Source organism: Streptomyces sp. NPDC055103, assembly GCF_053607625.1.
This window is the reverse complement of record NZ_JBSGTX010000006.1, coordinates 1-57,671: the sequence shown is the minus strand read 5'-3', so window position 1 is coordinate 57,671 and position 57,671 is coordinate 1. Positions and strand designations below refer to the sequence as shown.

41 protein-coding genes and 1 pseudogene (1 of these 42 running past the window's edge) are annotated in these 57,671 nt (G+C 74.3%); 31 read left to right on the top strand and 11 right to left on the bottom strand.

Features of this window, described 5'->3' with window-relative positions:
- The 6 genes from ACWFR1_RS06070 to ACWFR1_RS06045 form a co-directional block, all read left to right on the top strand.
- A protein-coding gene (locus ACWFR1_RS06070; protein WP_453546990.1) for an acyltransferase domain-containing protein crosses the window boundary here: on the top strand, nt 1-419 show its final stretch. The gene continues 868 nt to the left of window position 1, outside the view; 419 of the gene's 1,287 nt are visible here — the last part of the coding sequence; its start codon lies beyond the left edge, outside the window; the stop codon is at nt 417-419.
- Nucleotides 392-1,186 (top strand): SDR family NAD(P)-dependent oxidoreductase, encoded by a 795-nt coding sequence (locus ACWFR1_RS06065; protein ID WP_453546988.1) that lies wholly within the window; start codon nt 392-394, stop codon nt 1,184-1,186. Before ACWFR1_RS06070 ends, ACWFR1_RS06065 begins: the two co-directional genes overlap by 28 nt.
- Nucleotides 1,187-1,287: 101 nt before the next feature.
- Nucleotides 1,288-2,271 (top strand): aromatase/cyclase, encoded by a 984-nt coding sequence (locus ACWFR1_RS06060; RefSeq protein WP_453546986.1) that lies wholly within the window; start codon nt 1,288-1,290, stop codon nt 2,269-2,271.
- Nucleotides 2,272-2,392: 121 nt separating this feature from the next.
- Entirely contained in the window at nt 2,393-4,123 is a 1,731-nt protein-coding gene (locus ACWFR1_RS06055; RefSeq protein ID WP_453546984.1) for an acyl-CoA dehydrogenase family protein, read from the top strand.
- Nucleotides 4,120-4,980 carry a 4'-phosphopantetheinyl transferase family protein gene (locus ACWFR1_RS06050; RefSeq protein WP_453546982.1) on the top strand — a complete coding sequence of 287 codons (861 nt, stop codon included), beginning with the start codon at nt 4,120-4,122 and terminating at the stop codon, nt 4,978-4,980. The genes ACWFR1_RS06055 and ACWFR1_RS06050 overlap by 4 nt, the downstream gene beginning before the upstream one ends.
- Nucleotides 4,968-5,231, top strand: coding sequence for an acyl carrier protein (locus ACWFR1_RS06045; RefSeq protein WP_453546979.1), 264 nt, complete (start codon nt 4,968-4,970; stop codon nt 5,229-5,231). Before ACWFR1_RS06050 ends, ACWFR1_RS06045 begins: the two co-directional genes overlap by 13 nt.
- Before the next feature lie 199 nt (nt 5,232-5,430).
- On the opposite strand, the gene ACWFR1_RS06040 is transcribed toward ACWFR1_RS06045, so the two are convergent.
- Entirely contained in the window at nt 5,431-5,895 is a 465-nt protein-coding gene (locus ACWFR1_RS06040) for a nuclear transport factor 2 family protein (RefSeq protein ID WP_453546976.1), read from the bottom strand.
- Between the two features lie 425 nt (nt 5,896-6,320).
- Between ACWFR1_RS06040 and ACWFR1_RS06035 the strand changes: the two genes are divergently transcribed.
- The gene (locus tag ACWFR1_RS06035; RefSeq protein ID WP_453546974.1) at nt 6,321-7,094 is read left to right on the top strand and encodes a cyclase family protein; all 774 of its coding nucleotides are present in this window, start codon (nt 6,321-6,323) and stop codon (nt 7,092-7,094) included.
- Nucleotides 7,095-7,215: 121 nt separating this feature from the next.
- Here ACWFR1_RS06035 and ACWFR1_RS06030 read toward each other — a convergent pair whose 3' ends face one another.
- Nucleotides 7,216-7,644, bottom strand: coding sequence for a nuclear transport factor 2 family protein (locus tag ACWFR1_RS06030; protein WP_453546972.1), 429 nt, complete (start codon nt 7,642-7,644; stop codon nt 7,216-7,218).
- A 224-nt stretch (nt 7,645-7,868) separates the two neighbouring features.
- Here ACWFR1_RS06030 and ACWFR1_RS06025 point away from each other — a divergent pair, with 224 nt between their 5' ends.
- Both ACWFR1_RS06025 and ACWFR1_RS06020 read left to right on the top strand, forming a co-directional pair.
- Nucleotides 7,869-9,443, top strand: a complete 1,575-nt coding sequence (locus ACWFR1_RS06025) for an AMP-binding protein (protein WP_453546970.1) — start codon at nt 7,869-7,871, stop codon at nt 9,441-9,443.
- Nucleotides 9,440-10,429, top strand: coding sequence for an MBL fold metallo-hydrolase (locus ACWFR1_RS06020; RefSeq protein ID WP_453546968.1), 990 nt, complete (start codon nt 9,440-9,442; stop codon nt 10,427-10,429). Before ACWFR1_RS06025 ends, ACWFR1_RS06020 begins: the two co-directional genes overlap by 4 nt.
- An 85-nt stretch (nt 10,430-10,514) precedes the next feature.
- Here ACWFR1_RS06020 and ACWFR1_RS06015 read toward each other — a convergent pair whose 3' ends face one another.
- The 6 genes from ACWFR1_RS06015 to ACWFR1_RS05990 all read right to left on the bottom strand — a co-directional run bounded on the left by ACWFR1_RS06015 (nt 10,515) and on the right by ACWFR1_RS05990 (nt 16,541).
- Nucleotides 10,515-10,769, bottom strand: coding sequence for an acyl-CoA carboxylase epsilon subunit (locus ACWFR1_RS06015; protein WP_453546966.1), 255 nt, complete (start codon nt 10,767-10,769; stop codon nt 10,515-10,517).
- Between the two features lie 227 nt (nt 10,770-10,996).
- Nucleotides 10,997-11,938 (bottom strand): glycosyltransferase, encoded by a 942-nt coding sequence (locus ACWFR1_RS06010; protein WP_453546963.1) that lies wholly within the window; start codon nt 11,936-11,938, stop codon nt 10,997-10,999.
- A 104-nt stretch (nt 11,939-12,042) separates the two neighbouring features.
- The gene (locus ACWFR1_RS06005) at nt 12,043-12,819 is read right to left on the bottom strand and encodes an AfsR/SARP family transcriptional regulator (RefSeq protein ID WP_453546961.1); all 777 of its coding nucleotides are present in this window, start codon (nt 12,817-12,819) and stop codon (nt 12,043-12,045) included.
- A gap of 208 nt (nt 12,820-13,027) precedes the next feature.
- On the bottom strand, nt 13,028-13,633 hold the full coding sequence (locus ACWFR1_RS06000) for a response regulator transcription factor (protein ID WP_453546959.1): 606 nt from the start codon (nt 13,631-13,633) through the stop codon (nt 13,028-13,030).
- Between the two features lie 227 nt (nt 13,634-13,860).
- On the bottom strand, nt 13,861-16,191 hold the full coding sequence (locus ACWFR1_RS05995; protein WP_453546956.1) for a TOMM precursor leader peptide-binding protein: 2,331 nt from the start codon (nt 16,189-16,191) through the stop codon (nt 13,861-13,863).
- Between the two features lie 32 nt (nt 16,192-16,223).
- Nucleotides 16,224-16,541, bottom strand: coding sequence for a hypothetical protein (locus ACWFR1_RS05990; RefSeq protein WP_453546954.1), 318 nt, complete (start codon nt 16,539-16,541; stop codon nt 16,224-16,226).
- A gap of 268 nt (nt 16,542-16,809) precedes the next feature.
- Between ACWFR1_RS05990 and ACWFR1_RS05985 the strand changes: the two genes are divergently transcribed.
- Entirely contained in the window at nt 16,810-18,135 is a 1,326-nt protein-coding gene (locus ACWFR1_RS05985; RefSeq protein ID WP_453546952.1) for a sensor histidine kinase, read from the top strand.
- Between the two features lie 125 nt (nt 18,136-18,260).
- Here the strand turns inward: ACWFR1_RS05985 and ACWFR1_RS05980 are convergent, their stop codons facing one another.
- Nucleotides 18,261-18,659 carry a DUF6059 family protein gene (locus ACWFR1_RS05980; protein WP_453546950.1) on the bottom strand — a complete coding sequence of 133 codons (399 nt, stop codon included), beginning with the start codon at nt 18,657-18,659 and terminating at the stop codon, nt 18,261-18,263.
- 260 nt (nt 18,660-18,919) lie between these two features.
- On the opposite strand from ACWFR1_RS05980, the gene ACWFR1_RS05975 reads away from it, so the two are divergent.
- The 14 genes from ACWFR1_RS05975 to ACWFR1_RS05910 all read left to right on the top strand — a co-directional run bounded on the left by ACWFR1_RS05975 (nt 18,920) and on the right by ACWFR1_RS05910 (nt 48,226).
- Nucleotides 18,920-19,642, top strand: coding sequence for a hypothetical protein (locus tag ACWFR1_RS05975; RefSeq protein WP_453546947.1), 723 nt, complete (start codon nt 18,920-18,922; stop codon nt 19,640-19,642).
- Between the two features lie 132 nt (nt 19,643-19,774).
- On the top strand, nt 19,775-21,556 hold the full coding sequence (locus ACWFR1_RS05970) for an acyl-CoA dehydrogenase (RefSeq protein WP_453546945.1): 1,782 nt from the start codon (nt 19,775-19,777) through the stop codon (nt 21,554-21,556).
- Nucleotides 21,553-22,509: a 4'-phosphopantetheinyl transferase family protein gene (locus ACWFR1_RS05965; RefSeq protein ID WP_453546943.1), complete on the top strand. Its 957-nt coding sequence runs from the start codon at nt 21,553-21,555 to the stop codon at nt 22,507-22,509. The genes ACWFR1_RS05970 and ACWFR1_RS05965 overlap by 4 nt, the downstream gene beginning before the upstream one ends.
- Before the next feature lie 193 nt (nt 22,510-22,702).
- Nucleotides 22,703-22,963: an acyl carrier protein gene (locus tag ACWFR1_RS05960; protein WP_024758534.1), complete on the top strand. Its 261-nt coding sequence runs from the start codon at nt 22,703-22,705 to the stop codon at nt 22,961-22,963.
- Nucleotides 22,960-24,012 (top strand): 3-oxoacyl-ACP synthase III family protein, encoded by a 1,053-nt coding sequence (locus ACWFR1_RS05955; protein WP_453546941.1) that lies wholly within the window; start codon nt 22,960-22,962, stop codon nt 24,010-24,012. Before ACWFR1_RS05960 ends, ACWFR1_RS05955 begins: the two co-directional genes overlap by 4 nt.
- Nucleotides 24,012-25,883 (top strand): HAD-IIIC family phosphatase, encoded by a 1,872-nt coding sequence (locus ACWFR1_RS05950; RefSeq protein ID WP_453546939.1) that lies wholly within the window; start codon nt 24,012-24,014, stop codon nt 25,881-25,883. Before ACWFR1_RS05955 ends, ACWFR1_RS05950 begins: the two co-directional genes overlap by 1 nt.
- Nucleotides 25,873-26,169: an acyl carrier protein gene (locus ACWFR1_RS05945; RefSeq protein ID WP_453546937.1), complete on the top strand. Its 297-nt coding sequence runs from the start codon at nt 25,873-25,875 to the stop codon at nt 26,167-26,169. The genes ACWFR1_RS05950 and ACWFR1_RS05945 overlap by 11 nt, the downstream gene beginning before the upstream one ends.
- Nucleotides 26,166-26,921: a 2-oxo acid dehydrogenase subunit E2 gene (locus ACWFR1_RS05940; RefSeq protein WP_453546935.1), complete on the top strand. Its 756-nt coding sequence runs from the start codon at nt 26,166-26,168 to the stop codon at nt 26,919-26,921. Before ACWFR1_RS05945 ends, ACWFR1_RS05940 begins: the two co-directional genes overlap by 4 nt.
- A complete protein-coding gene (locus ACWFR1_RS05935) occupies nt 26,918-28,240 on the top strand; it encodes an FAD-dependent monooxygenase (RefSeq protein ID WP_453546934.1) in 1,323 nt (440 codons plus the stop codon). Before ACWFR1_RS05940 ends, ACWFR1_RS05935 begins: the two co-directional genes overlap by 4 nt.
- Entirely contained in the window at nt 28,233-34,556 is a 6,324-nt protein-coding gene (locus tag ACWFR1_RS05930) for an SDR family NAD(P)-dependent oxidoreductase (protein WP_453546931.1), read from the top strand. Before ACWFR1_RS05935 ends, ACWFR1_RS05930 begins: the two co-directional genes overlap by 8 nt.
- Before the next feature lie 82 nt (nt 34,557-34,638).
- Nucleotides 34,639-43,821: an SDR family NAD(P)-dependent oxidoreductase gene (locus ACWFR1_RS05925; RefSeq protein WP_453546929.1), complete on the top strand. Its 9,183-nt coding sequence runs from the start codon at nt 34,639-34,641 to the stop codon at nt 43,819-43,821.
- A 78-nt stretch (nt 43,822-43,899) separates the two neighbouring features.
- Nucleotides 43,900-46,299, top strand: a complete 2,400-nt coding sequence (locus tag ACWFR1_RS05920) for a beta-ketoacyl synthase N-terminal-like domain-containing protein (protein ID WP_453546927.1) — start codon at nt 43,900-43,902, stop codon at nt 46,297-46,299.
- Entirely contained in the window at nt 46,296-47,084 is a 789-nt protein-coding gene (locus tag ACWFR1_RS05915; protein ID WP_453546925.1) for a thioesterase II family protein, read from the top strand. The genes ACWFR1_RS05920 and ACWFR1_RS05915 overlap by 4 nt, the downstream gene beginning before the upstream one ends.
- Before the next feature lie 104 nt (nt 47,085-47,188).
- Nucleotides 47,189-48,226 carry a ketoacyl-ACP synthase III family protein gene (locus ACWFR1_RS05910; RefSeq protein WP_453546923.1) on the top strand — a complete coding sequence of 346 codons (1,038 nt, stop codon included), beginning with the start codon at nt 47,189-47,191 and terminating at the stop codon, nt 48,224-48,226.
- 27 nt (nt 48,227-48,253) lie between these two features.
- On the opposite strand, the gene ACWFR1_RS05905 is transcribed toward ACWFR1_RS05910, so the two are convergent.
- A complete protein-coding gene (locus ACWFR1_RS05905) occupies nt 48,254-48,595 on the bottom strand; it encodes a YrdB family protein (protein WP_453546921.1) in 342 nt (113 codons plus the stop codon).
- Nucleotides 48,596-48,628: 33 nt separating this feature from the next.
- Complete coding sequence (locus ACWFR1_RS05900; protein WP_024761883.1) at nt 48,629-49,432, bottom strand: AfsR/SARP family transcriptional regulator; 804 nt, start codon at nt 49,430-49,432, stop codon at nt 48,629-48,631.
- Between the two features lie 269 nt (nt 49,433-49,701).
- Here ACWFR1_RS05900 and ACWFR1_RS05895 point away from each other — a divergent pair, with 269 nt between their 5' ends.
- From ACWFR1_RS05895 to ACWFR1_RS05865, 7 genes and pseudogenes are all read left to right on the top strand, one after another.
- On the top strand, nt 49,702-51,645 hold the full coding sequence (locus tag ACWFR1_RS05895) for an HAD-IIIC family phosphatase (RefSeq protein ID WP_453546919.1): 1,944 nt from the start codon (nt 49,702-49,704) through the stop codon (nt 51,643-51,645).
- The gene (locus tag ACWFR1_RS05890; RefSeq protein WP_453546917.1) at nt 51,642-51,866 is read left to right on the top strand and encodes a phosphopantetheine-binding protein; all 225 of its coding nucleotides are present in this window, start codon (nt 51,642-51,644) and stop codon (nt 51,864-51,866) included. Before ACWFR1_RS05895 ends, ACWFR1_RS05890 begins: the two co-directional genes overlap by 4 nt.
- A 37-nt stretch (nt 51,867-51,903) precedes the next feature.
- Nucleotides 51,904-53,418 (top strand): MFS transporter, encoded by a 1,515-nt coding sequence (locus tag ACWFR1_RS05885; RefSeq protein ID WP_453546914.1) that lies wholly within the window; start codon nt 51,904-51,906, stop codon nt 53,416-53,418.
- Between the two features lie 109 nt (nt 53,419-53,527).
- Nucleotides 53,528-54,535: a hypothetical protein gene (locus tag ACWFR1_RS05880; protein ID WP_453546911.1), complete on the top strand. Its 1,008-nt coding sequence runs from the start codon at nt 53,528-53,530 to the stop codon at nt 54,533-54,535.
- A 48-nt stretch (nt 54,536-54,583) separates the two neighbouring features.
- Nucleotides 54,584-55,651, top strand: a pseudogene (gene pdhA, locus ACWFR1_RS05875) (pyruvate dehydrogenase (acetyl-transferring) E1 component subunit alpha); the annotation flags it as partial.
- 2 nt (nt 55,652-55,653) lie between these two features.
- Nucleotides 55,654-56,658: an alpha-ketoacid dehydrogenase subunit beta gene (locus ACWFR1_RS05870; protein WP_453546909.1), complete on the top strand. Its 1,005-nt coding sequence runs from the start codon at nt 55,654-55,656 to the stop codon at nt 56,656-56,658.
- Between the two features lie 12 nt (nt 56,659-56,670).
- The coding region (locus ACWFR1_RS05865) for a dihydrolipoamide acetyltransferase family protein (RefSeq protein ID WP_453546906.1) at nt 56,671-57,671 on the top strand (1,001 nt) is incomplete at its 3' end.

The window sequence follows — 57,671 nt, the reverse complement described above, 5'->3', positions numbered from 1 at the left end:
CGCGCCCCCTGACCGCACCGCGGCTGAGCGACCCGTCGTTCTGGGCGATGCAGCCGGCCAGGACCGTCCTCTTCGGCCCGGCGCTCCACCACCTCCTCGACGGCGCGGGGCCCGTCGGCGGCGGCCCGTTCCTCCTCGTCGAGGCCGGCCCCGGGCAGGGGCTCTCCATGCTCGCCCGCCGCCACACCGCCGTCACCCGGAACGGATCGGCCGTCGTACCCCTCTCCCCGGTACGGGCGGGCGCACACCTCGACCGCAGGCAACTGGTCACCGCGGCCGGGAAGTTGCGGGCCCACGGGCATCGGCTCGGGTGGCGCGCCCCCGCCTCGGAGGACCCCACCACCCCTTCCCCCTTCCCCACCCCTTCGACGCGAGAGCGAGAGGAACAGAGATGGACAGCAACAGCGGGCGTCGCGTAGCACTCATCACCGGCGGCACCAGCGGGATCGGTCTCGCCTGTGCCGAACTCCTCGCCGAGCAGGGGCACGCGGTCTTCGTCTGCTCCCGCAACGAGGACGACGTCCGCGCCGTCGTCGACAAGCTCCGCGGCGCCGGTCACGAGGCCGACGGCGTCCGCGCCGACGTCACCTCCAAGCAGGACGCCAAGGACGTGGTCCGGGCCGCCGTCGACCGCTTCGGCCCCCTGCACGTCCTCGTCAACAACGCGGGCCGCGGCGGCGGCGGCATCACCGCCGAACTCTCCGACGAGCTGTGGGAGGACGTCATCGAGACCAATCTCAACGCCGTCTTCCGCCTGACCCGCGAGGCGCTCACCACCGGCGGCATGCTGGAGCGCAAGGCCGGCCGGATCATCAGCATCGCCTCCACCGGCGGCAAGCAGGGTGTCGTCCTCGCCGCCCCGTACTCCGCCTCCAAGCACGGCGTCGTCGGCTTCTCCAAGGCCCTCGGCCTGGAGCTCGCCCAGGCCCGCGCCGGCATCACCGTCAACGCGGTCTGCCCCGGCTACGTCGAGACGCCCATGGCCGGCCGGGTGCGCCAGGGGTACGCCGACCACTGGGGCACCACCGAGGAGCAGGTCCTGGAGCGCTTCCAGGCGAAGATCCCGCTCGGCCGCTACTCCACCCCGGAGGAGGTCGCGGGACTCGTCGGCTACCTCGCCTCCGACACCGCCGCCTCGATCACCGCGCAGGCCCTCAACGTCTGCGGCGGCCTGGGCAACTACTGACCGCACGCGGCGCGCGGCCGCCCCACAGCCGCCCGCACCCTCCTCCCGGCGCCGCCCCCCTGCGGTGGCGCCGGCCCCCCGCCACCGGAAGGAAGACCGCCTTGTCCACGACCGCCCCGACCATCCATGTCACCCGGCACGAGACCGTCGTCGCAGCCCCGCCCGAGGAGGTCTTCGCCCTGGTCGCGGACGTGACCCGGTGGCCCCAGGTCTTCGGGCCCACCGTGTACGCCGAGGTGACCCGCGACGACGGTACCGAACAGGCCCTCCACATCTGGGCCTTCGCCAACGGAGAGGTCCGCTCCTGGGCCTCGCGGCGCACCCTGGACCGGACCGCGCGCACGATCGCCTTCCGCCAGGTCGTCTCCTCGGCCCCGGTGGCCGCGATGGGCGGCGAATGGCGGGTGGAGGCCGATCCGGCCGGCGGCTGCCGGGTGGTCCTGCTGCACGACTACGCCGTCGTGGACGACGACCCCCAGGCCGCCGAGTGGGTGGCCAGGGCCGTCGAGACGAACAGTGTGAAGGAGCTGGCCGCCCTGCGGGACACCGCCGAGCAGGCCGCCGCGGCGGCCGCCGGCGGCGCGGGGGGCGAGGGGGAGGAACTGACCTTCACCTTCTGCGACAGCGAGCGGATCAAGGGCTCCGCCGAGGACGTGTACGCGTTCCTCGACCGGGCCGACCAGTGGCCCGCCCGCCTCCCGCACGTCGCCGCCACCCGCTTCACCGAGGAGGAAGGCGGCATCCAGGTCCTCGACATGGACACCCGCAGCCCCGACGGCTCCCTGCACAACACCCGGTCCGTCCGCGTGAGCTTCCCCGAGCGGGGACTGCTCGTCTACAAGCAGCAGAAGGTGCCGCCGGTGATGGCGGGCCACACCGGACGCTGGACCGTCGTCCAGCACGGGGACGAGGTCACCGCCACCTCCTGGCACACCGTGACCCTGTCCCCGGCCGGCGTCCGGCAGGCCCTCGGCGAGAACGCCACGCTCACGGAGGCCCGCTCCCTCGTGCGCCACGCCCTCGGCACGAACAGCTCCACCACGCTTCGGCACGCCAAGGCGTACGCCGAGGCCGCCCGGGCGTGACGTGATGGGCCCGGGGGGTGGGCCCGGGGCGACGGTTCCGGGGGCTCTGGAAGTCCCGGCGGCTTCGACGGCTTCGGGGGCTCTGGGTGCTCCAGCGGCTTCGGAGGTCCCGGCGGCTCCCGTGGTTCCGGTCGGGGCGCGGATCGATGTCGTCGAGGCCTCGCTCGGGGATCCGCGCGACCCCGCCAACCCCGTCGGCTGGGCCGCGGTGCTCGCCGCCGACGAGGCGCGCGTCCTGCCACCGGCGGGCCTCGCGCTCTACGACCGCCTCGGACTGAACGCCGAGTTCGTGCCGGCCTCCCTCGGAGGCCGGCTGCGCGGCACCGACGAGCTCGGGCCCGTCCTGCGCGCCCTGTTCCGCCGCGACGCCGCACTGGGCGTGGGCAGCGCGCTCACCTCCTTCATGGCCGCCACCGCGGTCTGGGCCTTCGGCGACGACACCCAGCGGGCCAGGACCGCCGAGATCCTGCTCGCCGGGGGCCGTGCCACCATCGCGTACCACCGCTTCGCCCACGGCAACGACTTCGTCAGCGACGAACTGCGCGCCCGGCGCACCCCGGACGGCTATCTCCTCGACGGCCGCAAGCGCGCCGTCCACAACGCGCAGGACGCCCGGCTGGTCGTCGCCTTCGCCCGGACCGGCGAGGGAGAAGGGACCGGCGGTGGCGAGGGTGTCGGCGGTGACGGCGGGCATTCGCTCTTCCTGCTCGACCCGGCCGCCCTCACAGGCCCGCGGGTGCGCCGCGGCGAGACCCGCCGGGCCCCCGGGATGCGCGGACTGCGCGTCGGCAGCCTGGAGTTCACCGAGCGCCCGCTGCCCCGTACCGCGCTGCTCGGCAGCTGGGGCGGCGGTGTGCGCCACAGCCTCTCCGTCTTCCCGCTCATCCACGCGGCCGTGCCGTCCATGGTCATCGGGGTCTCCGACACCGCCCTGCGCACTGCCGCCCACTACGCCGTGGAACAGCGGCCCTTCAGCCGTCCGCTGCCGCAGGTCTCGTACGCGCGGACCGCCGTCGCGGGCGCCTTCGCCGACCTCCTGCTCGCCGACGCCCTCGCCCGCACCGCGGCCCGGGCCCTGCACCTGCTGCCGGGCGGCTCACCCGTCCTGGCCGCCGCCGCCAAGTACCTGGTCCCGGCCGGGGTCGAGGAGAACCTCAACGCCCTCTCCGTGATCCTGGGCGGCGCCTTCCACGCACGGGACGGCGCCTACGCGATCCTCCAGAAGCACGTACGGGACTTCCCCACGGTCACTTTCGGCCATGTGGGCAACGTCGTCTGCCAGACCGTCATGGCCCAGCACCTGGGCTGGATCGGCAGCGGCCGCTGGACCGGCGAAGCGCCCCCGCCCGCCGCGCTCTTCCGTGCGGGACCCGTGCTGCCGCCGCTCGACCCCGCCGTGTTCACCGCCGCCGACGGCCGGGACGGGCTCTGCGCCCTGCTCGCCGAGGCGCCGGGCGAACCGCGCCTCGCCGGCGCCGATCCCGTCCTGCGGACCCTGCGGGCCCAGCTCGGGCTGCTCGCCGCCGAGACCGTCCTCCTCCAGGAGGCCTGCGCCGGCCTCGGCAGGTTCGGGGCGGGCCGCTACCCGTCCCGGGTGTTCCCGCTCACCGACCGGTACGCCCTGCTGCTCGCCGCCGCCGCCGGCTTCGGCGTCTGGCGGGAGAGCCCCCGCGACGACCGGGCCGCCGACCCCGGCTGGCTCGCCGTGGCCCTCCACCGGATCCTGCGCCGCCTCGGCAGGGCCGCCCCGCCGCTGCCGCCCGAGGCCGAGACGGCCCTCTGCGAGGAGGTCCTGCGCCGGGCCGCGGAGTCCCGCAGCTACGACCTCGACGACCGGGTGCTCGCGGGATGAGTGTTCCTCGGCATGTGCCAGGGCCCGGCGGGCCCTGGGCGCCGGTCGTCCGGGATCTGGCGCGGTGCGGCACCGCCGTCGTGTGGTCCCGGGTGGCGCCGTGGCACCCCGCCCTGACCCCGCCCGCCCGGCTGCGGGTGCTGCTCGGCGACGACCGGGCGCGGTACGAGGCCCGGCACGGGGCCGACGCCGAGCGGTTCGCCGCCGGCCGGCTGCTGCTCAAGTACGCGGCGGCGCGGGCCCTGCGGGTGGAGCCGGAGGGCCTCGAACTGGCCTACGGCCTCACCGGCCGGCCCCTCATCCGCGGCAGGCCCGGGGTCGCGCTGAGCCTCAGCCACACCGGGGACCTGCTGTGCGTCGCGGTCACCGTCGTCGGAGGCGTCGGCGTCGACGTGGAGAGCGCGGACCGGCGGCTGTACGGCACGGGCCTGGAACCCCGCATGTGCGCGCCGTCCGAACGGGACGCGCTCGCCCGGCTCCCGGAGACGGACCGTGACGCCCGGCTGCTGCGGCTCTGGGTGCTCAAGGAGGCGTACACCAAAGCCCTGGCCCAGGGGCGGCTGCTCCCCTTCACGTCCTTCGGCTTCCGGCCGGACGGAGGAGAGGCGGCTCTGCTCCGGTACGACGGGACACCCGTCGCCGACCCGGCCTGGCGGTTCACGGTGCTGCCGCTGGCCGGCACCCACCTCGTGGGACTCGCGGTGCGCGACACCCGGCAGCAGAGCGATGTGGAGTGTTCAGATCCGCTCGATCGGCCGTCGAGGAAGACGGCCGAGAATCTCCTTGTAAGTGAAGCAAGTGCATCAACTGACTCAACAGAGCTTGTAGGGAAAGGACTTCCACCATGGCCCGGCTGACGCTTGACACCCTGTTGCAGATCCTCCGTGAGTCCGCGGGCGAGGAGGAGGGCGTGGACCTGGGGGGCGACATCCTCGACACCCCCTTCGTGGAGCTCGGTTACGACTCGCTGGCCCTGCTCCAGGCGACCGGCCGGATCGAGCGCGACCTCGGGGTCGCCCTGCCCGACGACGTGGTGGCGGAGGCGGAGACGCCGGCGCTCCTCCTCGCCCTGGTCAACGGCGCGGAGGCCCTGCCGGTGGCCGCTTGAGCGGTACGGCTGTGACAGAGGGGCGGGGCCCGACCACCGGAAGGTGGCCGGGCCCCGCCCCTTTCGCCGTGGGCCCCGGGCCGGGGCCTGCGGAGACGGCGGAGACAGCGGAGACGGCGGAAGGCGGGCATGACCGTGCCCCGGTCACGGGGGATGAGACCGGGGCACGGAGTCGGTGTGGGCGGTGCGGGCGGTGCGGTCAGAGCGCGGACGTCGGCGGCAGGTCGTCGCGGTCGACGTGCCGGCCGAGGATGCGCAGCGCGCCGTCCTCGCGGTTCAGGACGTCGGTGACGAGCGTGCTCGCCAGCAGGGCGGGACCGCCCTCGCGGGGCGTCGAGACCACGAGGACGTACGAGCGGGCGAGCACGGTGCCGTCCTCGCGCGGCTCGACGGTCAGCTGCGTCAGCATGTGCCGGTGCTGCACGCCCTCCGCCGTACGGGCCGCGAACATCGCGGTCACGGCGGGCAGGATGACGGCGCGCGAGACCACCGGCTCGGGGCGGGCGTTGGAGCTGAAGGAGCCGTTCACGGCGAAGCCCTCGGCCCAGGCGACCGCGTCGCCTCCGTCCCCGGCCTGGAAGTGCCGGGCGTAGAACTCCTCGACCTCGTGGCGGAGTGCGATCCGCGCTCCGGTGGCGGGGGCGTCGGACTGGACGGTCGGCATGGTGTTCCCTCCGATGGTGGGGCGGTCGGCGGCCGGCGGACGCGATCGGCCCGTACCGCTGCCACCACGGTCGCCGGGACGGCTCGAAGGGGGCTCGGCCGCTGCTGAAGAGTGGCCGGTTCACAGTCCCTCCAGGGACGTACGAGGACGGCGGCCGACGATGGCGAGCGACCGCCGTAGGGCCTGTCTGACAATTCCCTTCGGGTCCGGCCCGCCCGGCACGCACGCTCGCCGCGCGGCCGTGACGCCCCCGTAGTCCCCCGTAGCCCTTCGGGCACGGGAGGGACCCCCACCGCTACGAGGACGCCCCGGCCGCACGCCGATCGCACGCACCGAACGACCCGGCCTATCCGACGCCAATTGTCAGACAGGCCCTAGCCCTGATCGCGGCCTCCGCCCCGCCCCGACTGCCAAGGAGCCTGCCCATGCCTCTGATCGATCTCTCCTCCCCGGTGGACGGCGAGTTCTGGGAGCCGGACACCGTGACGCACACGATCATGTCCGCCGAGGAGGGCGCCCGGCACATGGCCGAGGGCATGAAGCGGGCCTTCGGCATCGACTTCGACACCTCGGTGCTGCCCGACGGCGAGTTCCTCACCAACGACTTCCTGACCCTCACGGCGCACACCGGCACCCATGTGGACGCCCCCGCCCACTACGGGTCGCGCGGCACCTACGGCGTGCCCCGCACCATCGACCAGATGCCGCTCGACTGGTTCCACCGCCCGGCCTTCGTCCTCGACCTGCGGGACGCGGGCACCGGCACGGTCGACGCCGACCGGCTGCGGAAGGCCGTGGCCGACATCGGGTACGAGCCGCAGCCGCTGGACATCGTGCTGCTCGACACCGGAGCCGCCGCCCGCGTCGGCACCCAGAGCTACTTCACCGACTTCACCGGGCTCGACGGCTCGGCCGTGCGGTACCTGCTCGACCTGGGCATCCGGGTGATCGGCACCGACGCCTTCAGCCTGGACGCCCCCTTCGGGCACATCATCAAGACGTTCCAGGAGACCGGCGACCGCGACGTGCTGTGGCCCGCGCACTTCGCCGGCCGGGAGGTCGAGTACTGCCAGATCGAGCGGCTCGCCGGCCTGGAGAGCCTGCGGCGCCCGTTCGGCTTCACCGTCACCTGCTTCCCCGTCAAGATCGCCCGTGCCGGGGCCGGCTGGACCCGGGCGGTGGCGCACGTCCCGGAGTGAGCGGCGTGCCGCGCCCGGAGTGAGCGGTGCCATGTCCCGGAGTGAGCGGCGTGCGGGACGCGCGGCGGGGCGGAACCCTTTCCCAGGGTTCCGCCCCGCTCCGCGTCCGCCGTCCGCCGGTTCAGCCCTGCGGCGGCAGGTCGTCGCGCAGCACGTCGCGCCGGCGCACCCGCCACCCGCCGTCCACCGCGACGACCTCGTCCTCCATGACCGTGCTCAGGTGCGTCTCCGGGGCGCCCTCCCGGGCCGTCTCCACCAGGAGCACGTACCCGCGGGTGGCCAGGGCCCCGTCGGCCAGCTCGGTCACGGCGAGCGAGGTCAGCAGGTGCCGTCGTACGACCCCGTCGGCCCGGCGCGCCGCGCCCAGCCTGCGGGTCGCCTCGCGGATCCGCTCCCGGCCCTGGACCGGAGCGGGCAGCGCGTTGCTCCGGAAGACGGTGTCCTCGGTGAACGTCTCCGCGTACGCGTCGACGTCGTCGCCGTCGGCCGCGTGCATCTGGCGGGCGTAGAAGTCCAGGAGTGACTGGCGGCGGGCGGCGGTAACGGACACGGAGACTCCTCGGTCGGGGTGTGCGGGGTGTGCGGGGTGTGCGGGGCATGGGACGTGGGCGTGGGGCTGGGCATGGGACGTGGGCGTGGGGCGTGGTGACGCAGGCTGGCCCCGGCGCCTCGGCGGGCGCTCGGGCGGTCCTTGTTCACCAGCGCTCGACGTCCGCTCAAGGACGCCTGGAGAGGCTTCCGGGACCTGTCGGGTGAACAGAACGGGGAGTCGTCGTGGTCGTACAGCGTCGTGAGTTCTCGGAGGGCGCGCCGGTCCTGCTGGGCGAGCTGCCGCGCGAGGCCGCACGCCGGGCCGGGCGGCACCTCGCCGTGGAAGCCGCCGGCACCGCCCTGACGTACGCGGAGCTGGACGCGCGGGTCGACGCGATCGCCGCCCGGCTCGTCGAGCTGCTCGGCACCGAGCGGCGCGAGGTCGTCGCGGTCTCCTCGGTCCTCGGGGCCGACTTCCCCGCCGTCTACTACGCGGTGGCCCGCGCCGGTCACGTCGTCGCGCCCGTCAACCCCTTCCTCCCGCCGCCCGTCCGGCAGGGCCTCCTCGGCTCCGTCGGGGCCGCGGCCGTCGTGCTCCCGGCGGAACTGCGGGCCGCGGTGGGCCCCGCCCTGGCCGGGGTGCCGTCGCTGCGGGCCGTCCTGAGCTTCGAGGAGCTGCCCCGCACCGCGGGGGCGGAGGCGGGGGCGTACGAGAGCGTCCCGGCCGGACCCGACGACATCGCCGCGATCATGTTCACCAGCGGCAGCACCGGCCGCCCCAAGGGCGTCGCCCTGACCCACCGCAACCTGCTCACCGGCGCCCGGCAGATCGGCGCGGCGCACGGCGTCGGCGCGGACGCCGTCGTCCTGAACGCGCTGCCGCTCTACCACCCGATGCACCTCAACGCCGCCGTCACGGCCGGTGCCACCCAGCTCCTCGCGGCGGGCCGCGACCCGGCCGGCGCGGTCCTGCTGGCCCGGGAGCGGCGGGCCACCCACTTCTACGCCCTGCCCGTCCAGCTGGCCGGCCTCGCCGAGCACCCCGAGCCGGGGGCCCTGGCCCTGCCGGACGTCCGGCTCGTCGGCACGGGCGGGCTCCCGCTGCCGCCCGCCACGGCCCACCGCCTGGCCACGTCCTTCGGCGCGCCCCTCGTCCAGGGGTACGGGCTGACGGAGACGGCGGGTCTCGCCCACTCCGCCGGTGCCGCCGGCGCCCCCGAGGGTTCGGTCGGCCCCGCCCTGCCGGAGGCCGCGACCCGGATCGTCGACCTGAGCACCCGGGAGCCGGTGACGGACGGCGGGCTCGGCGAGATCGAGATCAGCGGCGCGCACGTCGCCCTCGGCTACGTCTCGCTGGACGCCCAGGGGCGGCTCGCGGTGGCCCCGGCCGCCGGGCCTGACGGCTGGTTCGCCACGGGTGACGCGGGCCGGCTCTCGCCCGAGGGCGACCTGTACGTCCTCGACCGGGTCGTCGACCTCTACCACCACGAGGGCGCGCTCGTCTCGCCCGGCCGGGTGGAGCGCCGCCTCGCGGCACACCCCGCCGTCCGCGAGTGCGCGGTGCTCGGCCTCCCCGCGCCGGGTGCCCCGTCCGCGACCGGTCCGCTGCTGACCACGGCGTTCGTGGCGGTACGGGACGGGGCCGAGGACACCTGGGAGGAGCTGCTCGCCGCCGGGGACACGGACGGCCCCGAGGCCGAGCGGGTGCACCGCGTGGTCCGCGTCGGCGCCCTGCCGCGCCTGCCCAACGGCAAACTGGACAAGGCGGCCCTGCGTGAACTCGGCACCCGCCCCGCCGTGGCGGCGGTCTCCGGATGACGGACGTCAGGCCCGAGGTCGTACGGCGGCCTGTCGGGGCGACGCGCGACCGCCCCGACGGCTACCGGCACCGGCTCGCCGATCCGCTGCCGAGCCCCCGCGACATGCTGGCCGCCGTCGTCGCCGGAAAGCTCCGGCCGGACCGGTCGCAGGCCGCGCTCATCCCCGTACACCCGGAGCGGCACGGCGGGTTCGGCGCCGGGCCGGAGCCGGACGTGACCTCGGCCCGCTGGGTCGGGCACGCCACCTACGTCGTACGGATCGGCGGGCTCACCGTGCTCACCGACCCCGTGTGGTCGTCCTCCCTCCTCGGCGCGGGCAGCCGGCTCACCCCGCCGGGAGTGGACTGGGACGCGGTCGGGACGGTCGACGCCGTCGTGATCAGCCACAGCCACTACGACCACCTGGACGCCCCCACGATCGACCGACTGCCCCGGACGACACCGGTGTTCGTGCCCGCCGGGCTCGGACGCTGGTTCAGGAAGCGGGGGTTCGGCACGGTCACCGAGCTGGACTGGTGGGAGGAGGCCGAGCTCGACGGGGTCGCGTTCGGCTGCGTCCCGGCCCGTCACTGGAGCCGCCGCGGCCCCTTCGACCTGTGCCGCACGCTCTGGTCCGGGTGGGTGCTCTCGGGCCCCGGGCACCGGGTCTACTTCGCCGGGGACACGGCGTACGGACCGCACTTCGCGCAGATCGGGGAGGCCTACCCCGGCATCGACCTGGCGCTGATGCCGATCGGCGCGTACGAGCCGCGCGCGCTGCTCTCCCACGCGCACGTCAGCCCTGAGGAGGCCGTGCGCGGCTGCCTCGACGCGGGCGCCGCCAGGATGGCGACGATGCACTGGGGGACGTTCGCCCTGTCGGGCGAGCCGCTGCTCGACCCGCTCGAACGGGCCCGCGCCGCCTGGCGGGAGACCGGCCGCGACCCGGCGGACCTGTGGCCGCTGGCCGTGGGGGAGGGGCGGTCGCTGCCGACGGGGCCGTGAACGGCGATCCGTACGCGCCGGACGGAATGTGAGGGCACTCCGTCCGGCGCGTACGCGTGCGGGGGCCGCCCGGGCCGCCGGCCGGTCAGCGGCCGCGGGGCACCGAGCGCCAGGAGCCGGCCGCCTGCGAGGTGTGCGACCTGCTCCAGCGCGCCGCGCGGTCGGTCCCGGCGCTCTGCGGGCGGGGCGGCTCGCGGTGCAGCGTCGCGAGCAGGGCGGCGGTCACGGCGGCGACCTCCTCCGGGGTGGGGTTGCCGTTCAGGATCCGCAGGGGACGGACCGGCGTGGCGGTGGACTCCGCCGGGTGCGGCGGCAGCGGGAACGGGGTCGATGCGCTCATGACGGTGGCCTCCTGCGGGGGAGGGGCGAGCCCCTCGGACGGGCGTTCTGACGGGCGGACGGACGCGGATGTGGTCGGGCGGCGAGCCGCGCGACCGGCCGGCCGGCCGGCCGGCTGACTGGCGGGCGGTGTGCGGAGGGCGAGGACGGGCCCCGGGGCAGGCGTACGAGCCCAGCTGTACGGGGCCCCGCCGGACGGCAGGTGTACGGGGAGGGGCCGGCCGCCTTCTATCCGGCGGCGAGGTCCTCCAGGCGGCCGGCGAAGGTCTCGGGCGAGGGCAGGTCGGCGATCGCGGAGCGCAGCCGCTGGGCGGTCGCCAGGGCCCGGCCCCCGTAGAGGAGGTCGGCGAGGTGGCGGCGCAGCCGCAGCGAACTCCCGGTCTCCCAGGGCTTTTCGGCGGCGACGAGCCGCCGTCCCGCGCCGATCCGGTCCAGCCGGTCGCCCGCCGGGCGGGCGTCGGCGATCACCAGCTGTGTGACGCCGTGCGCGGCGGCCTCCAGGGTCACGTCCGGCCCGCCCTCGTGGGCGACGGCCACACAGGTGGCCATGACCGGGCCGAGCAGCTCCGGTTCCGCGAACCGGACCCGGGACCCGAGGGCGCCGCCCATGCGCTCCCGCTCGGCGGCGGGCACCAGGACGATCACCTCGACGTCCAGGCCGAGCGCGGCCCGGGCGACGAGCAGCAGCCGCTCGGGCGACCAGGATTCCGGTGAGCCGGGCGGGCCGGGACGCAGACACACCCGCAGCAGGTGGTGCGGCTCACGCAGCGCGTACGGCAACTGCCCGGCGTGGCAGGTGGGCTGGCGTACGGACAGGGTGTCCGCGTCGGCGGCCCGACCGGCGCCCGTCCCGGCGCCGCGCAGCCCCGGGGGGCAGGGGTCGATGCGGACGGGCGCCGGCCCGTCGGTGCTCCGGTGATCGAGCGGTGTCCACCGCACGACGCGCGCGCCGGGGGGCACCCCGGCTGTCGCGCCGTCCTCCGCGGACACCACCAGGTCGGGCAGCCAGCCGCGGTCCGGCGGCGACGTGCCGCGCAGCGCGGCGGAGAGGGGCGCGCCGGGCGGCCCGGCCGTGCGGACCTCGTGGCCCGCGGCCGCGCAGGCCTGTGCGGCGGCCGTCATCGCGAGCAGATGCGAGACGGAGTGCCGCGCGGTGAACAGGACACGCATGGGTTCCCCCTCCGGCCGCGCCGTGCGCTTCCTCGCGCACGCTCTTGCGACCAGAGGACCCCCAGGCGGTCCAGCCTCGTTAGGGAGACGCTGGAGTCCGGAGGTCAGGCCTGGTGGGAGGCCTGCCCGGCGTGCTCCCGCAGCTCCTGCCCGAGGCGCCGGAGGTCGGGCGAGGGGAGCAGCCCGAAGCGCTCGTCGAGGCGGGCCGTGATCTTCTCGTACACGGTGAGCGCGCCGGCCACGCGGCCGGAGCGCGCGAGCGCGGTCATCAGCAGCCCGTGCAGGGCCTCGTGGTGCGGGTGCTCCTCGACCAGGGCGGACAGCTCGGGCAGCAGCCGCTCCCCGGCGCCGAGGCGCAACTCCGCGGTCAGGCAGCGCTCCAGCACGTCGGTTCGGCTCTGCTCCAGGCGCATCGCCTCCAGGCCGAGGGCGGGACCGTCCTGGACGCCGTCGAGGGCGCGCCCCTTCCACAGGGCGAGGGCCTCCCGGAACAGGGCGGCCGCGGCGGTGTCGTCGCCGGTCTCGAAGGCCGACTGCCCCTGGGCGCACAGCCGGTCGTAGGCGTGGACGTCGACCGTGCCCTCGCCGACGAGGAGGGCGTAGCTGCCGGGGCGGGTCACGAGGACGTCCCGGGCGGCCCGCGGGTCGTTGAGGGCCTGGCCGATGAAGTTGCGGAGCTGGAGCACGTACGTCTGGACCGTGATGTGCGCCTTGGGGGCGGCGGTCGGCCCCCAGACCTCGTCGACGACGGCGGAGACCGGGACGGCCTGGCCGGCGTGGAGGGCGAGCAGCGCCAGGATCCGGCGGGGCTTCCGGGCGCTCGGGGTGATCGGTACGCCGGCGATGGCAGCGGAGAACGGGCCCAGCATGTCGATCCTCATCGATGCCTCCTCCTGGTCGTGGGCTCCACCGTCGCACGCGCCCGCACCGAGGGACCAGTGAGACCGAAACAGGCCAGGGATGAACCGCGCCCGGCCACACCATGAAGAATTCATGGCCCCGGTTCATGACCTCGCTTCACGGCCGCGGTTCATGACCTCGCTTCATGGCCCCGGTTCATGACCTCACTTCACGGCCCCGGCCCGGGACTCACAGCCAGCCGGAGGTCTGCGCGATCCGGATGGCGTCCACCCTGTTGCGGGCACCGAGCTTGTACACGACGGCGGTGAGGTAGTTCCGGACGGTGCCGGCCGAGAGGTAGAGCGCACCGGCGATCTCGTCGACGTCGTCGCCCTCGGCCGCGAGCCGCAGGACGTCCGCCTCGCGCGGGGTCAGCGGGGACTCGGCGGCGCCGAGCGCGGCGAGCATCAGCTGCGGATCGAAGACGCGCTCGCCCTTGGCGATGGCGCGGATCGCCTCGGCGAGCCGGCCGGGCTCCGCGTCCTTCAGGAGGAAGCCCCGCACCTGTGCGTCCAGTGCCCGGCGCAGATTGCCCGGCCTGCCCAGGCTGGTGAGGATGAGTACCTTGGCTTCGGCGCCCCGCTGGTGCAGGGCCTCGGCGGCCGCGATGCCGTCGACGCCGGGCAGTTCGATGTCGAGGACGGCCACGTCGGGCTTCAGCTCCTCGACGCGCGGCACGATCTCACTGCCGGTCTCCAGCTCGGCGACCACCTCGATGTCGGGCTCAAGGGAAATCAGTTCCACCAGAGCACGGCGCAGCATGCGCATGTCTTCGGCGATCAGGATTCTGATCAAGCTTCGTTCCACCCCCGCGGAATCCGTGGACTCCGTGCGTACTCGCACGACGGGGATGGAGCGTACTGGCTATTTTCGATCGCCGCGCGGGGACAATTCGGCCGGATTCATGCGGCGGCGGAGGCGGCGTGGGAACTGCCGCCTCCGCCAGTATCGAGAGTTAACCCGATCTTTAGGAAGTACTGGGAAGTAGCCAGGACGGGTCGCTCACCGGGTCGTGCCCGGGATCAGAGGAACAGCGCGACCGGGTTGAGCTCCTCGTACGGCGTGGGGGTGGCCAGCCTGCCGAGGCTCACCGGCACGTCGTACAGCCGGCCGGGGGCGAAGCGGTCCCAGAAGTGGCGCATGCCCGGCACGATCACCTTGACCACCGGGAGTTCGACGTCGGGACGGGTCTGGTCCAGGACCAGGAGCTCCATGCCCCGCTCGCGCACCGCCGCGGCGATCGCGGCGATGTCGTCGCGGAGGTCCGTACGCGGGGTGTACGCGAAGTCGGCGGGGCCGCGCAGCGGGGCCTGCGGGTCGGGCAGCAGGTAGGGGTGGGCCGCCGCGGTGGCCGTCCGCCACCAGCTCAGCAGCCGTTCGTCCCGGCAGCCGTACCCGGTGCCGTCGGCCCGGACCTCGGCGACGGCCGGCATCATCTGGTTCGCCTCGGCGAGCGCGCGGCACAGCGCGATCTTGGGGTCGAAGTGGGCGCCGAAACCGAACAGCATGTCCTCGGCGGGCTTGTCGGTGCGCCGGGTGACGGCGGCGAAGGTGGGGACGCCGAAGTCGGCGGTGACGTCGAGGACCCACACCTCACGGCCGAGGGAGGCGTGCAGCTCCCGCATCCGGCCGATCCAGGGCTCGTCGAAGGCGTCGAGGTCGACGGCGGCGTGCCGGGTGCGGTTGTACCACCAGAGGGCGACCGCGTCCCGCTCGACCAGCTCCAGGAAGCCCTGGACGATCGCGTCCTCCCGGCTGCTGCCGGCGGCGTTGCCGTTCGAGTCGGCCTGGACGTGCCCGAGGCCCGGGGTGCGCGGGGCGTCGAAGTAGAGCAGCGCGGTGGGCAGCAGGCGGTGTTCGCCGCGGGTCAGCGACCAGACCGGCGTCCAGTCGACGGGCGCGTCCTCGTCGAAGGGCTCCATGCCCTGACGGGGGTCGTACAGCTGGCAGGCGGCGGGGTGGACGGCCCGGTCCGCGACCTCGCGCCAGCTCGCCCGTACGGTCGGTTCGTCGCCCTCGTACATCCCCGAGTGCCGCTCCAGGGACTCGCACAGGGCGCCGACCCGGGCGTCGAGCTCGGTCATGCCCTTGCCGCCGCTCTCGCTGCGCAGCTCGGAGGCGGGCCCGGTCAGACCGCGCGGCCCCCGGGCGTGGTTGTGTCCGGCGCGGAAGGAGTTGAGCCCGGCGGGGCCGCGGGTGTCGCGCTGCACGGCCTTGACGACGCCGGTGATGGGGCTGATGAGGTGCTCGTGGCGCCGCAGGGTCTGCTCGGCGGTGGCGGAGCGGTGGCCCGAGCCGGTGAGGTCGGCCTTGGGGCGCGAGCGCACGGTGACGGGGGCGAGGACCCGGCGCGCCACCAGGCCCGGGTCGCCGCACCCGGGGCACTGCGGGCGGGCCCGCAGCGCGTGCACCCGGGTGGTGAGGCCGAGGGTGTCGAAGGTGAGGACGCCGTCCTGGCCGGGGTGGCGGTGCCCGCCCAGCCACTTCACGCACTCCGCGACGGCGAGTTGGTTGCCGAGGAGGAGGCTCGCGGGCGTCTCGGCCGGCGGATGCGTGACCGGGCGGCCCAGGGCGTGGCGCAGGTGGGTCTCGGCGCCGCGGTGGCCCGAGAGCCGGTGGGACAGGCACTGCCAACAGGGTCCGTCGCCGGGCCGGAACAGCGGCCCGATCCAGGGGGTGGTGCCGTGCGGCTTCGCGAGCAGCCAGGGCGTGCCGGCCGCGCGCTGTTCCGCGTCGACCTCAGCGAGCTCGGGGTCGAGGTAGTTGTCGCAGACGACGAGGGTGAGGTCGGCGGGGGAAGGGGCGGTGTCGCCTTCGGTGCCAGTGCCAGTGCCAGTGCCAGTGCCAGTGCCGGTGCCGGTGCTGGTTCCAGTGCCGGTGTCGGTGCTGGTTCCGGTTCCAGTGCCGGTTCTGGTTCTGCTTCTGGCTCCGGCGTCGATGTCGGTGCCGTCCCGCAGCAGCAGGCCCGACGCGACGCAGGCCTGCTCGGCGGACCGGGCGTCGGCGCCGCCGACCGCCCGGACCCGCACGGTGGAGAGCGATAACGGGCCGGGAGCGCCCGCCAGTTCCCAGTACGCGGCGGCCGCCGCCGCCGTGGGGGTCGCCGGCACCGGGTCGCGGGTCAGGAGGTCGGCCTCGTTGAGACGGCCGATCGCCAGGGCCACGTCCCGGGGCGAGCAGTGGGGAGAGGCGTCGGCGACGAGGGACCGGAAGTCCCTGGTGCCGTCGAGGAGCGGTGCGACGACCGCGACCCGCGCGTCGTCGAAGGCGGTGATGCCCCGTTCGGAGATGACGTACGTCGCTTCACCGGGCACGACCTCGGCCCGCAGATGCTCCTTGAACCCCATGCGCATGCTGTGCCCCTCCCCGTGTCGGACGTACGGAATCAGTGGCCGGCCGAGGACAGCGGGGCGAGGGCGGCGGCGGGCAGGGCGCGGATGCAGAAGGTGAGCAGGGTGGTGCCGTCGGGGGCTATCGCGGCGTACTCCTCGGTGACGGCGCCGAGCCCGGTGGTGGCCGGGATGACCGGGGCGGTGTCGCCCTCGTCGAGGTCGATGCCGGACTCCTTCAGGACGGCGTCCGGGTCACTGGCGTAGCGGGCGGCGAAGGCCGGGTCCACGAAGGTGTGGAGCATGAGCTCGGCGAAGGCCAGCTCCTGCTCGATCGAGCCGATCTCCAGGGCCGTGACGACAGACTTGTTCATGGCAACTCCCGTGATGTCAGCGGTTGGTGAGGCCGTGAGGCTCGATAGGAGTAGACGAAACTTCGCGACTTCTCCACAAGTGATCGCTTCACCCTCACCGACGTGAGATTTTCACCACGGCGACAAACCGCTCCAGCGGTCGGATTGAACCGCGATACGGACATCCGGACGACGTCGATCCGGCCACGGAGCGACATGAACCGGATCCGTGTGGTTATGATCCGGCCATGGTGGCCCCGGGGGAGGGGCCGACAGGGGGCTGGATCCGATGACAGTACAACGCGCCTCTCGCCTGAGACTCACCTCGCTGCGGCCGGGTGTCATGGAACGGTCCGGCGGCAAAAGGGAGTTGTCGGCCATCAGTTCAGCGGCCCCCGCTCCCCGCATCGCCAACGTCCTGGTCGTGGTGGTCTTCCTCGGCTATCTGCTGATGCAGGCCGTGAACGTCCTCGAAGCCTCGCCGGGGAGGTCGGAACTGACCGCCTCTCTCGCTATTCCGCCCGTGCTCGCCGCCCTCCAGTACGTGCACTTCGCACCGCACCTCGCGCACCTCCGGCAGCGCCTGCACCCGTGGTCCCTGATCCTCCAGGCGCTGGTCACCTTCGTCCCGTTCGCCCTCTTCGGCTGGCAGTGGGGCGGCATGGCGGGCTTCCTTGCCGGATCGTTCCTCCTCCGGCTCTCGCCGGTCCTGGGCTGGACGTTCTACGGGCTCACCGTGGCCGGCGTCATGGCCATGTCGACGACCGAACAGCTGCGGCTCGTCGACACCGCCTACATGGGCGTCTCGACCGCCCTCACCGGCCTCGTCCTGTACTCCATGGCCCGGCTCGCGATGCTGGCCACCGCCATCCACGACTCGCGCGGCGAGCTCGCCCGCATGGCCGTCGCCAGGGAGCGCCTCCGGTTCGCCCGGGACCTGCACGACCTGCTCGGCTACAGCCTCAGCTCCATCACGCTGAAGAACGAGCTGATCCACCGGCTGATCACCAGCAACCCCCAGCGCGCCTGCGAGGAGGTCACCGAGGTCCTCGTCATCTCCCGGCAGGCCCTGGCCGACGTCCGCGAAGTGGCGCGCGGCTACCGGGACATGTCGCTCCTCGTCGAGGCCGAGTCCGCCGGATCGGTGCTGAAGGCGGCCGGCATCAGGGCCGAGATCGAGGTGGAGTGCACGGGCCTCTCGTCGATCGCCAACACGATCCTGGCGACCGTGCTGCGGGAGGGCGTCACCAACGTCCTGCGGCACAGCCAGCCCCGTACCTGCTGCATCACGACCAGCGCGGACCCCGAGCGGAAGGGATTCGTCCGGCTCCAGATCGTCAACGACGGGGTGGGGCAGAAGGGGCTCGTCGACTCCGACAGCACCGGCACCGGACTCACCAACCTGGCGGCCAGGGCCGCCGCCGTGGGCGGCCGGCTGCGCAGCGGGACGGACCCCGACGGCACCACCTTCCGGCTCGTCGTCGCCGTCCCGGCGGACGCGGCCGCCGTGAAGGACGGTTTAGCCCTCCTGACGGAGGACCCCGGAACGGCCGAGTGCCACGCCGAGCCTCCGGCGGCCGCCCCGTCCCGTCTGGAGTCCCGGCGCAGTGCCTGACCTGGGAGCGGGGCGGGGCGCGAGCCGGGGATCGGGCCGGAGTGCGGGCCGGGGAGCGGGCCGGGAAGTGAGCCGGGGAGTGAGCCGGGGAGTGAGCCGGGCGGCGAGTCCCTCGGGAGCGGGTCTCACACGCCCTTCAACTGCCGTGCCAGCCCCAGCTCGAGATCGCTGAGCGGCACCTCGACGCAGAGCCGTTCCGGATGCCCGGGCGGCGGACCGAGCGGCAGGCGCGGCGTCGTCCTGGCCGTGCTCCTCGCTCTCGCAGGGTGCGGGGACGGGGCCGGGGCCGGATGCGAGTACGGGGCCGGGGGCCCCGGGGTCGCGTCCGGCGGCGTGGCCGATGTCGTGGGCGAGGCCGTGGGGTCGGTCTGCGGGGCGCGCCCCTCGTCCTCCCCGTACAGGATCCGCCGCAGCTGGTCCTCGGGCAGCGGCAGCCAGAGGGAGCCGAAGGCCACCAGGGCCCGGTAGCAGCCCAGGGCCGCCCGTACGACGTGTCCCAGGGCGCGGTTCGGTACTCCGTCCACCACTCGTCCTCCGTTCGTGGGCGGCGGCCGGGGCCGGGGGCCGCCGTCACCGGAGCGTCGTCCGGGCCGCTCACGTCCCGCTCGAGCACGGGTGGAACGGCAGCCGAACCGCCGCCTCCGCTTCAGCCGGAGTGACCGGCGACTCCTGCGAAATTCAAGCGGGCGGTGCCAGCATGCTCGCGGGGTTGTCCTGCCGTGTGCCGGGCGGACACCTCCAGGACAGGCCGACGCCAGGACGTGGCCGCCGAGAGGAGTGAAGGATGGCCGTGCGCGACACCCGTCGGGGGCCGGTGCCCGCGAGCGGTCGGGACCCGGTCTGGTGGAGCGGCGGGCTCGACCCCGCACGGCCGCTGGTGCTCCTCGTCGGCGGGGCCCTGGGCGGCGGCGCGGAGTGCGTCCGGCTCCTCGGCCGGCTCGTGGCCCACGGCCACGCGGTGGTCGCCGTGCGCCTGCCGCGGCCCGTGCCCTGCGCCGAGTGCACCGCGGCCTCCGTCTCCCGGCTGATCGACGGCCACGCCCACACCGCCGACACCCGGAGCACCCGCGTCATCGGCTTCGACCTCGGCGGACGCGCGGCGCTCACCGCCGCCTCGACCGACCCCCGGATCAGCTCCGTCCATCTCGTCGGCGCCCCCGTCTCCCGGCTCTTCGAGGAGCCCGACCGGATCCTCGGCCTGCCGCCCGCGACGGTCGACGCGCTGGCGGACGCCACCGGAGCGAAGGGCGGCGAGCAGCTCCCGTACCTCCTGCGCGGACTGGCCCTGCGCCCCGAGCAGCTGTACGAGATCCGGGGCACGGTGTGGGTCGGTCACGCCCCCGACGACCCGCTCACCGCGCCGCAGGACCTGGCCCTGCTCAAACTGACCCTGGAGCGGTCCGTGTTCAACGCGTTCGCCCCGACCGGGGGGACGTCGCCGAGCGGTGGGCCCGTGCACCGCTGGCTGGTCGACGGGGTGCGCGGGGCGGGTTCGACGGCCCGCTGACACCCGCTCGTCGCGTGCCGTATCCCGCGGGGCCTCTTCCGGGTCGACTCCCGGTCAAGGCTGTCTCCAGCGTCTGTCGACAGGGTGCGAGGGATTGTCCGCCGATGCCCCCTCTGACGCCCTGGGGTGACCATGTACGAACCCGATGAACTGATCGCCGCCGCGCTAGGCGCCGATCCGCAGTGGCAGCCCGACCGGCTGACCCGCACCCGCGCCCGGGTGGCCGAGATCGAAGACGGTCTCGGTGACCCGTGGAGCCCCGACAACCCCGTCGGCCTCGCCGCCGTCCTCGCCGCCGACGACACGGGAGAGAGCTCCGTCATCGGTGTCCGGCGGTTCCAGAGCCTCGGCATGCCGGCCGAGACGGTGCCGGTGGAACTCGGCGGCCGGATGGCCGGCGTCGACCTCCTCGGCCTGGTCATGCGGCCGTTCTTCCGCCGCGACCCGGCCCTCGCCTTCAGCCACGGCTTCACGCCGTTCCTGGGCGCGCAGATGGTGTGGCTGAACGGGGACGCGCGCCAGCGCTCCCGGATGGCCAACGTCATCCTGCGCGGCGGCACGGTGGGCGTGGCCTGCCAGCGCTTCGAGCACGAGAGCGAGTTCCACGCCCAGGAGTTCACCGCCGCCTGGGCCGAGGACGGCATGCTGCGGCTGAACGGCCGCAAGGGCGCCATCAACAACGCCCACAACGCCGAGCTGATCGTCGGCTTCGTCTCGACCGGGGACGGTGCCACCGACTACTCGATCCTGATGTTCGACCCGGCGTCCGTCCCGCCCGCGCACGTCCGCGCGCTGCCCCGGCACCGTACGACCGGGGTCCGCGGACTCCAGGCCGCCGGGCTTGAGTTCGTGAACTGCCCGCTGCCCGGCGAGTCCCTCGTCGGCACCTGGGGCGACGGGGTGGCGCTCAGCCTGCGCGCCTACCCCGCCGTCCACGCGGCCTTCCCGTCGATGGCCATCGGCCTGGCCGACACCGCGCTGCGGGCCGCCGTGCGCGCCGCCCAGGAGCGCGACCTCGGCACCCAGGGCGTGAGCGGCGACGCCTCGGCGCGCTCGGCGCTCGCCGGTACGTTCGCGGACCTGCTGATCGCGGACTGCCTGTCCCTGACGGCGGGCCGCTCCACGCATCTGCTGCCCGAGCAGTGCGACGTGCTGGCCGCGGTCACCAAGTACATCGTCCCGAAGATCATCGGTGAGGCGCTCTACGACCTGTCGGCGGTGATGGGCGACGCCTTCCACGCGGAGAGCGGGCACGACGCCGTCTTCCGCAAGCAGCTGCGCGACCTGTCCACCATCACCTTCGGGCACGTCAGCAGCGCCATCTGCCAGTCCGTCATCGCCCCCTACCTGCCTGCGCTCGCGACCGCCGACCCGGGCGCGGCCGCCACCCCGGCCGAGCTGTTCCGGCTGGAGGCGCCGCTGCCGCCGCTCGACGGCGAGCGGCTCTCCGGCTTCGGCGGCGGCGACGGCCTCCTCGACTACCTCGGCCACGCCGCCCGCCGGCTGCCCGACGCGCTCACCGGCCACCCGCACGGCGAGCTGCTCACCGGGCTGGTGGCCGGGCTGTGCGCGGAGGCCGCCGAGATACGGCGGGAGGCCGCGGGGCTCACCGGCGACGGCGACGACTACGGGATGCTCTTCGACACGCGGACCTTCCCGCTCAGCGAGCGGTACGCGCTGCTGCTCGCGGCCTCGGCCTGTGTCGGGGTCTGGCTCAACGCGGGCGTCGGCCCTGACGAGTTCCTCGACGAACCCACCTGGCTCGCCCTCGCCCTGCACCGGCTGCTGCGCCGGGTCGGCCGGTCCGTACCGCCGCTGCCCCGCGCGATCGAGGCCCGGCTCTGCGACGAGGTCCTGGCGCGGGTGCGCGTGCCGCAGAGCCTCGACCTGCTGCGTACCGGACTCGCGGGATGAGCACACCGGGGACCGGCGCGCGGGGCACGGGAGCGGCTCTCGACGACCGGGACTTCCCGCCCGCGCCGAGCCGCGTCGGCGGCCCGGCCGGGCCGTGGGGGAACCTGCTGCGCGACCTGGAGGGCTCCGGCTTCGGCATGGTGCACGCCTCGCTCGACGAGTGGCGCACCCAGCTGCCGCCCGAGGAGGAGCGCAGGGAGCTCCTCGGCCGGGACTGGGAGCGGTACAGCAAGCTCGCCGGCGCCCCTCTGAGGGAACGATTCTTCGCCACGCGCATGCTCATCCGGCACACCGCAGCCGTCGCCCTGGGCACGGAACCGTACTCCCTGGAGCTGCGGTACGGGCTCAACGGCCGCATTCACCTCAGGGGTTACGACCAGATCGACGTCAGCCTCAGCCACACCGCCGACCTGCTCCTCTGCGGCATCACCTCCCTCGGCGTCGTCGGCATCGACACCGAACCGGCCACCCGCCGGCTCAGCGGCCAGGACGTCGAGCGGCTGATGTGCACCGAACCGGAACGCCGGAGGATCGCCCGCGCCCCCGAGGCGGAGCGCAACGGGCTGCTCCTCAGCCTCTGGACCCTGAAGGAGGCCTACAGCAAGGCGCTCGGGCAGGGACTGCGCTTCCCCTTCACGGAGTTCGGCTTCCGCGTCGAGGCCGTGGAGGGGGCCGGCCAGGCCCGCCAAGGGGCCGACCAGGGCGCCGGCGGCAGGGCCGGCGAGGGCGCCGGCGAAGGCGGCCGAGGCGCGGGCCACGCCCGGCTCGAACGCGCCGACGGCACCCTCGTCGAGGACCACACCTGGCGGTTCGCCACCTGCCCGGTCCCCGGAGGCCACGTCGCCGCCGTCGCCCTCCAGGACACCCGCCGCTCCGGCCGGCCCGACACCCGGGCCAGTACCGCCCTCAACCGCCAGATCCTGGCCGCCATCAAGCAGTCGACCCGCTCCTGACCTGGATCTACCTGCGCTCAAGGGGTCGTCGAGTGACCCCCGCCAAGGTGGAGGAGCCGGTGGGGCCTCCTCGGGACCCGGGGAGGTTTCACACCGCAGGCGCCCGGGGCGGAGCAGTCGGCCACAAGCCCGCTGCCCCGCCCCCGACCGCGCCGGAGCGGATGAATCTGCCGTGGCGAAGGGGTAAATGACGATGGCACAACTCACCCTGCGGGAGCTGGGCGAGATCCTCCTCGAGTTCCAGGACCGGGAGTCGCCGGGAGTCCTCGACACCGGCAGCCTCGACGTCGTCTTCCAGGACCTGGGGTACGACTCGCTGGCGCTGCTCCAGACCACCGGCCGTATCCAACGCGAGTACGGCGTCGAACTGGACCGGGACGGGGTGGCCTCGGCGGAGACGCCGCGCGCGCTGCTCGACCTGGTCAACACCACACTGACTGGAGCGACGGCATGAGGCTCACCGGATTCAGCGAAGTGCTGCCGGGCGAACCCGTCACCAATCGGGACATGGCCGAGCGGTTCGGCCTGCACGAGAAGTGGCTGGACATGATGACGGGGAACAGGACCCGCTACTTCTGCGCGGCCGACTCCCCACCCTCCGTACCCAAGAGCACCGGCGACCTCGCCGTCGCCGCGGCCACCGCGGCCCTCGCGGACGCCGACGTGGACGTCGCGTCCCTCGACTTCCTCGTCCTGACGACCGCCTCCCCCGACCACCTGATGCCGGCCACCGTCAACCTGGTCGCCGACCGCATCGGGCTCAACGACGTCCCCACCTTCCAGCTCATGTCGGGCTGCGCCGGCGCCCTCACCGGCCTCTACACCGCCCGCGCGCTCCTCGCCTCCGGGCTCCGCCGCGGCCTCGTCATCGGCGCCGACACCTGCCTCAACTTCTTCCCCTCCAGCGGCGCGATCGAGTCCATGTCGCCGGCCGAGCTCATCAACTTCGCGCTCTTCGGCGACGGCGCCGGCGCGGCCGTCGTCGACGCCGACCCGGAGGGCCCCGGCCTGCTCGTCGAGCACCTCTTCCTGCGGACCACCGGCATGGGCCGCAAGCCCGCGCAGACCGCCCGCTGGTTCGGCGTCGAGGGCGCCCCGCTCCTGGACGGTCCCGAGGGCCCGTACCGCGAGTCCTGGGGCGAGGAGGACTACAAGGCCATCGAGCACCATGTGCCCGAGCACGCCGAGTCCATCTTCAAGGAACTCACCGCCGAGACCGGCTGGCAGCTCGACGAGGTCGAGCACGTCCTCCTCCCGCAGCTCAACGGCGTCATGACGGACGCCATCCGCAAGCGCCTCGGCGTCCGCCCCGAGCAGGCCGTCAACTGCGTCGCCGACACCGGCAACAACGGCAACGCCGTCCCCTTCATCCAGCTCAACCGGGCGATGCGGCGCATCCGCTCCGGCCTCGGCGTCGAAGGCCGGCTCCTCGTCGCCAACGTCGAGTCCTCCAAGTGGATCACCTCGGGTCTCGCCCTGCGCCACCAGAACGGAGCCCGGTGATGACGACCGGCGACGCCCTCACCGCACTCCGCGCCCTCAAGCGCGCGGGAATCGCGGACTCCGCCGACCGCGTCCCCGGGCTCCTCCGCACCCTCGACGACGCCCTCGACCGGGAGGCCGCCGGCCTGCTCCTCGGCGGCAGGGCCGTCCGGGCCGCGCTCGCCTCCACCGGCCGGTACACGCCCGTGGCCCTCGGGCTGCTCGCGAGCTCCACCGTCGACCCGCTGCCCCACCTGCTGACCGCCGCGCTCCTCGCCGAGGGCGTCCAGCCCGAGACCGCCACCACCGGCTTCAACCAGTGGCGGTTCGAGATCCTCGCCGGCGCCCCGAACCTCAAGGACCCCGCCCCCGCGGTCACCGCCTGCCTCCTCGACGACACCGCCGTCTTCGAGAAGGTCCCCGACCCGCTGGACGCCGCCGAGGTGGAGGCCCGGTGCGCCGCCCTGCCCGCCGAGCTCGACGCCTGGCTGACGGCCTTCGAGGGAGCGCCGGGCGGCGTCGCCGTACTCAACACGCTGCCGCTCTCGGCCCTGCGCCGCGACCGGTACGTCGACTACGCCACCAAGGCGCGCGTCGAAGCGGCCTGGCACCGGATGAACGCCGGGATCCTCGACCTCGCCGCCCGCCCGAACGTCGTGGTGCTCGCCACGGAGAGCCTCGGCGAACGGGCCGGCTCCCAGGCTGCCACCGACCGGATGCGGCACATCGCGGGCCACGCCTGGAGCCAGGAGTTCCTCGACGCGTACGCCCGTGAGGTCGCCCGCGTCGTCCTGGCCCGCCTCGGCCGCGCCAGGAAGTGCCTCGTCCTCGACCTCGACCACACCCTGTGGGGCGGTGTCGTCGGCGACGACGGGATCCCCGCCCTGAAGATCGGCGGCTCCTTCCCCGGCTCCGCCCACGCCGAACTCCAGGCGCTCGCCAAGGACCTGTCCCGGCAGGGCGTCCTGCTCACGGTCTGCTCCAAGAACGACGACGCCGTCGCCCGCGAGGCCGTGGCCACCCACCCCGACATGGTCCTCGGCCCGGACGACTTCTCCGCCTTCCGCGCGAACTGGGACCCGAAGCCCGGCAACGTCGCCGCGCTCGCCGCCGCACTCAACATCGGCACCGACGCGATGGTCTTCGTCGACGACAACCCCGCCGAACGCGGCCTCATGGAGGCCCAGCGCCCCGAGGTCGCCGTCGTCGCCCTGCCGGACGACCCGGCACAGTACGCCTCCGCCGTCGCCCGCGCCGGACTGTTCAACCAGTTCGCGCTCACCGACGAGGACCGCGTCCGCGGCGAGCTCTACCGGGCCCGCGGCCGGCGCGACGAGCTGCGGCAGACCGCCGTCAGCGTCGAGGACTACCTCCGGGAACTGGCCACCGAGATCACCGTCGAGGAGTACGGGACGCTCAACGGCGCCCGCATCACCCAGCTCTTCGGCAAGACCAACCAGTTCAACCTGACCGGCATCCGGTACGGGGCCGACGAGGTCGCCCGGCGGGTCGAGACCGGACAGGCGGCCTTCTTCGGCGTCCGGGCCACCGACGCCTTCGGCGACAACGGCCTGGTCGGCGCCCTGGCGCTCACGCCGGTGCCGGACGGGGACTGGGCGATCGAGAACTTCGTCCTGTCCTGCCGGGTCTTCTCCCGCTCCATCGAGCAGACCGTCGTCGGCCTGGTCCTGCGCGCCGCACGCGACGCCGGGGCGCCCGGCGTCCGCGGCCGGCACGTGCCCACGGCCAAGAACGGCCGCTTCGCGGACTTCTACCCCGCCCTCGGATTCACCGGGCGGGACGGCGACTTCCGCCACGACCTCACTCAACTCGCCGAACTGCCCGACTGGGTGGCGGTCGGCACCGGCGAAGGGAAGTTCCATGCCCCCTGAGGCGCACACCGACCCCGCGACCTCCGACGACCAGGACGCCGCCGTGGCGACCGTCGTCGAGGCCGTCGCGCAGCTGCTCGACGTCGACGAGGACACCCTCGCCCTCGACGCCCCGCTCCAGGCCATCGACGGCTGGGACTCGGTCAACCAGCTGCGGATCCTCGTCTTCCTGGAGCGCGAGCTCGGCGCCCCGCTCGACTACGACCGGTTCACCGCCGCCGAGACCCTCGCCGACCTGGCGTCCCTCGTCGCCGACACCGAGGCCGCCGCCGGAGCCCGGACATGAGCGCGGTCACCTCGCCGCTGCCCGCCGCCCGCAAGCAGACGTACGTCTTCCTCGAAGACGCCCGGCGCACCTCCCACGTCTATCTGATGACCGAGGTCGACGCCACCGCCCTGCGCGCCGCCCGGACCCGCGCCGCCACACCGGTCAGCTACGTCAGCTACGTCGTCAAGGCCACCGCCGACGTCCTCGCCGACTACCCCGACGCCCGCGCCGTCCTCCTCGGCGGCCGCTCGCCGAAGCTGACCACCTCGCCCGAGGTCCACGCCAAGGTGCTCTTCGACAAGACCGTCGAGGGCCAGCGCTGCGTCGTCTCCGGCATCGTGCGGGACGTCCAGTCCCTCGACGTGACCGCCGTCCAGTCCGCCATCGACCACTACAAGACGGCGGACGTCGACGACCAGGGCCCCTTCGCGAACATCAAGCGGCTCCAGCGGCTGCCGCTGCCCGCCTTCCGCGCCGTCTACCGCACGATGATGCGCAACCCGGTCCGCCGGGCCGCCCTCCAGGGCACCTTCGCCGTGACCTCCATCGGCCACGAGCAGGTCGGCGCGATCCTGCCGCTCATCACCGGAACGCTCGGCCTGGGCGTCGGCCACATCGCCGACGCCCCCGTCGTGCGCGCCGGCGCCGTCGCCGTCGCGCCCGTCTTCACCCTGTCGCTCGTCTTCGACCACCGCGTACTCGACGGCGCGATGGCCGCCGAAATCCTCGCGGGCATCAAGAACCGCCTGGACAACTGGGAGTTGGCATGACCGAATCCGCCCACCAGGGCAGCTCCGCCGGAATACCGGACGAGACCGACGTACTGATCGTCGGAGGAGGTCCGGCCGGCTCCCTGCTCGCCTGCCTGCTGGCCCGCCGCGGCATCCGCACCGTCCTCGTGGAGAAGCAGACCAGCCTGGAGCGCAGCTTCCGCGGCGAGACGATCGCCGCGCCGTCCGTGGCCTCGCTCAACGCGCTGGGCTTCGGCCCGGCCCTGCGCGAGCACGGCTTCCTGGAGACCACCGCCGTCACCACGATCGCCGAGCAGCGCCCGGTGCTGCGCGTCGACTACTCCAAGTTCGACGGGCTCCCGCTGCCCATCGACATCCCGCAGCCCGCGCTGATCCGCATCTTCAACCGGCACACCGCCGAGCTGCCCGGACACGTCTACCTCTCCGGCTGGTCCTTCGCCACCCTCGTCGAGGAGGCCGGGACCGTCCGCGGCGCCGTCCTCACCCGGCGCGGCGAGAAGGTCTCCGTCCGCGCCCGGATCGTGATCGGCGCCGACGGCCGCTTCTCCAAGGTCCGCAAGGCCTCCGGGCTCGTCGCCGACGTCCAGCCGATGGCCCGCGACTTCCTCTCCTTCCTGGTGCCCCGCCCGCCGGAGTGGGGCAGCGAGGCCAAGCTCGTCATCGAGGGCGACCGCCACCTCGTGATCCTGCCGACGTTCCCCGACTCCCTGCGCATCGGCCACAACCTGCCCAAGCGCGGCCTCGGCGACCTGCGGGCCGCCGGCTTCGAGGCGTTCAAGCGCGGCATCATGGCGATCTCCCCTGAGCTCGCCCCGCTCGTCGACGAGCACCTGCACACCTGGGACGACACCGGCTTCCTGGAGATCTTCACCGCCGAGCTGGAGGAGTGGGCCCGCGACGGCCTGCTGCTCATCGGCGACGCCTCGCACACCGCGACCCCCATCCTCGGCCAGGGCGTCAACCTCGCGATGCAGGACGCCATCACCATCGTCCCCGTGATCGCCGCCTCGCTCGCCAAGGGCGGGAAGGACCAGGTCGTCACCAAGGCCGAGCTCGCCGACTTCGTCGCCAAGCGCCGCGCCCACAAGATCCACGTCACCGGCTTCCAGCGGATGCAGGAGGGCCTCCTCGCCATCGGCGACCCGCGCGGCATCAAGCTGCGCCGCCTCCGCTTCCGGCTGCTCAACTCGCTGCCCGGCAAGTACCGGATCTTCAACAAGGTCATCAACGCCCGGCACGACATCGACCCCGTCGACCTCGCCGCCGCCCGGAACGCCCCGGCGCCCGCGCCCGCGTCCGCCGCGAGCCCGATCCTCCAGGAGGCGAGCCGTGACTGACCTGCCACAGAACACCGAGGGGTACGCCGACGGGCACGGCGACCCCCAGCGGGACATCGCGATCGTCGGCATGGCCGGCCGCTTCCCCGGCGCCCCCGACGTCGACCGCTACTGGCAGCTCCTGATGGCGGGGGAGGAGGCGGTACGCCCCGTACCGCCCGAGCGGTGGGACACCTCCGCCCAGCTCGACCCCGTCAAGAAGATCCCCGGCATCGCCGGACTCGTCGACGACGTCGACCAGTTCGACCCCGGCTTCTTCGGCATCTCCCCCCGCGAGGCCGAGGAGCTCGACCCGCAGCAGCGCCTCATGCTGGAGGTCGGCTGGCAGACCCTGGAGGACGCGGGCATCCCCGCCTCCCGGGTCCGCGGCACCCGGACCGGCGTGTACGTCGGCGCCCTCTGGCACGACTACGAGCTGGCCCGCAAGGAGCGCGGGGTCAGGACCACCCAGCACAGCGCCGTCGGCAACGGCCTCGACATCGTCGCCTCCCGCCTCTCGTACTTCCTCGGCCTGGGCGGCCCCAGCCTCGTCGTCCAGACGGGCTGCTCCTCCGCTCTCGTCGCCCTGGACCTGGCTGTGGGCGCCCTGCGCTCCGGCGACCTCGAAGGCGCCTTCGTCGGCGGCGTCAACCTGATCCTGATGCCGGACAACTCCATCGGCCTCACCCACTTCGGCGGCCTGTCGCCGGACGGCCACTGCCGGGCGTTCTCCGCCCAGGCCAACGGCTTCGTCCGCGGCGAGGGCGCCATCAGCCTCTACCTCAAGCGGCTCGACACCGCCCTCGCGGACGGCGACCGCATCCACGGCGTCATCGTCAACTGCGCCGTCAACAACGACGGCGGCGGCCACAGCCTCGTCTCCCCGAACGTCGACGCCCAGACCGCGCTGCTCCGCCGCGTCTACGCCGAGGCCGGCGTCCACCCCGACCGCCTCCGCTACGTCGAGGCGCACGGCACCGGCACCCTGCGCGGCGACCCGATCGAGGCCGAGGCCCTCGGCACCGCGCTCGGCACCGCGCGCAGCGCCGGGGCGGGCCCCCTCCTCATCGGCTCGGCCAAGTCGAACATCGGCCACCTGGAGGCGGCCGCCGGGCTCGCCGGCATCGTCAAGACCGTCCTCGCCCTCAAGCACCGCATGATCCCGCGCAGCCTCCACGCCGAGGAGCTCAACCCGAACATCCCCTTCGGCGAGCTGAACCTCACGGTCGCCTCCGAGCCGGCCGAACTCCCCGCCGACGGAACCTGGTTCGCGGGCGTCAACTCCTTCGGCTGGGGCGGCACCAACGCCCACGTCGTGCTCCGTACGCCCCCGGAGCCGGCCGCCCCCGAGGCGCCGGCCGCCCCCGGCCCGCTGCTCCTGCCGCTGACCGGACACAGCGACGCGGCCCTGCGGCAGCGCGCCGCCGACCTCCTCGACGTCCTCCCCGAGGACCCGGCCGCCCCGGGGGCGGCCGCCGAGGTCCTCCGCCTCGCCGCCACCCTCGGCCGCGAGCGCGACCACTTCGCCGCCCGCACGGCCGTCGTCGCCGAGGACGCCACCGAACTCCTCGACAGGCTGCGGAAGTTCACCGAGGAGCCGGAGGCCGAGCTGCCCGGCACCTTCACCGGGCGCGCCAAGGAGCGCGGCAAGGTCGCCTTCGTCCTGCCCGGCCAGGGCTCCCAGTGGGCCGGCATGGGCCAGGACCTGTACGCGCGGTCGCCGGTCTTCGCCGAGACCGTACGGCGCTGCGCCGAGGCCCTGCGCCCGTACATCTCCTGGGACCTGGAGGCCGTCCTCTCCGGCGCCGCCGGTGACGCGTGGCTCGACCACAACGACCAGGTGCAGCCCACCCTCTGGGCCATGTCCATCGGCATCGCCGAGCTGTGGCGGGCCGCCGGCGTCGAGCCCGACGTCGTCATCGGCCACAGCCAGGGCGAGGTCACCGCCGCCACGATCGCCGGCCACCTCTCGTACGAGGACGGGGCACGGATCATCGCCGTGCGCAGCGCCCTCGCCAAGCGCACCGCGGGCCGCGGCCGGATGCTCGCCGTCGACCTCGACGTCGAGGGCGCCCGCAAGGCGCTCGACGGCTTCGAGGACACCGTCTCGCTCGCCGTCAACAACGGCCCCTCGTCCTGCGTGCTCTCCGGGGACACCGACTCCGTCCTCATGCTCCGCGAACTCCTGGAGGCCGACGGCGTGTTCTGCCGCCTGGTCAACGTGGACTACGCCTCGCACTGCCACCACATGGACGAGCTCACCGACGAGCTGATCGAGACCCTCGCGCCGATCCGCCCCCGGCGCGGCGCCGTCCCCCTCATGTCGACCGTCGTCGGCCACGAACTCGACGGCGACTCCCTCGACCCCGCCTACTGGGCGGCCAACCTGCGGCGCCCGGTGCTCTTCGCCGACGCCCTCGGCAAGCTCCTCGACTCCGGTGTCACCCATGTCGTCGAGATCAGCCCGCACCCGGTGCTCTCCCCGGCCGTGGAGCAGCTGGCCGCCACCCGGCAGGAGCCGGTCGCCGTCCTCGGCAGCCTCCGCCGCCAGGAGGGCTCCCTCGGCGACTTCACGCAGGCCCTCGCCCGCGCGTACGTCCAGGGCCTCGCGCCCTTCGGCGGGCTGCCCGCCCGGGCGGGCGCCCCCGTGCCCGCCTACCCCTGGCAGCGCTCCCGCTTCTGGCTCCCGGACGCCGTGCGGCGCACCGCGGGACCCGCCGGGCTCGCCTTCGAGTTCGCGCCGGCCGCCACCGAGCAGGACGTCCACGAGGGCCGCACCGAGCTGTCCCTCAACGACCTGCCGTGGCTGCGCGACCACCAGGTGTACGACGCCGTCGTGCTGCCCGGCGCCGCCATGCTGGCGCTCGCCGTCGCCGCCGCCCGCGCCCGTACCGGCGAGAACCCCGGCGCCCTGCACACCGTCCGGTTCCGCAGCGACCTCACCCTCACGGACGAGCCCGTCCGCATCGGCGCCGTCTGGCGCGAGGACGGGGCCGCCTCCGCTGGCTTCACCCTCAGCTCGCTCGCCCCCGGCGCCGACGGCTGGACCCGGCACGCCACCGCCCGCGTCGGCGGCGACACCGACCCCGACCTGCCCGCCTTCCCCGGCACTCCGGCGGACGCCCGGGACGTCGAGCCGGACGCCTTCTACGCGGCCTGCGGCGAGCGGGGCCTCAACTACGGGCCCGCGTTCCAGGGCCTGCGCACGCTGAGCGTGGCCGAGCGCGAGGCGCTCGCCGAGGTGCGGCTGCCGGACCGCTGCCTCGCCGGGGTCCGCCCCGGCGAGCTGCACCCCGCCCTGTGGGACGCGGCGCTCCAGGTCACCCTGGCCCTGCTGCCCGGCGACGCCACCGTCGTCCCCACCGCCGTCCGGCGCGTCGACTACGCCCTGCCGCGCGACGCCCACGTCACCGAGCTCCTGGCGCACGCCGTCCGCAACGACGACGACACCTTCGACCTGGTCTGCTACGACGAGGACGCCCGGCCGCTGCTCCGGATGGCCGGCCTCGCCTTCCAGACCATCGAGACGTCCACCGCCGACGCCGTCGACCCGGCGCGCCTGCACCGCTTCGCGTTCCGGCCCGCCGAGGACGCCCCCGAAGCGGCCGCCGTCGACCGCGCCGCCGGCCACTGGGTCGTCTGCGACGCCTCGGGCCACGGCGACCTGCTCGCCGCCGCGCTCACCGCGGCCGGCGCCACCATCGACGTCCTGAAGGCCGACACCGCCGACACCGCCGCCGGCCTCGCCGACGCCCTGCGCGACAACGACAGCGACCGCGTCTCCGGCCTGGTCTTCCTGGCGCCCGGCGCCGACCGCGGCCTGGACGCGCAGCGGGCCGGCCTGCTCACCCTCGCCGCGACCGTCAAGGCCGTCACGGCGCTGCCCGTGCCGCCCCGGACGTTCGTCGTCACCGACGGCGCCCAGTCCGTACCGGAGGACGCGGACACCGCCACGGCGAGCGACGGGGCACCCGACCCCGGTGCTGCCCTCTACTGGGGCTTCGGCCGGGTCCTGCGCCGCGAGCACCCCGAGCTCGCCGCCACCCTCCTCGACGTCCGCACCACCGCCGAGGACTGGGCCGGGTCCTGCGTCCGGCAGCTGCTCGTCGCCGACGCGGAGGACCAGGTCGTCCTGCGCGGCGCCGCCCGCCACGTCGGCCGGGTCGTGCGCGGCGAGGAGACGGCGGAGACCGTCACCGCGCCCTGGGCCGGTCCCGCCCAGCCGTTCCGGCTGAGCCCCGACGGCACCGGACTCTGGGAGGGCCTCGCCTTCCGCCCGCACGCCAGGAAGGCGCCCGCCGCCGGACAGGTCGAGGTCGAGGTCACCGCCGCCGCCCTCAACTTCATCGACGTGATGAAGGCGATGGGCACCTACCCCGACACCTCCGCCGGAGCGGGCCTCATCGGCGGCGAGTGTGCCGGCAGGGTCGCCGCCGTCGGCCCCGGCGTCACCGGCCTCGCCGTCGGCGACCGGGTCGTCGCCTGCGGCTTCGGCGCCGTCGCCTCCCACCTGACCGTGCCCGCGGGACACGTCAGGGCCGTCCCCGACGCCCTGACCGACGCCGAGGCGGCCGGACTGCCCCTCGTCACCGCCACCGCCTGGTACGCGCTCGCCGAGCAGGCCGGTCTGGAGGCCGGCGAGACCGTACTGATCCACTCGGCGGCCGGTGGTCTCGGCCTCGCCGCCGTCGGCGTCGCCAAGGCGCTCGGCGCCACCGTCATCGCCACCGCGGGCACCGAGTCCAAGCGGGCCGGACTGCGCGCCCTCGGCATCGACCACGTCTTCGACTCCCGGGACCTGACCTGGGCCGAGGACGTCGCCTGGGTCACCGGCGGCCGGGGCGTGGACGTCGTCCTCAACTCCCTGTCGGGCGCCGCGATCGACCTCGGTCTCGCCGCCCTCGCCGAGGACGGCCGTTTCGTCGAGGTCGGCAAGCGGGACATCTACGCCTCCCGCACCATCAGCCTCCGCGACTTCGCCAAGGGCATCAGCTTCTCCGCCGTCGACGTCGCCGGGCTCATCACCCGCCGCCCCGAGCGCTTCGCGCGGCTCCTGGACGCCGTGTGGCGGAAGGTCACCGACGGCACCCTGCCACCGCTGCCCGTCACCCCGTACGCCTTCGACCGGGCCGCCGAGGCGCTCCGCACGATGGCGCGCGGCGAGCACACCGGCAAGCTGGTCCTCACCGACCCCGGCCGGGTCACCGCCGTCGTACCGGAGCCGCTTCCCGAGGGGCGGCTGCGCCCCGACGCGAGCTACCTCCTCAGCGGCGGTCTCGGCGCGCTCGGCCTCTCCCTGGCCGAACACCTCGTGGACCACGGCGCCCGCAGCCTCGTGCTCCTGGGCCGCTCCGCGCCCGGCGACGCGGCCCTGGCCCGCATCGGGGCGCTGCGGGAGCGCGGCGCCACCGTCACCACCTTCCCGGTGGACGTCGCCGACCGGGAAGGGCTCGCTGCGGTCCTCGACCGCGTACGGGCCGAACTCCCGCCACTTCGGGGCGTGTTCCACGCCGCCGGTGTCCTCGACGACGCCGTCGTCGCCAACCTCACGGGCGCCCAGCTCGACACGGTCCTCGCCCCCAAGGTGGACGGCGCCCGGCACCTGGACGCCCTCACCGAGGACGATCCGCTCGACCTGTTCGTCCTCTTCTCCTCGGTCGCCGGCCTCGTCGGCAACCCCGGACAGGCGGGCTACGCGGCCGGCAACGTCTACATGGACGCCCTCGCCCAGGCCCGACGGCACCGCGGCAGGCCCGCGCTCGCCGTCCAGTGGGGACCGTTCGCCGACATCGGCCTCGCCGCCGACGAGGCGATCCGCGGCGAACGCCTCGCCGACCACGGCATGACCGGCTTCACGGCCGCCGAGGGCTGGCGGGCGCTCTTCCACCTCCTGGACGGCCCGGGGCAGGTCGTGTCGTACGTCCCGCTGGACGCCCGGCACTGGTTCGACGCGTACCCGGAGACGGCCGCACAGCCCAGCTGGCGCGCCATCGCCGAGCTCGCCAAGGCCGGCGCCGGTGCCGGCGGGGGCGGCGCCGAGGAGTTCCTCGGCCGGCTGCGCGACTCCTCGGACACGGACCGACCCGTCCTCGTCGAGGGGAAGATCCGTGAACTCGCGGGCCGTGTACTGCGGCTCGAGGCGGGCTCCATCGACCGTGAAGCTCCCTTCAAGTCACTTGGGTTGGACTCACTGATGAGCCTGGAGCTGCGCAACCGCCTCGAAATGGCCTTCGGGATGAAGCTGTCGCCCACGCTGCTGTGGACCTACGGCACCACGGCGGCACTCGCGGGGATGCTCACCGGACGTCTCGGCGGAGCGGACGACGCCCACCCGTAGAGCCCGTCCCGTGGACGAGTGGAGCTCCGCCCGGCTCCTTCAGACCAGTCAGTACGACATGCCGACCGCGAGGGACCTTCTTGTGACGACGCAACCGACCCATGAGGATTCGGCAGACCGGAAGACCGGTGCCGGGCGAAGCGCCACCACCGCCACGACCAGTGCCACCACGGCAACAACCACCACCGCCACCCCGCTCAGCCGTGCGATGGACACCATCAAGCGGCTGCGCGGAGAGCTCGAAGAGGCCCGTTCCGGGCAGAGCGGACCGCTCGCCGTCGTCGGCGTCGGACTCCGCCTGCCCGGCGGCATCGTCGACCTCGACGGCTACTGGACCGCGCTGTCCGAGGGCCGCGACCTGGTCGCCCCGATGCCCGACCACCGCAAGGGCCCGTTCGCCGCGGAGTGGGACACCCTCCCGCGCCGGGGCGGCTACCTCGACGAGGTCCTGGAGTTCGACGCCGGGTTCTTCGGCATCAGCCCCCGCGAGGCCCGCAGCCTCGACCCGCAGCACCGCCTGCTCCTCGAAGTGGCCTGGGAGGCCCTGGAGGACGCGGCCTTCGCGCCGGAGTACCTCGCCGGCCTCCGGACCGGCCTGTACGTCGGCGTCACCGGGCAGGACTACCGCGACTGGCAGCCCGCCGGCCAGGAGGACGCCTACTGGCTCACCGGCAACGGCCACTGCTTCGCCGCCGGCCGCATCGCCTACACCATGGGCCTGATGGGCCCGGCCGTCGCCGTCGACACCGCCTGCTCGTCCTCGCTCACCGCCGTCCACCTGGCGGGCCAGGCGCTGCGCCGCGAGGAGTGCGACGTCGCGATCGCCGCCGGCGTCAACCTGATCCTGTCGCCGCGCTCCACCCGCCTCATCCAGCAGACCAACTCCCTCTCCCCGGACGGTCTCTGCAAGACCTTCGACGCCCGCGCCAACGGCTTCACCCGCGGCGAGGGCTGCGGCGTCGTCGTCCTCAAGCGGCTCTCCGAGGCGCTGCGCGACGGCGACCGCGTGCACGCCGTGATCCGCGGCAGCGCCGTCAACCAGGACGGCCGCTCCACCGGCTTCACCGCGCCCAACGTCCGCGCCCAGATCAACCTCATCAAGGCCGCCCTCGACGACGCCGGTCTGACGCCCGCCGCGATCGGCGCCCTGGAGGCCCACGGCACCGGCACCGCGCTCGGCGACCCGATCGAGGTCGAGGCGATCGTCGAGGCCCTCGGCCGCCGCGACGGCGGAGCCCCGCTGCGCATCGGCTCCGTCAAGACGAGCATCGGCCACCTGGAGGCCGCCTCCGGCATCGCCGGACTCATCAGGGGCGTCGCGTCCGTCAAGCGGCGCGCGGTCCCGCCCGTCGTCCACCTGGACACCCTCAACCCCCGCATCGACATCGCGGACACCGGCATCGAGTTCCCGCGCGCCGAGACCCCGTGGACCGGCGAGGACGGCGCGGGCGACTGCCTGGGCATCAGCTCGTTCGGCATGAGCGGCACCAACGCCCACGTGGTGCTCGGCCCGCTCACCGCGGAGGAACTGGCCACGCCCGCCACCGGCTCCGCCCCCGTCACCGGCTTCGAGATCACCGCCCGCAGCGAGGACGCCCTGCGCGCCTGGGCCGGCCGGCTCGCCGACCGTGTCGCCGCGCTGCCGGAGGACGCCTACCCGGCGTTCGCGTACACGGTCACCGAGGGCCGGGCCCGCCACGCCGTCCGCGCCGCGATCACCGCCGGGGACCCGGCCGCCGCCGCGAGCGCCCTGCGCGCCCTCGCCGCCGGTGACACCACCGACGAGGCCGTACTCCTCGACGGCACGGCCCCGTCCGCTGTCCTCCCGCGCCGCGTCGCCGACCTGCCGGCCTACCCGTGGGAGCGGGTCCGGTACGCCCCGGAGACCGCCGCCCCGGCGACGACGTCCCGGGCCACCGCCCCGGCTGCCCGCGAGGCCACCGCCCAGGCCGACGGCCAGGACGCTCCCGCCGCCGAGCCGCTGCCCGCGCTCGCCGTCGAGTGGACCCCGTACGCCCCGGCCGCGACCGCCCCCCGCACCCCGCTGGTCGTCGCCGGTGACGACAGCGCCGCCGTCGCCCTGCTCGCCGAGGCGGCCCGCAGCGCCGGCCGTACCGTCACCGTCCTCGATACCCTCCCCGCCACCACCGAGGAGTGGGCCGCGGCCCGGAACGACCTCCCCGGTGACCTGCTGCTCGCGCTCGCCGCCGCCCCGCTGCCCGCCGGCCTCGACGACACCGCGCCCACCGCGCACGCCGCCGCCCTCTGCGCCGCCGCGACCACCGCCGTCCGCGCCCTCCCGGCCGGCAGCGGACGGGTCCACCTCGTCACGGCGGGCGTCCGCCAGGTGACCGGCTCCGACCCGGTCGCCGCCGCCGACCACGGCGTCCTGCACGGCCTCGCGCCGGTCCTCGCCCTGGAGTTCCCCGACACCTGGGGCGGGATCGTCGACCTGCCGGCCGTCCCGACCGCCGCCGACGCCACCGCCGCCGTCACGGCGCTCGCCGACGGCTCCGCCGAGGACCTGATCGCCGTCCGCGACGGCGCCGCCCACGCGGCCCGACTGCGGCCCGCCGCCGAACCGCTGCGCCCGCTGCCGGTCAGCCCCGGCGCCACGTACGTCCTCACCGGCGGACTCGGCGCGATCGGCACCGGACTGGTCCGCGACCTCGCTGCCCGGGGCGCCCGCCACCTCGTCCTCATCGGCCGCCGCCCGCAGAGCGAACTGCCCGCGGAAGCAAGTGAGTTGCTCGCCGAGCTGACGGCCTCCGGCGTCGAGACCGTCTACGCCTCCGCCGACACCGGCGACGCCACCCGCCTCACGGAGGCCCTCGCCGTCCTCGACGGCATGCCGCCCGTACGCGGAGTCGTGCACGCCGCGGGCAGCATCGACCGACTGCCGCTCGCCGAGGCCGACGCGGACACCTTCGCGACCGCCCTCGCCGGCAAGTTCACCGGCGCGGCCTGGCTGCGCCTGCTCGCCGCCGACTGGCCGCTCGACTTCCTCGTCCACCTCTCCTCCGTCTCGGCGGTCTGGGGCACCGACGGCTACGGCGCCTACGCCGCCGCCAACGGCGGCCTCGACGCCATCGCCGCGCTCTGCGCGGGCGAGGGCGTCCCGGCGACCAGCGTCGCCTTCGGCCCCTGGGACCTCGACGGCATGGCGAGCCCCGAGGCCCGCGCGCTCCTCGCCCGGATGGGCGTCAGCCCGGTGGCCCCCGCCGAGGGCTTCGCGGGACTCGCCGGAAACGGCACGGGCGCGCACACCGTCGCCTGCCGCCTGGACGCCGACCGCTTCCGCACCGTCATGAACTCCGTACGAGCCCGGCCCCTGTTCGACGGCCTCACCGGGGCGGACACGGCCACCGGCGCCACGCCCGAGCCCCCCACCGAGTCCCCGGCCACCGCCTTCGCCCGGGAACTCGCCGAGGCCCCCGAGCACCGCCGCCCCACCCTCGTCACCCGACGCACCCGCGAGGTCCTCGCCGGCATCCTCGGCCACGACGACCCGGCCGCCCTGCCCGAGACCACCGGCTTCCTCGACCTCGGCCTCGACTCGATCATGGCCGTCGACGCGGCTGCCGCGCTCACCGAGGCGCTCGGCGTCGACGTCGGCATCGGCGACGTCTTCGGCCACCCGACCGTGGAGCGGCTCTCCGCCGAGCTGACCGGCCGCCTCGACGGCCGCACCCAGGCCCCCGCGCCCCGCAAGGCCCCGGCGGCCCGCCCCGTACCCGTACAGGCACCGCAGGCGCAGGCCGAGCAGGCCGAGCAGCCCGAGAGCGGGGGGCAGGAGCCCATCGCCATCGTCGGCATGGCCGGCCGCTTCCCCGGCGCCGACTCCGTCGAGGAGTTCTGGTCCCTGCTCGACGAGGGCCGCGACGGCGTCGGACCCGTCCCCGCCGACCGCTGGGACACCGGCACCCTCCACGACCCGGCCGGCGCCCGCCCCGGCTCCATCTCCACCGACCAGGGCGGCTTCCTCCGCGACATCCGCCGCTTCGACGCCGCGTTCTTCGACATTCCGGCCCGCGAGGCCGAGAGCCTCGACCCGCAGCAGCGGCTCCTCCTCGAAGCCGCCTGGCACGCCCTGGAGGACGCGGGAACCGACCCGAAGTCCCTCGCCGGCAGCCGTACCGGAGTCTTCGTCGGCATCTCCAACTCCGACTACGCCCGCGTCCTGGAGAGCGGTGGCCTCGAACCCCTCGACGCCTACTTCGCGACCGGCACCGCGCTGAACGCCGCCGCCGGACGCCTCTCCTACTACCTCGGCGCCCAGGGCCCCGCCCTCGCCGTCGACACCGCCTGCTCGTCCTCGCTCGTCGCCCTGCACCTCGCCGTCCGCTCCCTCCGCTCCGGCGAGACCGACCGGGCCCTCACCGGCGGCGTCAACGTCATCGCCGCACCCTCCTGCTCGGTCGCCGTCAGCCGCGCCCACATGCTCGCCCCCGACGGACGCTGCAAGACCTTCGACGCCTCCGCCGACGGCTTCGTCCGCGCCGAGGGCTGCGGAGTCCTCGTCCTGCGCCGCCTCTCCGACGCCCTGCGCGACGGCGAGCAGGTCCTCGCCGTCATCCACGGCAGCGCCGTCAACCAGGACGGGGCCTCCTCCGGCTTCACCGCCCCCAACGGCACCGCCCAGCGCCAGGTCATCCGCGCCGCGCTCGCCGACGCGGGTGTCGAAGGCGCCGAGATCGGCTACCTGGAGGCGCACGGCACCGGCACCTCCCTCGGCGACCCGATCGAACTCGAAGCCGCCTGGGACGTGTTCGGCCCCGGCCGCCGCCCCGGCGAACCGCTGCTCATCGGCTCCGTGAAGAGCAACATCGGCCACTGCGAGTCCGCCTCCGGCATGGCCTCCGTCTTCAAGACGGTCCTCGCCCTGCGCAACGGCCGCATCCCCGGCGACCTGCACTTCGAGAACCCCAACCCGCACGTGCCGTGGCGCGACATGAACGTCCGCGTCGTCGACTCCCGCGCCACCTGGGCCAGGAGCGACGTCCCGCGCCTCGCCGGAGTCTCCGGCTTCGGCTTCTCCGGCACGAACGCCCACGTCGTCCTCGGCGAGGCACCCGCGCCGGAGACGGTGCAGCCGCCGCGCGACCCCTCCGACGGGCTCCTCCTGCCCCTCTCCGCCCCCGACACCGCCGGCCTCGACCGGCTCACCGAGCAGTGGCGGCGGACCCTGGAGGAGACCCCCGAGGAGGCACTCGCCCAGCTCACGGCCACCGCGGGCGCGGGCAGGGCCCATCTCCCCGTGCGCCGCGCCGTGTTCGGCCGCGACCGCGAGCAGCTGCTCGCCGCGCTCGCCTCGGCGACCCCGGCCGCCGGCCCGGTCAAGGCGCCCAGGGTGGCGTTCCTCTTCTCCGGCCAGGGCGCCCAGTACTTCGGCATGGGACGCGAACTGTACGAGACGGAGCCGGTGTTCAGCGCGGTCTTCGACGCCTGCGACAAGGCCCTCGCCCCGCACCTCGGCGACTCGCTCCTCAACCTCGTCTTCTACGGCGACGACCCGACCGTCGTCAACCAGACCCGCATCACCCAGCCCGCCCTCGTCGCCCTGGAGCTGGCGCTCGCCGCGCTCTGGGAGTCCTGGGGCGTGCGCGCCGTGGCCGTCATGGGCCACAGCGTCGGCGAGATCGCCGCGGCCGTCCACGCCGGGGTGATGAGCCTCGACGACGGCATGACGCTGATCGCCCACCGCGCCCGGCTCATGCAGTCCACCCAGCCCGGCGGGATGCTGTCCGTCCCGGAGGACCCGGAGACCGTGGCCGCCTGGGCCGCCGAGGCCGGAGTGGACGTCGCCGCCGTCAACGGGCCGCGGTCCGTGGTCGTCGCGGGTCCCTCCGACCGGCTCGACGCCCTCGCCGAGCGCCTGCGGAACCAGGGCGTACGGTGCAGGCCGCTGACCGTCTCGCACGCCTTCCACTCCCGGCTGATGGACCCGGTCCTCGACGAGTTCCGACAGGCCCTCGCGGGCCTGGAGTTCGGCGCCCCGAAGCTCCCCGTCATCGCCAACGTCACCGGCACCGAGGCCGGGCCCGACACCTTCACCCCCGCCTACTTCGCCGACCACATCCGCCGCCCCGTCCGGTTCGTCGAAGGCGCCGGCGCGCTGAGCTCCCTCGACGTCGACGTGCTCCTGGAGATCGGCCCCGACCGCACCCTCGTCAACCTCGTCCGCGCCGCCGGACTCACCCCCGAGGGCGGCTCCACGCCCTCCCTGCGACGCGGCGGCCAGGACCGCGCCGTCCTGCTGGGCGCCGCCAAGACGCTCTACGAGCGCGGCCAGAGCCTCGACTGGGCGAAGATCACCGGGACCCGCAGCGACCGGGCCGACGCCCCCCGCTACCCGTTCGCCGACACCGCGTACTGGACCACGGCGGGCAGCCGGGGCACCGACTCCACGGCCGCCACGGCCCGCCGCGCCGGCGCCGGACGCCACTGGGGCGCCGAACTCCGCTCGCCAGGACTCACCGGCCGCGCCTTCTCCTTCGAGCGCAGCTCCGGATTCCCCGCGTACCTCACGGACCACCGCCTCTACGGCACGGTCGTCACACCGGCCGCCTCCCACCTCGCCACCGTCCTGTCCGCCCTCGGCCACGACGGCAGCCCCGTCGTCGTCCGCGACCTGATCTGCCCGCGGGCCCTGGTCATCAAGGACGGCGAGGAGTACGAGGCCCAGATCGTCGTCGACCGGCCCACCGCCGACGGCGGCGCCGAACTCTCCGTACAGAGCCTCCTCGACCCCGAGCGCGGCGTCTGGCAGAAGCACATCGGCGGCCGGTACTCCAGCACCCCGGAGGCCCACCGCCCGCCCGCCGAGAGCCGTACCGCGTTCATCGACTCCAGCGACCGGCACCTGACCCGGACCGAGTTCTACGACTACTTCCGGGAGCTCGGCTACACCCTCGGCCCGTCCTTCCAGTGGATCGACGAGGTGTGGATCCGCGGCGACGAGGCCCTCGTCCGCTACACGATGCCCGCACTCCCCGACGACCCGGCCGGATACGAGCTGTACCCGGGCCTGATCGACTCCTGCTTCCAGTCGATCGCCGTCTTCCTCGTCGACGACGGAGCCGTCGAGGCCCCCTCGCTCGCCATCCCGTTCGCCGCGAAGGAGCTGTCCTTCCACGGCCGACCCATCGTCGAGGGCGGCGAACTGTGGGGCCGGGTGCGCGTCCTGCGCGCCGAACCCCTGCCGAACGACCGGCTGCGCGTCGAGACCGCCGACCTCCACCTGTACGCCAGGGACACGGCGACCGGTGCCGAGCACAGCGTCTTCACGGCCGACGAGTTCCGCATCCGGCACGCCTCCCGGGCCGTCCTGGAGGCCAGCCTCCGCGGCGACGGCCTCGTCCACACCCTGGACTGGGCGCCGCTCCCCGCGACCCCGGCCGCCGGCGCGAAGCTCGACGTCCTGGTCCTCGCGGACGAGGACGGAGCCCCCGAGCTCCTCGCCGCGCTGACCGCCGCCGGACACCGCGCCTCCGTCCACACCGGCCGGCTCCCCGCCCACCCCGACGCCGACCTCGTCGTCGACGCCCGCTGGGCGGCCCCCGGGCAGGCCCCCGGCACGGGCTCCGGCTCCAGCTCCGGCTCCGGCTCCAGCTCCGGCTCCAGCTCCGGCTCCAGCTCCAGCTCCAGCTCCGGCTCCGGCTCCGGTGACGCGGGCGGCGCGGGTGACGCCCTGCACGCGGCACAGACCCTCGCCGCCGCCCTCCGCGCCCTCCCGCAGACCCTGCCCTACCTCCTGGCCGTCGACGGCTCCGCCGGACGCGCCCCGCTCCGCGAGGCCCTCTTCGGCATGGCGACCGCCCTGGAGGCCGAGCAGGCCGACCGCCGCCTCACCCGGGTCCGGCTCGACGCCACCCACTCGGCCCGGCTCCTCGCCGAGCTGATCGGCGCCCTGCCCGGAGAGACCCGGCTCGCGCTGACCGACGACGGCGTCCGCGCCGCCCGGCTCGTCAAGGTCGCCGCCGAACCCGACGGTGACCGCCCCACCGGCGGCGCCCTCGTCACCGGCGGACTCGGGGCCCTCGGCCTCGCCGTCGCCACCGCCCACGCCGCCCGCGGCGGCGACCGGCTCACCCTGATGGCCAGGTCCGCGCCCGGCGACACCGAACAGGGCGTCATCGACACCCTGCGCGCCTCGGGCGTCCGCGTCACCGTCGTCCGCGGCGACGTCACCGACCCCGCCGACTGCGCCGCCGCCGTCGCGGCCGCCACGGCCGACGGACCGCTCGGCACCGTCTACCACCTGGCCGGCGTCAACGCCGACGCCGCCTTCGGCTCCCTCACCGACGCCTCGTACGAGAAGGTCTTCCACGCCAAGGCACGCGGCGCGGACGTCCTCGCCGAGGCGATCACCGGCCACGACCCGCAGGCCCTGGTGCTGTTCTCCTCGGTCTCCGCCGTCCTCGGCGCCGCCGGCCAGGCCAACTACGCCGCCGCCAACGGCTACCTCGACGGCCTCGCCGAACGGCTCCGCGCCACCGGCGTCCCCGCCGTCAGCGTCAACTGGGGCCCCTGGGTCCCGGAGGCGAAGGGCGGCATGGCGGCCGCCGCGGCCGTCGAACGCGCCGCGGGACGGCTCGGCATCCGAGCCCTCTCCGACGCCGACGCGGCCGGCCCGCTCGCCCTCGCGACGGACGCGCCCCTGGCCCGCCTCGTCGTCGTCGGCCTCGACCCCGCCCGGTACGCCGAGCAGAACGCCGGCCACGCCCGCGCCGCCCTCGTCGCCGAACTCACCGGCCCCGCACCGGCCGCCGAACGCCCCGAGACCGACGCCGCCGAAGCGGCCGGCTGGATCACCGAGCGGCTGAGCGGCACGGACGAGGAGGAGCGCGAGCACGAACTGCGCGCCGCCGTCCGCTCGCTCGTCGCACGGATGCTCGGCTCCGACGACGGACTCCCCGCCGACGGCTCCGCCGACGCGGAGGGCTTCAACGAACTCGGCCTCGACTCGATCATGGCGATCGACCTGCGGGCCGCCCTCGCCCACGCCATGGGCAGGGACCTGCCGGCGACCGTCGCCATCGACCACCCGAGCGTCCTGTCCATGAGCGAGTTCCTCCTGGCCGAGGACGCCGCCTCACCGGCCGCCCTCGCCACCACCCCCGCACCGGCGACGAAGCCGGTGTCCGCCCTGGTGCCCAGCACCGCCGACACCCCGCAGGCCGGGCCGTCGTCCGAGGAGCTCGACGAGCTCTCCCTCGACGATCTGCTCCAGGCCGTCCACGACGACCTCTCCCAGGAGCGGTGAGCAGGCGATGAAGGCGATACCGACCCCGATACCCACGAGAACGACCACGGCGACACACACGAACGCAGGAGCAGAGTGATGGCGACCGTCCCCGACACCGCGGCGCTCCGGCAGGTGATCCAGGACCAGCTGAAGCTGTCCCGCCGCCTCAAGGACCGCGTGGCCGAGCTGGAGGCCCGCACCCACGCCCCCGTGGCCGTGGTCGGCACCGCGATGCGGCTGCCCGGCGGCATCGACACCCCCGACGCGTACCGGACGTTCCTCTACGCGCCCGACCCCGACACCCGGGCCGTCGGCCCGATCCCCGCGGACCGCACCGGCCTGCGGTCCGTCTACCACCCCGAGCGCGGCAAGGAGGGCCACTCCTACGTGGACCGCGCCGGGTTCCTCGACGACATCGCCTCCTTCGACGCGGCCTTCTTCGGGATCTCGCAGCGCGAGGCCGAGACCATGGACCCGCAGCAGCGCCTGCTCCTCGAAGTGGCCTGGGAGGCCCTGGAGCGCGGCGGCATCGCCGCCCGCCGCCAGGACCGGCTGCCGATCGGCGTGTTCGTCGGCGTCATGGCCTCCGAGTACGGCCGCAGGTTCGTCCACGACGGCGACTACAGCCGCATCGACCCGTACCACTCCACCGGCAGCGGCCACTGCTTCGTCGCCGGCCGGATCAGCTACGCCCTCGGCCTCTCCGGCCCGGCGACCAGCGTCGACACCGCCTGCTCCTCCTCGCTGGTGGCGATCCACCAGGCGGTACGGGCGCTGCGCGGCGGCGAGTGCGACTACGCGCTCGCCGGCGGCGCCAACCTGATCCTCGGCCCCGACCTGATGGTCTCCCTGTGCCAGGGCGAGGCCCTCTCGCCCGGCGGCAGGTCCCGGAGCTTCCTCGCCGACGCCGACGGCTACGGCCGGGGCGAGGGCGTCGGCATGGTCGCCCTGATGCGGCTCGACGACGCCCTCGCACAGGGCCGGCCGGTCCTCGCCGTCGTCCGCGGCAGCGCCGTCAACCACGACGGGGCCTCCTCCGGCTTCACCGTGCCGAGCGGCCCCGCCCAGCAGGAGGTGATCCGGGCGGCGCTCGCCGACGCCCGGGTCGCCCCCGGCACCGTCGGCTACGTCGAGGCCCACGGCACCGGCACCGCCCTCGGCGACCCCATCGAGGTCGGCGCCCTGGACGCCGTCCTCGGCACCGGCGCGGGGGAGCGGACCACCCCCGTCGCCCTCGGCAGCGTCAAGGCCCGGATCGGACACCTGGAGGCCGCCGCCGGCATCGCCGGCGTCCTGAAACTGGTCCTCATGCTCGGCGACGGCACCGTCCCCGCGGGCGCCCAGCCCGGCGACGGACGGCTCAACCCCCTCATCCCCTGGGACCGGATCGCCCTCACCGTGCCCCGGGAAGCGGCACCGTGGGAGGGCGCGCCCGAGGACCGCACCGCCGGCATCAGCGCCTTCGGTCTCTCCGGGACCAACGCCCACGCCGTGCTCTCCGCATACCACCCGGCGCCCGCCGCCCCCGCCGACGTACCGGCGCACCACCCGGAGCTGCTCACCCTGTCGGCCAAGGACCCCCGGGCGCTCGCCGAGCTGTCCGAGCGGGTACGGGAAGCGCTGACCGGCCTCGACGCCGCCGGTGCCGCCTCGCTCTGCCACACCCTGCGCGCCGGCCGGGTCCACTTCGGCCACCGGCTCGCCGTCGTCGGCACCGACGCGGCCGCCCTCGCCGACGCGCTCGCCGCCGGGCAGCCGGCGGACGGCGCGCCCTCCGCCGACCGCGTCGTCCTCACCACCGGCACCGACACCGGCCTCCTGGACGACGCGCTGACCGAACTGGCCCGCCACCACCCCGCACTGGCCGGCACCATCGACGCGGAGGGCACGCCCGCCACCCGGCTCCGGGCCGTCCTGACGCTCCTCGGCGTCAAGACGACCCTCGCCACCGGCGGCGACACGGGCGACCGGGCCGGTGCCCGCCTCACGGCCGGCGGGCGGACCCTGCCGCTCACGGGCACCGCCCCCGAGGACGCGCCCCGCCTCCTCGCCGAGGCGCTGGCCGCGCTCTACCGGGGCGGCGCGCCCCTGCGGCTCGACCACCTCGGCGCGCCCGGTGCCGTGTTCGTCGACGCGCCGACCTACCCCTTCCAGCGCAAGCGGTTCTGGATCGAGGAGACGGCCCCCGAGCCGGCGCACGCCGTACCGGTCCCGGTCGCCCCCACCCGTACCGCGCCGCTCGACCGGGCCGAGATCGGCGCCTATCTGACCACCGAACTCGCCGCCGTCCTCAAGGCGGACGGGGCGCTCGCCCCCGACGTGCCGTTCTGCGAGGTCGGCGGCGACTCCTTCACCGCGATGCTCCTCACCAAGAGCGTCGAGCAGCAGTACGGAGTGGAACTGCCCACCCTGGACTGCCCGGTGGAGATGCCGGTGGCCGAACTCCTCGCCCACCTCAGCGAACAGGTCTGCGTCGCCATGGGGGTGGACGCGTGACCGTCGCGAGGAGCCCGTTCCTGCGGCCCCGCCCGGTCGACGAGCCGGCGGTCCGGCTGATCGGCTTCCACCACGCGGGCGGGTCCGCGGCCGTCTACTACCCCTTCGTCCGCCATCTGCCCGCCGACTGGGACCTGCTCCTGCTCGACCTGCCGGGCCGCGGCAGGCGGGCGGCCGCACCCCAACTGGACGACATGACCGAGGTGGTGGAGACCGTCGTCGCCGACGTCCTGCCGTGGGCGGACGACGAAGCGCCGCTCGCCCTCTTCGGCCACAGCATGGGCTCCGTGGTGGCCCTGGAGACCGCCCGGGCCCTGGAGGCCCTCGGCCGGTACCCGGTGTGGACCGGGGTGTCGGGGCGGGTCGCGCCCCTGCACCCCGGCGTCGGAGCCGTACCCCTGCACGCCCTCGACGACGACGCGCTCCTCGACGTGATGCTGGACCTCGGCGGCATGCCCGAACGGGTCACAGAGGCGAGCGAGTTCCTCGACCGGTTCCTGCGGACCGTCCGCGCCGACCTCAAGGCCGTCGACAACTACCGCCCCGCGCCGGGCCGTTCGCCGCTCAGCTCACCGCTGACGGTGTTCGGCGGCACCCAGGACGCCTGGGCCCCCGCCTCCGCCATGCACCTGTGGCGCCGCGAGACGGGCGGGCGCTTCGCCCAGAAGTTCTTCCCGGGAGGCCACTTCTACTTCCTGGACTCCGGCTTCCCGGCCCTGACGGACCAAGTGGTCGGCCAGATCGAGACCTGCCTCGACCCGGCGGACGACGTACAGGTCGCCTAGGCCCTCTCCGCCGTACAGGGCCTGGGCGCCCACCGCACGACAGCAGCAGTCGCACCACCACACACGCATCAGACCAGACCGGACCAGAACAGAGGGAGAACACAATGCGCTGGGACAACCTGCACGTCGCCGGACTCGGGGCCTACCTTCCGGAGCAGGTCGAGACCGCCGCCGAGGCCGTCGCCGCCGGCCGCTACGACGCCGAGGAGGCCACCTCCAACGGCATCCGCGCCGTCCGCGTGGCCCGCGCCGACGAGCCCGGCCCCGTCATGGCCGCCCACGCCGGCCGCCAGGCCGTCGAGCGCGCCGGCCGGCCCCACGAGGAGTACGACATCGTCCTCCACGGCTGCGTGGGCCACCAGGGCCAGGACTTCTGGACGCCCGTCAACTACGTACAGAACGAGACCGTCGGCGGCACCGGCCTCTCCCTGGAGATCCGGCAGGGCTCCAACGGCGGCCTCGCGGGCCTGGAGATCGCCGCCTCGCACCTCGCGAGCCGCAGCAAGCCCGCCGCCGCCCTCGTCACCACCGGCGACGCCTTCCGGCTGCCGTACTTCGACCGCTGGGGCTCCGACAGCCAGCAGGCGTACGGCGACGGCGCCGGCGCCCTCGTCCTCTCCAACCAGGGCGGCTTCGCCCGCCTCAAGTCCACCGCGACCTACACGGACTCCTCCCTGGAGCCCATCTACCGCGGCACGACGGGCTGGACCGACGGCCCGTTCCTCGACGGCAAGCCCGTCGACCTGCGCACCCGCAAGTCCGACTACCTCCTCAAGGAGGAAGGCGCCTACGACCACGTCATCCAGCAGATGACGAAGAACGCCTCCCAGGTGCTCCAGGAGGCGCTCGACGACGCGGACGCCAAGCTGTCCGACGCCCGCTTCTTCGTCCACGCCAACATCGCGGAGACGATCGCTCAGTTCTCGTTCTACTCGCTGCTCGGCGTGGACCGCGCCACCACCACCTACGACTGGGGCCAGGACTACGGCCACATGGGCGCCGGCGACCAGCTCATCGGCATGAACCACGTGGTGGAGGCCAGGAACCCGCAGCCCGGCGACCTCCTGGTCACCATGGGCGTCGGCGTCGGCTTCATGTGGACCGTCGCCGTCCTGGAGTTCACCGAGTCGCCCCAGTGGTGACGCCCCGCCACCGTCAGCGCGGCCAGGTCACTGGTCCCAGAGGAACCGCAGACCCGCGTTGACCAGGAAGATCCCCACGAACGCCGCCGCCCAGCCCTGCCTCCCCGAGGCGGCGAGGGCGGCGGCGCCGCTTCCGAACCACAGCACCTCAAGGAGCACCCGGCCGCCACCGTGCACCGGGTACGTGGCGCGCGGCGCCCCGAACAGCGCCCACACGGCGATCAGACCGATCGGCACACCCACGCCGAGGAGCAGCTTCAGCGGCCACTTGTCGGTGGTGGTGAACCCCCACAGGGCGACCGCCGCGTACACCGAGAGTTCCAGCAGGAACATCACGAGCAGGTTGAAGGCCTTGAGGGACGAGAGCATGAGGGACTCCTAGAGCGTGCGGGTGCGGGCGGGTCAGACCGTCAGATCGGTACGGAGCGTGAAGCGGGTCAGCCGGGGGTCGGAGCTGAGGATGGCGCGCTGGAGCTCCTGGAGCCGCGGCGACGGCTCCACCCCCAGCTCCTCCACGAGGAAGCCGCGGAGCGCCGTGAACGCCTCCAGGGCACGCCACTGCTGACCGGACCGGTAGAGCGCCGTCATGTACTGGGCGCACAGGTTCTCGTGCATCGGGTGGCGGGCGGTCAGCACCGCCAGCTCGCTGAGCAGCGCGTGGTGCCGGCCGAGCGCGAGATCGGCCTCGACGCGGGACTCCACCACACACAGGTGACTCTCCTCCAGGCGCGTGACCTCCACGCCGAGCCGCAGCCCGTGGTGCACGTCGACCAACGCCCGGCCACGCCACACCGCGAGCGACTGCCGCAGCAGACGCGAGCCCGTCTCCCGGTCACCCAGGTCGAGCGCCCGCCGCCCGGCGGCCGCGAGCCGCTCGAAGGCGTGCACGTCGACCTCCTCCGGCGTGATGTCGAGGAGATAGCCGCCGTAACGGGTCGCCAGCACGTCCTTCGCCCGGCGCGGGCCCTCCGGCGGCAGCGCCGCCTCGATGCGCTTGCGCAGCTGGAGGATGTACGTCTGCAGCGTCGTCTGCGCGCTCCTCGGCGGCTCCATGTCCCACAGCTCCTCCATGAGCGTGGGCACCGGCACTATCTGGCCGGCCTGCAGGGCAAGCAGCGCGAGGATCTGCCGGGGCTTGCCGGCGGTCGGCAGGAGCGCGACCCCGTTCTCCGAAGCCTCGAAGGACCCCAGGACCTTGATGTCCATGCAGCTCCACCCCTCCACTCGCCAGCTCTCATGGTGCTACCGAGTCTGGCCCGCCCGCCCGCCGTGACGACAGTGCCCTGGTCACCGGCCTCCCATGAACCCCGAACGTGCCGATGCATGAGAAATCCATGGTCCGTACGAGGGCGCTGGACGTGAGTACGAGTCCGGCTCAAGCGCCGCCGCCGACGATCGGCCCGTACCGACGAGCTGTCCGCACACCGAGGACAGGACGGCCCGGCCGACGGAGGCGCGCGCGTGAGGAGAGATCATTGACCACGGTATCCAGCCCGGCGGATCGTGAAACCCGGAAGTCGCCACTGGAATCACTGCGCGCACTGCGCGCCGGCGGCACACTGGCCGAGAACTACCCGTCCGTCGCCCCGCTCCTCGCCGCCATGGTCTCCGGCGGCGCGGACGCCGACTTCCGGCGCGCCGGCAACCTCCTCGTCCAGCTCGACCGGCAGGCCGTCCTCACGGCCCGCCCCGAGACCGAGACCGCGGTCGTCGCCCTCACCGGACACTCCACGATCGGCGGCGTACGAGCGCCGCTGACCGCCGAGTTCGCCCGCCACGGCGTCCTCGTCGAGGACCGTCTCGGCGACTTCGACGCCTATCTGCGCGACCTGCGCGACCCGGCGAGCGCCCTGCACGCCCCCGACGTCGACCTGGCCCTGTGGATCCTCGACCCGCAGACCCTCCTCGACGAGATGGGCACGCCCTGGCAGGCCGACGACCTCGTACGGACCGCCGAGCGCAAGCTCGCCCAGATCGAGAGCCTCGCCACCGCCTTCACCGGGAACGCCACGGCCGCGCTGGTCCTCAACACCGTGCCGCTGCCCCGCAGCGTCACGCACCAGCTCATCGACCACGAGTCCCGGGCCCGCGCCGGCATCGCCTGGCGCGACTTCAACAGCGGCCTCCTGCGCCTCGCCCTCGGCAACCCCCGGATCCACGTCGTCGACCTCGACCCGGTCGTCGCCTCCGGCGTCCCGCTCGACGAGCCCCGCATGGCCGCCTACGCCAAGGCCAGCCTCGGCGACGACCTGCTCGCCCGCTACGCCCGGGAGGTCGCCCACCTCTCCCGCATGCTGCGCGGCCGGACGAAGAAGGTCCTCGTCGTCGACGCCGACAACACCCTCTGGGACGGGATCCTCGGCGACGACGGCCCCGACGGCATCGCCGCCGCCACCACCTTCCGCGGCGAGGCCTTCGGCAACTTCCAGCGGGTCGTCAAGCAGATCGGCACCCAGGGCATCCTGCTCGCGGTCAGCAGCAAGAACGACCACGAGCCGGTCGTCCAGGTCCTCAAGGACCACCCCGACATGGTGCTGCGCGAGGCCGACTTCGCCCGCGTCAACGCCAACTGGCAGCCCAAGGACGCCAATCTCCTGGACATCGCCGAGAAGCTCAACCTCGGCGTCGACAGCTTCGTCTTCGCCGACGACTCGCCCTTCGAGTGCGGCCTGGTCGCCGACAGCCTCCCGCAGGTCGCCGTCGTCCGCCTCGACGAAGAACCCGCCCTGCACATCGAGAAGCTCCTCGCCGACGGCTGGTTCGACACCGCCCGCCTCACCGACGAGGACCGGGCGCGGGCCGCGCTCTACCGCACCGAGTCCGAGCGCGCCGAACTCCTCGAGAACGCCGGCTCCATGGAGGAGTACCTCGAAGGGCTCGGCGTCCGCGTCCGGCTCGCCGAGGCCGGCCCGGGTGACATCGACCGGGTCGCGCAACTCTCCCTGCGGACGAACCAGTTCAACCTGACGACCGTACGGCTCACGGCGGAGGAGGTGGCCGCCCGGGTCGACGACCCCGACCACCTCGTCCTCGCGATCCGCTCCGGCGACCGCTTCGGCGACAACGGCGTCGTCGGCGCCGTCTTCGCCCGCCGCACCGGCGACGACGACGGCCATGACCTCCGGATCGACAACATGCTGCTCTCCTGCCGGGTCTTCGCCCGCGGCATCGAGCAGACCGCGATCGCGAGCCTCCTCGCCCACGCCGCCGCCACCGGCGCCCGGGCCGTCCTCGCGAGCTACCGGCCGACCGCCAAGAACAAGAACGTCCGGGAGTTCTGGCCCTCCATGGGCTTCGTCCCCACGCCGCCCGCCTCGACGGCGGACGGCGAACTCCCCTTCCGTCGCGACCTGGAGAACCTCCCGGTCGTCCCCTCCCACATCCTGCTCGACTCCACCCTGGAAGGCACCGCGTCATGACCAAAGAGGACTTCATCCACCTGGTACGCGACGAGCTCGACCTGCCGCTCGGCGTCGACGACCTCTCCGCGGACTTCGACCACGTCGTGAGCTGGGACTCGATGCACATGCTGCGGCTCGTCGCCGCCGTCGAGCGCGAGACCGGCTCCCGCGTCCCCGTCGGCAAGCTGCTGGCCGACCGCAGCCTGTCCGCCATCTACGAGCGCATCAGCGCGGCGTGAACCGCCGAGGATTCCAGCAGAGGCAGGAGAGAACCCCATGAGTATCGACGCCCGGGACACCGCTCGGGACACCGCTCGGGACGCCCGGCCCGTGTCGCCCGAGGCGCCGGCCGGCCAGGCCGCCGCCGGCCCGGACGCCCCCGCCACCGGCAAGCGCGGACTGATCCTCGCCGTCGTCGCCGTCGCCCAGCTCGTCTGCGTCCTCGACGCGACCATCGCCAACGTGATGCTTCCCCAGCTCCGCGGCGACCTCGGGCTCGGCACGGCGGGCCTGCAGTGGGTCATGAACATCTACGTGCTGCTCTTCGGCGGCCTCATGCTGCTGGGCGGCCGCCTCACCGACGTCTTCGCCCGCCGCACCGTCCTGGTCAGCGGCATCGCCCTGTTCACCCTCGGCTCCCTCGCCGCTGCCACCGCCGACAGCGGCGGCATGCTGCTGACCGGCCGCGGCCTCCAGGGCATCGGCGCCGCCGTCCTCTCGCCGGCCGCCCTCTCCATCCTGGTCACGACCTACCCCGAGCCCGCCGAGCGCGCCAAGGCCCTCGGCGTCTGGGGCACCGTCATGGGCGTCGGCGCCAGCCTCGGCACCCTGCTCGGCGGCGCCGTCACCGACATCGACTGGCGCTGGGCGTTCCTCATCAACGTCCCCATCGGGCTGCTGCTGATCGCCGCCGCGTTCCTGTACGTCCCGAAGATCGTCCGCACCGGCGCCCGCCCGCCCGCCGACGTCGCGGGCGCCCTCACCGGCACCCTCGGCCTGCTCGCGCTGGTCTTCGGCATCGTCACCGCCGGCGCGGAGGGCTGGACCGACCCGACCGCCCTCGGCTCGCTCGCCGCCGCCGTCGTGCTGCTCGCCGCGTTCGTCCGGGTGGAGGCCACCGCCAAGGCGCCGCTGCTGCCCCTGCACCTGCTGCGCCGCCGGTCCGTCGCGACCGGCACCGTCGCCCAGCTGATCACCGCGGGCCTGATGCTGCCGGCCTTCTTCATGCTGCCGCAGTACATGCAGCTCGGCCTCGGCTACACCCCGATGGAGGTCGGCCTCGCCTACATCCCGACCTGCCTCGCGATGCTCGGCGTGTCCGGCGCCGTCCCGGTGCTCATCGCCAAGTTCGGGCCCCGCGTCCCGTACGTCATCGGCACCGTCCTGCTCGCCGTCATGCTGGTCCTGATGCTCGGCGCCGAGACCACCAGCGGCTACTGGTCGCTGCTGCTGCCCGTCACCGCGCTCCTCGGCGTCGGCCTGGTGCTCTGCATGATGACGGCCCCGGTCGTCGGCACCCAGGACGCGTCGGAGCAGGACGCGGGCACCACCTCCGCCATCCTGAACGCCTCCACCGAGGTCGGCGGCGCCCTCGCCCTCGCCGTCACGGCGACCGTCGTCGGCTCCCGCCTCGCCGAGCTCACGGCCGAGGGCGTCGGCACCGCCGAGGCGTTCACCGAGGCGCTCCAGAGCGGCTTCCTGGTCCTCTTCGTCTGGATCGCCGCCAACCTGGCCATCGCCCTCCTCGGGTTCGCCGGCCGCCCGGCGGCCACCGAAGAGCCGAAGTCCTGACCGGCGCCGCCGGGCGGCCCCCCACCCGCCCGGCGGCCCTTCCTCCTCCGGATCCGCACCGGACCGAGGAGATCCCCAGCCCGCTCTCTCCGCGCAGAGAGGCAGACAGATGCTCCAGCAACGCCACCGGCCCGCGGCCTCGGACACCACCGCCGCCACCGTCGTCGCCGCCACAGCCCCCGCGCCCACCGCCGCGACACCCGCGCCGGTCGCCCCGGGCGGCGGCCCCGTCGCCCTCCTCCTCGGAGCGGCGGCACCCCACCGGCACCCCGGCGAGGCCGCCGCCAACTCCACCCTCCTGGAGACCTGGTCGAGCGGGGTACGCACCTGGGTCCTCGACCGCGCGGAGCTGCTCGCCGCCCGCGGCCCCGAGGCCCGGATCCTCTCCGACGAGTCCACCGGACTCGCCGACGTCCACACCGAGGAGTGCGTGGCCTGGGCCCGCGACCGGCAGGCCGCCGGCCACCGCTTCGACGTCGTCCTCGGACTGCGCGAGGACGTCCAGCCCGCCGCCGCCGGCCTCGCCGCCGCCCTGGACCTGCCCGGCAACCCTCCGGACGCCGTCCGCCGCGTCCAGGACACCGGCGCCCGGCTCGCCGCCCTCGCCGCCGGCGGGTTCCTCGTCGACGAGGACCCCGACCGGGCCCCCGAGGGCACCGCCCTCACCGCCGTCGGCGCCTTCGTCTCGGGCCGCCCCCACGTCTTCCTCCTCGCCACACCCACCGAGGACGGCTGGGCCCCCGCCACCGGACTGCCCCACGCCCCCCAGGCCCTCGCCGCGGAGGCCGCCGCGGCCGTCCTCCACCTCGGACTCCGCTTCGGCGTCTTCCGGGTGGACCTGCGCGCCACCGACCGGGGCATCGCCGTCTCGGACGTCCGCCTCACCCTCGAAGGCCCCGGCCTCCAGGCCCACCTGGCCCGGACGCTGCCCGGCGTCGAGCTCTTCAACCTCGTGTACGACGACGCCCTGGGCCGCCCGGCGGCCCTCCCGGCAACGCCCCTCGCCCCGGCCGCCCAGCCGCCCACCGCCCCCTCGACGGCACCCCCGTTCGTGCTCCTCGCGGGCGAACCCGAGGCAGCGGCGGCCGAGCCCCACATATGCCGTGGCACCGACTGAGACCGACCGGTCCGACCGAACGAGAGCCGGAGACCCCGAATGACCACCGAGCTCGTCCAGCTGCTCACCCCCGAGGGCCTTCGGGTCGACCACCCCGAGTACGGCGTCGACCCGAGCGCGGAGGAACTGCGCGGCCTCCACCGTGACATGGTGCTGGCCCGCCGCCTCGACGCCGAGGCCGTCACCCTGCAACGCCAGGGCGAGCTGGCCCTGTGGCCCTCGCTGCTCGGCCAGGAGGCCGCCCAGATCGGCTCCGCCCGCGCCCTGCGGCGCCGGGACCACGTCTTCCCCAGCTACCGCGAGCACGGCGTGGCCCTGGTCAGGAACGTCGACCCGGCCCACCTCCTCGCGCTGTTCCGCGGCGCCAGCAACGGCAGTTGGGACCCCGCCGAGAACAACTTCCACCTCTACACCCTCGTCATCGGCTCGCAGGTCCTGCACGCCACCGGCTACGCGATGGGCGTGGCCAAGGACGGCGCCGACACCGCCGTCATCGCCTACTTCGGCGACGGCGCCTCCAGCCAGGGCGACGTGGCGGAGGCCTTCACCTTCGGCGCGGTCTACGACGCCCCGGTCGTCTTCTTCTGCCAGAACAACCAGTGGGCCATCTCCGAGCCCACCGAACGCCAGATGCGCGCCCCGCTCTACCGGCGCGCCCCGGGCTTCGGCTTCCCCGGCGTCCGTGTCGACGGCAACGACGTCCTCGCGTGCCTGGCCGTCACCCGCGCCGCCCTCGACCACGTACGAACCGGCTCGGGACCGATGTTCGTCGAGGCGTACACGTACCGCATGGGCGCCCACACGACCTCCGACGACCCGACCCGCTACCGCGACGAGGCGGAGGTCGAGGAGTGGCGCGCCAAGGACCCGATCCTGCGGCTCCGCCGGCTCCTGGAGCGCGAGGGCCACGCCGACGAGGCGTGGTTCGCCGCCCTCGACGAGGAGGCGGAGGCGCTCGCGCGGCGCGTCCGCGAGATCGTCAGGACGATGCCCGATCCCGACCCGATGACGATGTTCGACAGCGTGTACGCGGACGGGCACGCGCTCGTCGACGAGGAACGTGCCCGGTTCGCCGCCTACCAGGCGTCCTTCGAGGACGCCGGACGGAGCAACTAGTCATGGTCACGAAGAGCCTTCCCGTGGCGAAGGCGCTCAACGAAGCCCTGCGCGCGGCGCTGGAGGCCGACCCCAAGGTCCTGCTCATGGGCGAGGACATCGGAAAGCTCGGCGGCGTCTTCCGCGTGACCGACGGTCTGCAGAAGGACTTCGGCGAGAGCCGTGTCATGGACTCGCCGCTCGCCGAGTCGGGCATCGTCGGCACGGCGATCGGTCTGGCCCTGCGCGGCTACCGGCCGGTCGTGGAGATCCAGTTCGACGGTTTCGTCTTCCCCGCGTACGACCAGATCGTCACGCAGCTCGCGAAGATGCACGCCCGCTCCCAGGGGAAGGTGCGCCTGCCCGTCGTGATCCGCATCCCGTACGGCGGCGGCATCGGCGCGGTCGAGCACCACTCCGAGTCACCGGAGGCGCTGTTCGCGCACGTCGCGGGCCTGCGGATCGTGTCGCCCTCGACCTCGTCGGACGCGTACTGGATGCTGCGGCAGGCCATCGAGAGCGACGACCCGGTCATCTTCTTCGAGCCGAAGCGCCGCTACTGGGACAAGGGCGAGGTCACCGTGCCCGACAGCGGCTCCGCCGCGGGCTCCGCCGCCCCCGGCGAGCTGCACAGGGCGCGGGTCGCCCGCGCCGGCACCGACGTCACCCTCGCCGCCTACGGCCCGATGGTGAAGGTCTGCCTCCAGGCCGCCGTCGCGGCCGAGGAGGAGGGCAGGTCCATCGAGGTCCTCGACCTCCGCTCGATGTCCCCGATCGACTTCGACACCGTCCAGGCCTCGGCCGAGAGGACCGGCCGGCTGGTCGTCGTCCACGAGGCCCCGGTCTTCTTCGGCGCGGGCGCGGAGATCGCCGCCCGGATCACCGAGCGCAGCTTCCACCACCTGGAGGCTCCCGTTCTGCGGGTCGGCGGCTACCACGCGCCGTATCCGCCGGCGCGCCTGGAGGAGGAGTACCTGCCGGGCCTCGACAGGGTGCTCGACGCGGTCGACCGCTCGCTGGCGTACTGAGGGAAAGAGATCATGGCTATTCGCGAATTCAGGATGCCCGACGTGGGGGAGGGGCTGACCGAGGCCGACATCCTCACCTGGTACGTCAAGCCGGGTGACCCCGTGGTGGACGGGCAGGTCGTGTGCGAGATCGAGACGGCGAAGGCGGCGGTGGAACTCCCCGTCCCCTTCGACGGGGTCGTACGGGAGATCGGCTTCCCGGAGGGGACGACGGTGGACGTCGGCGCCGTGATCATCTCGGTCGACACGGAGGCCATGGCAGGTGCCGTGACAGGAGTCGTGGCGGAGGTCCTGCCGGAGAAGCCGACGGAGAGGGAGACGGCGAAAGCGACGGAGAAGGTGCCGGCGGCCGGCACGGGACAGCCGGAACGCCGACCCGTGCTCGTCGGCTACGGCGTCATGGAGGCCTCCGCGAAGCGCCGCCCCCGCAAGCCGGCGCACGGCACGTCCCCCGCGGGCCGGGGGCCCGCCGCCGGACCGCGCCCGCTGGCCAAGCCCCCCGTCCGCAAGCTGGCCAAGGACCTCGGGGTCGACCTGACGGTCGTCCGCCCCTCCGGCGGGGGAGGCACGATCACGCGCGCCGACGTGCACGCCGCCGCCGTGGTCGACATCGGCACCCGCGAGGTCGTGACACAGCCGGCCGCGGCGCCCGCGGCCCCCGCGGCCGTCCTGCCGGACGCCCGGGAGATCCGTATCCCCATCAAGGGTGTGCGGAAGGTGACGGCGGCGGCGATGGTCGGTTCGGCGTTCACGGCCCCGCATGTCACGGAGTTCGTGACGTTCGACATCACGCGGACGATGAAGCTGGTCGAGGAGCTGAAGTCCGACAAGGACATGTCGGGGCTGCGGGTCAATCCGCTGCTTCTCATCGCGAAGGCCGTGCTGGTCGCGGTGAAGCGGAACCCGGAGATCAACGCTGCCTGGGACGAGGCGGCGCAGGAGATCGTGCTCAAGCGGTACGTGAACCTGGGCATCGCCGCGGCCACCCCGCGCGGTCTGATCGTGCCGAACAT

Bases quoted from the DNA above. Each gene is read 5' to 3' on its own strand.
- ACWFR1_RS05975 (WP_453546947.1), top strand. From the start codon at position 18,920: ATGGCCGTGCGCGACACCCGTCGGGGGCCGGTGCCCGCGAGCGGTCGG.
- ACWFR1_RS05880 (WP_453546911.1), top strand. From the start codon at position 53,528: ATGCTCCAGCAACGCCACCGGCCCGCGGCCTCGGACACCACCGCCGCC.
- ACWFR1_RS05890 (WP_453546917.1), top strand. From the start codon at position 51,642: ATGACCAAAGAGGACTTCATCCACCTGGTACGCGACGAGCTCGACCTG.
- ACWFR1_RS06035 (WP_453546974.1), top strand. From the start codon at position 6,321: ATGCCTCTGATCGATCTCTCCTCCCCGGTGGACGGCGAGTTCTGGGAG.
- ACWFR1_RS06020 (WP_453546968.1), top strand. From the start codon at position 9,440: ATGACGGACGTCAGGCCCGAGGTCGTACGGCGGCCTGTCGGGGCGACG.
- ACWFR1_RS05965 (WP_453546943.1), top strand. From the start codon at position 21,553: ATGAGCACACCGGGGACCGGCGCGCGGGGCACGGGAGCGGCTCTCGAC.
- ACWFR1_RS05940 (WP_453546935.1), top strand. From the start codon at position 26,166: ATGAGCGCGGTCACCTCGCCGCTGCCCGCCGCCCGCAAGCAGACGTAC.
- ACWFR1_RS05900 (WP_024761883.1), bottom strand. From the start codon at position 49,432: ATGGACATCAAGGTCCTGGGGTCCTTCGAGGCTTCGGAGAACGGGGTC.
- ACWFR1_RS06005 (WP_453546961.1), bottom strand. From the start codon at position 12,819: ATGAGGATCGACATGCTGGGCCCGTTCTCCGCTGCCATCGCCGGCGTA.
- ACWFR1_RS05935 (WP_453546934.1), top strand. From the start codon at position 26,918: ATGACCGAATCCGCCCACCAGGGCAGCTCCGCCGGAATACCGGACGAG.
- ACWFR1_RS05945 (WP_453546937.1), top strand. From the start codon at position 25,873: ATGCCCCCTGAGGCGCACACCGACCCCGCGACCTCCGACGACCAGGAC.
- ACWFR1_RS05990 (WP_453546954.1), bottom strand. From the start codon at position 16,541: ATGAACAAGTCTGTCGTCACGGCCCTGGAGATCGGCTCGATCGAGCAG.
- ACWFR1_RS05885 (WP_453546914.1), top strand. From the start codon at position 51,904: ATGAGTATCGACGCCCGGGACACCGCTCGGGACACCGCTCGGGACGCC.
- ACWFR1_RS06045 (WP_453546979.1), top strand. From the start codon at position 4,968: ATGGCCCGGCTGACGCTTGACACCCTGTTGCAGATCCTCCGTGAGTCC.
- ACWFR1_RS05905 (WP_453546921.1), bottom strand. From the start codon at position 48,595: ATGCTCTCGTCCCTCAAGGCCTTCAACCTGCTCGTGATGTTCCTGCTG.
- ACWFR1_RS06015 (WP_453546966.1), bottom strand. From the start codon at position 10,769: ATGAGCGCATCGACCCCGTTCCCGCTGCCGCCGCACCCGGCGGAGTCC.
- ACWFR1_RS06050 (WP_453546982.1), top strand. From the start codon at position 4,120: ATGAGTGTTCCTCGGCATGTGCCAGGGCCCGGCGGGCCCTGGGCGCCG.
- ACWFR1_RS05985 (WP_453546952.1), top strand. From the start codon at position 16,810: ATGACAGTACAACGCGCCTCTCGCCTGAGACTCACCTCGCTGCGGCCG.
- ACWFR1_RS06010 (WP_453546963.1), bottom strand. From the start codon at position 11,938: ATGCGTGTCCTGTTCACCGCGCGGCACTCCGTCTCGCATCTGCTCGCG.
- ACWFR1_RS05955 (WP_453546941.1), top strand. From the start codon at position 22,960: ATGAGGCTCACCGGATTCAGCGAAGTGCTGCCGGGCGAACCCGTCACC.
- ACWFR1_RS05995 (WP_453546956.1), bottom strand. From the start codon at position 16,191: ATGCGCATGGGGTTCAAGGAGCATCTGCGGGCCGAGGTCGTGCCCGGT.
- ACWFR1_RS05950 (WP_453546939.1), top strand. From the start codon at position 24,012: ATGACGACCGGCGACGCCCTCACCGCACTCCGCGCCCTCAAGCGCGCG.
- ACWFR1_RS05920 (WP_453546927.1), top strand. From the start codon at position 43,900: ATGGCGACCGTCCCCGACACCGCGGCGCTCCGGCAGGTGATCCAGGAC.
- ACWFR1_RS05970 (WP_453546945.1), top strand. From the start codon at position 19,775: ATGTACGAACCCGATGAACTGATCGCCGCCGCGCTAGGCGCCGATCCG.
- ACWFR1_RS05870 (WP_453546909.1), top strand. From the start codon at position 55,654: ATGGTCACGAAGAGCCTTCCCGTGGCGAAGGCGCTCAACGAAGCCCTG.
- ACWFR1_RS05910 (WP_453546923.1), top strand. From the start codon at position 47,189: ATGCGCTGGGACAACCTGCACGTCGCCGGACTCGGGGCCTACCTTCCG.
- ACWFR1_RS06040 (WP_453546976.1), bottom strand. From the start codon at position 5,895: ATGCCGACCGTCCAGTCCGACGCCCCCGCCACCGGAGCGCGGATCGCA.
- ACWFR1_RS05960 (WP_024758534.1), top strand. From the start codon at position 22,703: ATGGCACAACTCACCCTGCGGGAGCTGGGCGAGATCCTCCTCGAGTTC.
- ACWFR1_RS06065 (WP_453546988.1), top strand. From the start codon at position 392: ATGGACAGCAACAGCGGGCGTCGCGTAGCACTCATCACCGGCGGCACC.